General features: G+C 54.3%; 56 protein-coding genes and 1 pseudogene (1 of these 57 cut by a window edge). 36 read left to right on the plus strand and 21 right to left on the minus strand.

Features of this window, described 5'->3' with window-relative positions:
• Positions 1-451 precede the first annotated feature (451 nt).
• The 4 genes from ACE6ED_RS10120 (at position 452) to ACE6ED_RS10135 (ending at position 3,492) form a co-directional block, all read left to right on the plus strand.
• On the plus strand, positions 452-913 hold the full coding sequence (locus ACE6ED_RS10120) for a hypothetical protein (protein ID WP_410826998.1): 462 nt from the start codon (positions 452-454) through the stop codon (positions 911-913).
• Positions 914-1,008: 95 nt separating this feature from the next.
• Positions 1,009-1,191, plus strand: a complete 183-nt coding sequence (locus tag ACE6ED_RS10125; RefSeq protein WP_410827154.1) for a hypothetical protein — start codon at positions 1,009-1,011, stop codon at positions 1,189-1,191.
• 122 nt (positions 1,192-1,313) lie between these two features.
• Complete coding sequence (locus ACE6ED_RS10130; RefSeq protein WP_410826999.1) at positions 1,314-1,874, plus strand: RNA polymerase sigma factor; 561 nt, start codon at positions 1,314-1,316, stop codon at positions 1,872-1,874.
• The gene (locus ACE6ED_RS10135; RefSeq protein WP_410827000.1) at positions 1,834-3,492 is read left to right on the plus strand and encodes a DUF4179 domain-containing protein; all 1,659 of its coding nucleotides are present in this window, start codon (positions 1,834-1,836) and stop codon (positions 3,490-3,492) included. The genes ACE6ED_RS10130 and ACE6ED_RS10135 overlap by 41 nt, the downstream gene beginning before the upstream one ends.
• Before the next feature lie 126 nt (positions 3,493-3,618).
• On the opposite strand, the gene ACE6ED_RS10140 is transcribed toward ACE6ED_RS10135, so the two are convergent.
• Positions 3,619-4,434, minus strand: a complete 816-nt coding sequence (locus tag ACE6ED_RS10140; RefSeq protein WP_410827001.1) for an AraC family transcriptional regulator — start codon at positions 4,432-4,434, stop codon at positions 3,619-3,621.
• 138 nt (positions 4,435-4,572) lie between these two features.
• Between ACE6ED_RS10140 and ACE6ED_RS10145 the strand changes: the two genes are divergently transcribed.
• The 5 genes from ACE6ED_RS10145 to ACE6ED_RS10165 are packed head-to-tail and all read left to right on the plus strand — an operon-like array spanning position 4,573 to position 9,558.
• Positions 4,573-5,679: a Gfo/Idh/MocA family protein gene (locus ACE6ED_RS10145; protein WP_410827002.1), complete on the plus strand. Its 1,107-nt coding sequence runs from the start codon at positions 4,573-4,575 to the stop codon at positions 5,677-5,679.
• A gap of 16 nt (positions 5,680-5,695) precedes the next feature.
• A complete protein-coding gene (locus ACE6ED_RS10150) occupies positions 5,696-6,463 on the plus strand; it encodes a sugar phosphate isomerase/epimerase family protein (protein WP_410827003.1) in 768 nt (255 codons plus the stop codon).
• Positions 6,456-7,538: a Gfo/Idh/MocA family protein gene (locus ACE6ED_RS10155; RefSeq protein ID WP_410827004.1), complete on the plus strand. Its 1,083-nt coding sequence runs from the start codon at positions 6,456-6,458 to the stop codon at positions 7,536-7,538. The genes ACE6ED_RS10150 and ACE6ED_RS10155 overlap by 8 nt, the downstream gene beginning before the upstream one ends.
• A gap of 33 nt (positions 7,539-7,571) precedes the next feature.
• Positions 7,572-8,540 carry a sugar phosphate isomerase/epimerase family protein gene (locus ACE6ED_RS10160; RefSeq protein ID WP_410827005.1) on the plus strand — a complete coding sequence of 323 codons (969 nt, stop codon included), beginning with the start codon at positions 7,572-7,574 and terminating at the stop codon, positions 8,538-8,540.
• A gap of 52 nt (positions 8,541-8,592) precedes the next feature.
• Complete coding sequence (locus tag ACE6ED_RS10165; RefSeq protein ID WP_410827006.1) at positions 8,593-9,558, plus strand: phosphotransferase family protein; 966 nt, start codon at positions 8,593-8,595, stop codon at positions 9,556-9,558.
• A gap of 94 nt (positions 9,559-9,652) precedes the next feature.
• Here the strand turns inward: ACE6ED_RS10165 and fabV are convergent, their stop codons facing one another.
• Entirely contained in the window at positions 9,653-10,843 is a 1,191-nt protein-coding gene (gene fabV / locus ACE6ED_RS10170) for an enoyl-ACP reductase FabV (RefSeq protein ID WP_410827007.1), read from the minus strand.
• Between the two features lie 175 nt (positions 10,844-11,018).
• Between fabV and ACE6ED_RS10175 the strand changes: the two genes are divergently transcribed.
• The 5 genes from ACE6ED_RS10175 (at position 11,019) to ACE6ED_RS10195 (ending at position 14,134) form a co-directional block, all read left to right on the plus strand.
• On the plus strand, positions 11,019-11,237 hold the full coding sequence (locus ACE6ED_RS10175; protein ID WP_410827008.1) for a helix-turn-helix transcriptional regulator: 219 nt from the start codon (positions 11,019-11,021) through the stop codon (positions 11,235-11,237).
• Positions 11,218-11,652 (plus strand): hypothetical protein, encoded by a 435-nt coding sequence (locus ACE6ED_RS10180; protein ID WP_410827009.1) that lies wholly within the window; start codon positions 11,218-11,220, stop codon positions 11,650-11,652. The genes ACE6ED_RS10175 and ACE6ED_RS10180 overlap by 20 nt, the downstream gene beginning before the upstream one ends.
• A 167-nt stretch (positions 11,653-11,819) precedes the next feature.
• Positions 11,820-12,398, plus strand: a complete 579-nt coding sequence (locus ACE6ED_RS10185; protein WP_410827010.1) for a TetR/AcrR family transcriptional regulator — start codon at positions 11,820-11,822, stop codon at positions 12,396-12,398.
• A gap of 24 nt (positions 12,399-12,422) precedes the next feature.
• Positions 12,423-12,953, plus strand: coding sequence for an HXXEE domain-containing protein (locus tag ACE6ED_RS10190; RefSeq protein WP_410827011.1), 531 nt, complete (start codon positions 12,423-12,425; stop codon positions 12,951-12,953).
• A 116-nt stretch (positions 12,954-13,069) separates the two neighbouring features.
• Positions 13,070-14,134: an ABC transporter ATP-binding protein gene (locus ACE6ED_RS10195; RefSeq protein WP_410827012.1), complete on the plus strand. Its 1,065-nt coding sequence runs from the start codon at positions 13,070-13,072 to the stop codon at positions 14,132-14,134.
• A gap of 68 nt (positions 14,135-14,202) precedes the next feature.
• Here the strand turns inward: ACE6ED_RS10195 and ACE6ED_RS10200 are convergent, their stop codons facing one another.
• On the minus strand, positions 14,203-15,348 hold the full coding sequence (locus ACE6ED_RS10200; protein ID WP_410827013.1) for an MFS transporter: 1,146 nt from the start codon (positions 15,346-15,348) through the stop codon (positions 14,203-14,205).
• 213 nt (positions 15,349-15,561) lie between these two features.
• On the opposite strand from ACE6ED_RS10200, the gene ACE6ED_RS10205 reads away from it, so the two are divergent.
• Positions 15,562-16,329 (plus strand): exodeoxyribonuclease III, encoded by a 768-nt coding sequence (locus ACE6ED_RS10205; protein WP_410827155.1) that lies wholly within the window; start codon positions 15,562-15,564, stop codon positions 16,327-16,329.
• A 48-nt stretch (positions 16,330-16,377) separates the two neighbouring features.
• Here the strand turns inward: ACE6ED_RS10205 and ACE6ED_RS10210 are convergent, their stop codons facing one another.
• A complete protein-coding gene (locus ACE6ED_RS10210; protein ID WP_410827014.1) occupies positions 16,378-17,508 on the minus strand; it encodes a VanZ family protein in 1,131 nt (376 codons plus the stop codon).
• Positions 17,509-17,726: 218 nt separating this feature from the next.
• Between ACE6ED_RS10210 and ACE6ED_RS10215 the strand changes: the two genes are divergently transcribed.
• Complete coding sequence (locus ACE6ED_RS10215) at positions 17,727-18,962, plus strand: aminopeptidase (RefSeq protein WP_410827156.1); 1,236 nt, start codon at positions 17,727-17,729, stop codon at positions 18,960-18,962.
• 164 nt (positions 18,963-19,126) lie between these two features.
• Here the strand turns inward: ACE6ED_RS10215 and ACE6ED_RS10220 are convergent, their stop codons facing one another.
• Positions 19,127-20,578 carry a serine hydrolase domain-containing protein gene (locus ACE6ED_RS10220; protein ID WP_410827015.1) on the minus strand — a complete coding sequence of 484 codons (1,452 nt, stop codon included), beginning with the start codon at positions 20,576-20,578 and terminating at the stop codon, positions 19,127-19,129.
• Positions 20,579-20,877: 299 nt separating this feature from the next.
• On the opposite strand from ACE6ED_RS10220, the gene ACE6ED_RS10225 reads away from it, so the two are divergent.
• From ACE6ED_RS10225 to ACE6ED_RS10235, 3 genes are all read left to right on the plus strand, one after another.
• Positions 20,878-21,957, plus strand: coding sequence for a hypothetical protein (locus tag ACE6ED_RS10225; RefSeq protein WP_410827016.1), 1,080 nt, complete (start codon positions 20,878-20,880; stop codon positions 21,955-21,957).
• A 133-nt stretch (positions 21,958-22,090) separates the two neighbouring features.
• A complete protein-coding gene (locus tag ACE6ED_RS10230; RefSeq protein ID WP_410827017.1) occupies positions 22,091-22,633 on the plus strand; it encodes a sigma-70 family RNA polymerase sigma factor in 543 nt (180 codons plus the stop codon).
• Positions 22,617-24,038, plus strand: a complete 1,422-nt coding sequence (locus tag ACE6ED_RS10235) for a DUF4179 domain-containing protein (protein ID WP_410827018.1) — start codon at positions 22,617-22,619, stop codon at positions 24,036-24,038. Before ACE6ED_RS10230 ends, ACE6ED_RS10235 begins: the two co-directional genes overlap by 17 nt.
• A 291-nt stretch (positions 24,039-24,329) precedes the next feature.
• Here the strand turns inward: ACE6ED_RS10235 and ACE6ED_RS10240 are convergent, their stop codons facing one another.
• Positions 24,330-24,977, minus strand: coding sequence for an acetoacetate decarboxylase family protein (locus ACE6ED_RS10240; protein WP_410827019.1), 648 nt, complete (start codon positions 24,975-24,977; stop codon positions 24,330-24,332).
• A 376-nt stretch (positions 24,978-25,353) separates the two neighbouring features.
• Here ACE6ED_RS10240 and ACE6ED_RS10245 point away from each other — a divergent pair, with 376 nt between their 5' ends.
• Positions 25,354-26,727 (plus strand): extracellular solute-binding protein, encoded by a 1,374-nt coding sequence (locus ACE6ED_RS10245; protein ID WP_410827020.1) that lies wholly within the window; start codon positions 25,354-25,356, stop codon positions 26,725-26,727.
• Positions 26,728-26,817: 90 nt separating this feature from the next.
• Here the strand turns inward: ACE6ED_RS10245 and ACE6ED_RS10250 are convergent, their stop codons facing one another.
• From ACE6ED_RS10250 to ACE6ED_RS10275, 6 genes are all read right to left on the minus strand, one after another.
• Entirely contained in the window at positions 26,818-27,561 is a 744-nt protein-coding gene (locus ACE6ED_RS10250) for a suppressor of fused domain protein (protein ID WP_410827021.1), read from the minus strand.
• A 175-nt stretch (positions 27,562-27,736) separates the two neighbouring features.
• Entirely contained in the window at positions 27,737-29,095 is a 1,359-nt protein-coding gene (locus ACE6ED_RS10255) for a cryptochrome/photolyase family protein (RefSeq protein ID WP_410827022.1), read from the minus strand.
• A complete protein-coding gene (locus tag ACE6ED_RS10260) occupies positions 29,092-29,274 on the minus strand; it encodes a hypothetical protein (RefSeq protein ID WP_410827023.1) in 183 nt (60 codons plus the stop codon). The genes ACE6ED_RS10255 and ACE6ED_RS10260 overlap by 4 nt, the downstream gene beginning before the upstream one ends.
• 124 nt (positions 29,275-29,398) lie before the next feature.
• Positions 29,399-31,072, minus strand: a complete 1,674-nt coding sequence (locus ACE6ED_RS10265) for an alpha/beta hydrolase (protein ID WP_410827024.1) — start codon at positions 31,070-31,072, stop codon at positions 29,399-29,401.
• A gap of 161 nt (positions 31,073-31,233) precedes the next feature.
• Complete coding sequence (locus tag ACE6ED_RS10270; RefSeq protein ID WP_410827025.1) at positions 31,234-32,295, minus strand: anthranilate phosphoribosyltransferase; 1,062 nt, start codon at positions 32,293-32,295, stop codon at positions 31,234-31,236.
• Positions 32,296-32,313: 18 nt separating this feature from the next.
• The gene (locus ACE6ED_RS10275) at positions 32,314-33,030 is read right to left on the minus strand and encodes an ANTAR domain-containing response regulator (RefSeq protein ID WP_410827026.1); all 717 of its coding nucleotides are present in this window, start codon (positions 33,028-33,030) and stop codon (positions 32,314-32,316) included.
• Between the two features lie 280 nt (positions 33,031-33,310).
• Here ACE6ED_RS10275 and nirB point away from each other — a divergent pair, with 280 nt between their 5' ends.
• The 4 genes from nirB (at position 33,311) to cobA (ending at position 37,951) form a co-directional block, all read left to right on the plus strand.
• Positions 33,311-35,749 (plus strand): nitrite reductase large subunit NirB, encoded by a 2,439-nt coding sequence (gene nirB / locus ACE6ED_RS10280; RefSeq protein WP_410827027.1) that lies wholly within the window; start codon positions 33,311-33,313, stop codon positions 35,747-35,749.
• Between the two features lie 19 nt (positions 35,750-35,768).
• Positions 35,769-36,095: a nitrite reductase small subunit NirD gene (gene nirD, locus ACE6ED_RS10285; RefSeq protein ID WP_410827028.1), complete on the plus strand. Its 327-nt coding sequence runs from the start codon at positions 35,769-35,771 to the stop codon at positions 36,093-36,095.
• A 222-nt stretch (positions 36,096-36,317) separates the two neighbouring features.
• The gene (locus ACE6ED_RS10290) at positions 36,318-37,187 is read left to right on the plus strand and encodes a formate/nitrite transporter family protein (RefSeq protein ID WP_410827029.1); all 870 of its coding nucleotides are present in this window, start codon (positions 36,318-36,320) and stop codon (positions 37,185-37,187) included.
• Positions 37,184-37,951, plus strand: a complete 768-nt coding sequence (gene cobA, locus ACE6ED_RS10295; RefSeq protein WP_410827030.1) for a uroporphyrinogen-III C-methyltransferase — start codon at positions 37,184-37,186, stop codon at positions 37,949-37,951. Before ACE6ED_RS10290 ends, cobA begins: the two co-directional genes overlap by 4 nt.
• A 109-nt stretch (positions 37,952-38,060) precedes the next feature.
• Here the strand turns inward: cobA and map are convergent, their stop codons facing one another.
• Both map and ACE6ED_RS10305 read right to left on the minus strand, forming a co-directional pair.
• A complete protein-coding gene (gene map, locus ACE6ED_RS10300) occupies positions 38,061-38,807 on the minus strand; it encodes a type I methionyl aminopeptidase (protein WP_410827031.1) in 747 nt (248 codons plus the stop codon).
• A 181-nt stretch (positions 38,808-38,988) separates the two neighbouring features.
• A complete protein-coding gene (locus tag ACE6ED_RS10305) occupies positions 38,989-39,867 on the minus strand; it encodes a helix-turn-helix domain-containing protein (protein WP_410827032.1) in 879 nt (292 codons plus the stop codon).
• Between the two features lie 219 nt (positions 39,868-40,086).
• On the opposite strand from ACE6ED_RS10305, the gene ACE6ED_RS10310 reads away from it, so the two are divergent.
• Together ACE6ED_RS10310 and ACE6ED_RS29265 are read left to right on the plus strand one after the other, a co-directional pair.
• Entirely contained in the window at positions 40,087-41,694 is a 1,608-nt protein-coding gene (locus ACE6ED_RS10310; protein ID WP_410827033.1) for a glycoside hydrolase family 43 protein, read from the plus strand.
• Between the two features lie 128 nt (positions 41,695-41,822).
• Positions 41,823-42,035 (plus strand): annotated as a pseudogene (locus tag ACE6ED_RS29265) (IS4 family transposase); the annotation flags it as partial.
• Positions 42,036-42,835: 800 nt separating this feature from the next.
• On the opposite strand, the gene ACE6ED_RS10315 reads toward ACE6ED_RS29265, so the two are convergent.
• Positions 42,836-43,138, minus strand: coding sequence for a hypothetical protein (locus tag ACE6ED_RS10315; RefSeq protein ID WP_410827034.1), 303 nt, complete (start codon positions 43,136-43,138; stop codon positions 42,836-42,838).
• Positions 43,139-43,209: 71 nt separating this feature from the next.
• A complete protein-coding gene (locus ACE6ED_RS10320) occupies positions 43,210-43,587 on the minus strand; it encodes a PilZ domain-containing protein (RefSeq protein WP_410827035.1) in 378 nt (125 codons plus the stop codon).
• Positions 43,588-43,748: 161 nt separating this feature from the next.
• Here ACE6ED_RS10320 and ACE6ED_RS10325 point away from each other — a divergent pair, with 161 nt between their 5' ends.
• A complete protein-coding gene (locus ACE6ED_RS10325; protein ID WP_410827036.1) occupies positions 43,749-44,330 on the plus strand; it encodes a restriction endonuclease in 582 nt (193 codons plus the stop codon).
• A gap of 37 nt (positions 44,331-44,367) precedes the next feature.
• The gene (locus ACE6ED_RS10330; RefSeq protein ID WP_410827037.1) at positions 44,368-45,054 is read left to right on the plus strand and encodes a hypothetical protein; all 687 of its coding nucleotides are present in this window, start codon (positions 44,368-44,370) and stop codon (positions 45,052-45,054) included.
• Positions 45,055-45,364: 310 nt separating this feature from the next.
• Here the strand turns inward: ACE6ED_RS10330 and ACE6ED_RS10335 are convergent, their stop codons facing one another.
• The 4 genes from ACE6ED_RS10335 to ACE6ED_RS10350 all read right to left on the minus strand — a co-directional run bounded on the left by ACE6ED_RS10335 (position 45,365) and on the right by ACE6ED_RS10350 (position 48,492).
• Positions 45,365-46,441, minus strand: coding sequence for a suppressor of fused domain protein (locus ACE6ED_RS10335; RefSeq protein WP_410827038.1), 1,077 nt, complete (start codon positions 46,439-46,441; stop codon positions 45,365-45,367).
• Between the two features lie 55 nt (positions 46,442-46,496).
• Positions 46,497-47,132, minus strand: a complete 636-nt coding sequence (locus ACE6ED_RS10340) for a YfbR-like 5'-deoxynucleotidase (RefSeq protein ID WP_410827039.1) — start codon at positions 47,130-47,132, stop codon at positions 46,497-46,499.
• Positions 47,133-47,333: 201 nt separating this feature from the next.
• Positions 47,334-48,191, minus strand: a complete 858-nt coding sequence (locus ACE6ED_RS10345; protein WP_410827040.1) for an aminoglycoside 6-adenylyltransferase — start codon at positions 48,189-48,191, stop codon at positions 47,334-47,336.
• 94 nt (positions 48,192-48,285) lie between these two features.
• Positions 48,286-48,492, minus strand: coding sequence for a hypothetical protein (locus ACE6ED_RS10350; RefSeq protein ID WP_410827041.1), 207 nt, complete (start codon positions 48,490-48,492; stop codon positions 48,286-48,288).
• Positions 48,493-48,767: 275 nt separating this feature from the next.
• Here ACE6ED_RS10350 and ACE6ED_RS10355 point away from each other — a divergent pair, with 275 nt between their 5' ends.
• The 8 genes from ACE6ED_RS10355 (at position 48,768) to ACE6ED_RS10390 (ending at position 55,863) form a co-directional block, all read left to right on the plus strand.
• Complete coding sequence (locus ACE6ED_RS10355; protein ID WP_410827042.1) at positions 48,768-49,127, plus strand: hypothetical protein; 360 nt, start codon at positions 48,768-48,770, stop codon at positions 49,125-49,127.
• A gap of 35 nt (positions 49,128-49,162) precedes the next feature.
• The gene (locus ACE6ED_RS10360; RefSeq protein ID WP_410827043.1) at positions 49,163-50,161 is read left to right on the plus strand and encodes a ketoacyl-ACP synthase III; all 999 of its coding nucleotides are present in this window, start codon (positions 49,163-49,165) and stop codon (positions 50,159-50,161) included.
• Between the two features lie 314 nt (positions 50,162-50,475).
• Entirely contained in the window at positions 50,476-51,150 is a 675-nt protein-coding gene (locus tag ACE6ED_RS10365; protein ID WP_410827044.1) for a DedA family protein, read from the plus strand.
• Between the two features lie 171 nt (positions 51,151-51,321).
• Positions 51,322-52,407 (plus strand): AI-2E family transporter, encoded by a 1,086-nt coding sequence (locus ACE6ED_RS10370; protein WP_410827045.1) that lies wholly within the window; start codon positions 51,322-51,324, stop codon positions 52,405-52,407.
• Positions 52,408-52,453: 46 nt separating this feature from the next.
• Positions 52,454-53,227 carry a hypothetical protein gene (locus ACE6ED_RS10375; protein ID WP_410827046.1) on the plus strand — a complete coding sequence of 258 codons (774 nt, stop codon included), beginning with the start codon at positions 52,454-52,456 and terminating at the stop codon, positions 53,225-53,227.
• A 50-nt stretch (positions 53,228-53,277) separates the two neighbouring features.
• A complete protein-coding gene (locus ACE6ED_RS10380) occupies positions 53,278-54,036 on the plus strand; it encodes a siderophore biosynthesis protein (RefSeq protein ID WP_410827047.1) in 759 nt (252 codons plus the stop codon).
• A gap of 31 nt (positions 54,037-54,067) precedes the next feature.
• Complete coding sequence (locus tag ACE6ED_RS10385; RefSeq protein ID WP_410827048.1) at positions 54,068-54,532, plus strand: hypothetical protein; 465 nt, start codon at positions 54,068-54,070, stop codon at positions 54,530-54,532.
• 41 nt (positions 54,533-54,573) lie between these two features.
• Positions 54,574-55,863 carry a DUF1963 domain-containing protein gene (locus ACE6ED_RS10390; RefSeq protein ID WP_410827049.1) on the plus strand — a complete coding sequence of 430 codons (1,290 nt, stop codon included), beginning with the start codon at positions 54,574-54,576 and terminating at the stop codon, positions 55,861-55,863.
• A gap of 220 nt (positions 55,864-56,083) precedes the next feature.
• Here the strand turns inward: ACE6ED_RS10390 and ACE6ED_RS10395 are convergent, their stop codons facing one another.
• Positions 56,084-56,890: the 3' portion of a flavocytochrome c gene (locus tag ACE6ED_RS10395; RefSeq protein ID WP_410827050.1), read on the minus strand. It continues 783 nt past the right edge of the window; 807 of the gene's 1,590 nt are visible here — the last part of the coding sequence; its start codon lies beyond the right edge, outside the window — the gene reads right to left on this strand; its stop codon occupies positions 56,084-56,086.

The following is a 56,890-nucleotide window of genomic DNA, read 5'->3' on the forward strand; positions in this document are numbered from 1 at the left end:
TGCCCAAAAAATTCAGAAATAACGGCCGCTGAGTCCGCAAGACCTCGGCAAAGACCTCCGTACCGCGTTCTGTGGTAATCCGCTGCGGGTGTCACAGGAGAGGATTCGTGCCAAAGTGTTATATATAATGGAGATCGATCTGACATAAACAGGTGGACCGCGCCACACCCGTCCTGACTTGGTATTACAGTTTGCGTACACACCCAAATTTACTTTGATGATGTTTTCTAAAAAGGTCCAGTTGATTCTGCAAAAGGTTCACTTGATTCCGCATAAGTTTCAGTTAAAAAGTAACGGCAGATGTACGAAAAAAAACGTGTGACTTTACTCCTGTTTCCGGGACGGCCGGGCTCGCCGAGTCGTTTAATTTGCGGGCAATCCGGTTATAAAAGGAGTACAGCCCGTTAACGAAGTCCGCAATTCCCAATCTGTAAAAAAAGAGGTGGCAGCTATGGATCAACGGAACAAATTACAGACACGGTCGCGGAAGTTCATGCGTGTCCTGCTTGCCCCGCTGCTGGGAGCGGCGCTGGCGGTAAGCCCCGCGGCAGGCGGTCAGGCCGCTGCGGAGAACAAGGCCGAGACGCCTGTCTCGCAGAGACAGAAGGCCTATTTAACCGAACCCGTGCTGATTAAGGCTAAGGGCACCTTTGTAGGACTGGAAGACGGACATACCGTGGAAATTGACGTGTACGGGGAACCTGTCTCGCTGCAGTTTACCGAGCCGCTGGAGCAGGCTGTAGGCAGACTGGATACGGGCGACCAGGTGATTTTCACTTACTCCAGACAGGAATTTAAAGACGATCCGGATACCCTTTATCATACGCTGCTCGGCATCAAAAAGACGGAGGCCATCCGCCCTAAACCGGTGGCGGACGCCGCGGCAGGATCCAAGGTTCCCTCCGGCAAATAAATAGAGTACACTAGGTACGACGGGGATAGCCGTCGAAACCAGAAGCAATGGAGCGTGAACATGTTATGGCGCGTACACAGGCCAAAAAAGCGGCGCTGAAGGCAGCGCGTGCAGGCCGCCGCAGCCCGGATCAAAACCGGAAAACAAACGAACAATTTGGCGCAATTTCGCAGCATGTACGGGTTCGTCCCGGCAAGCGGGAGCTGCTGGCCAAAGAAAAACGACAGGAGCGCATCTCTTATGATGACGCTCCTTTTTATTGTGCTGCGCCCGCATAAACAAAAATTGGCGTTGAAAGTCTGCTGCAGGCTTGGCAGCAGATTTTTTTTACTCATAAAATGAACTTTTTGAAGATCCCGATTGTTAAATAGACAGATCACACAGGAAAGGAGAGGAGCATGTGCAGAGCAACCGGGAGTTATTCGAAGCCTACAGTAAGGATGTATACCGGACCTGCTACTATATGGTGCAGAATGCCGCTGATGCTGAAGATTTGTGTCAGGAAGTATTCATCACCGTATTCCGCAGTGAGTGGGAACAGGTCAAATTTCCCCGGGCATGGATTATGAAAATTGCGGTCAACACCTGTCTAAATCATCTAAAACGTTCGAGCAACCTGCAGAAGAAGGTGGCGGACAATCTGTACTTGTGGAAAGGCCGGGCAGAAGCAACGGTGGAACAAACTTTTGAAGAAAAAGAAACGGCGCAGGAATGGAGCAGCTATATGTTACGGCTGCCTGCAAAAATCAGGGCAGTACTTACGCTGAGATATATGCACGATTTCAGCCTGACTGAAATTTCGGAAGCATTGTCCATTCCCGTAGGTACGGCCAAATCAAGATTGCACAAAGGTCTGAAACTGTTGAAAGGTATTTTGAAGGAAGCTGGAATTGAAGACGACGAGCGGAGGGGAGATTATTTTGAGCAAACTGGAAAATACGCTGAAGCATCAACTAAATGATAATGAGGCTGTAACTTATCCCGATTTTAATAAGATGTGGGACCGGATAGAGAAAGTGGAAGACACCTTTCAGGAAAAGATAAGCGCAACAAATGTACGGGGAGGGCACCGCGCAAGAAACTGGCGCAGAATTACTATTGCCGCCTCACTCAGCGCCCTGCTGGCGGCTGCTCCTGTATATGCGGCTATTCAGTATGACTGGGGCAATCTGCTCTCTCAGAAACATGGTATTCAGGCAGCGCTGGAACAAAATCTCGGACAACCGCTGGGGCAGTCTGTAACCAAAGACGGAGTAACGCTGACACTGCATACGGCTATTGTGGACGAGAACCGGACGGTTATCCTGTACAGTGTGGATGTAGGGGGAAAGGCGGATAAGGAGTTCTGGAAAGTCAAGGGCCTGTCCCTGAAGGATGAGCAAGGCAACTCTATTGAGGCAGAATACAACTACGAACAGTGGGATGAAAAGCAGCAGCGGTATAACGGATACTTTGAAAGTGACTGGACACCCGGCGAGGGTGAGACCAAGGTTACTTTGACTGCAGCGGCCGTCCAGTCCTTCAACCAAGCGGAGCAGGAATTGTCTTTGAACAGCAATTCGACGGAGCCGCAGACCTTTCAGCTGGATGTGGAAGGGATGAAGAGCATAGAGGTCAAGCCGTTTGCCAAGAGCGAAAATAAACAGCTTTTTTCATCAGCAGTGACCTTCAATAACCCGGATGCCAAAAAATGGGCTTACCCGCAGCTTGTAGCTTATAGAGGAAGCACCCGTGTGGAGCCCCTGCCTGAAGCTGTCTTTGGCACGCCGGGGGACAACGGGGAGTATACGATAAAGCAGTACTTTAAAGCCTCCGAAATTCCGGATGGACAAACCACCTATAAGCTGCAATACACCAAGCTGGAGCGCTCTATTAGCGGAGGATGGTCCTTCGATCTGCAGCTGAGCAAAAAACAGATGGAAAGCGGGACGATAAAGACAGCGTTGAATGCACCGCTGGAAGCGGGAGATACCATGCACAGCTTTGAAAAGATGGTGATCACGCCTACGCAGATTCGTGTAATTTTGAGGGCGGAGGAGCAATATAAGCAGCTGCCATATTATAAATATAATCTTGAAGTAGGCGGCACTGTACTGGAGGGGTATTTATACCTGTCTCCGGACGATGATCCATACCTGATCACACTGAAATTTGAACGTCCGGCCGGTCTTGTTATAGATGAACAGACGGACATTACTTTTGTAGGGAAATATAAAGTTACCAATCATGACGATGACAAAACCCCGCTGCTTCTGAAAAATATTTCTGCAGAGAAACAGACAGTAATCCGGGACACCGGCGGTTACGAGGTGAAATGGACCTATTACATGCAGGGCAAAGACCTGTACGTGGAGACAGAGAGTGACGATCCGCATTTCGGCGGAGTCAACCAGACTTATATCGGATTGGGGAAAGAGCGCATTCCGGGCAGACCCGTAACTGTCAATTTTGCGGGCGACGGTAACAACAAAGCCATTGATGTCTATAAGGATTTTAAAGGTACTGAAGCTTCTATTTATATGTTTAATTATACGACTGATGAACCGGATAAAGAGACGCGGGTGCAGCTGCGGCCTTAATTCTCCGGTGCATGACAGGCTCTCCGCTTAACGGGCGGGGGGCTTGTTTTATGCTGTAATAAAAAAGATAGCAGTACGCAATGATGAGAGGGCCGGCTACCCGCTAATGGGTAGCCTCCTGTTCAATTACGCTTGTTCCCGTTTTTTGGTCCGGTACTGCTTCGGCGAGAGGCCAAAGCGGCTCCGAAACAGCCGGTGGAAATACGTGTAGTTCGCAAACCCGCAGGTTTCGGCCACCTGCTCCAGCGGCAACGGGCTGAAGATAATGCGTTCACTGGCCATATCAAGTCTTACATCATTGGCGTATTTGATGATGCTGGTGCCGAATGCTTCTTTGAACAAATGCACGGCCCGGGATACGGACAGGTCGACATGCGCGGCCGCTTCTTCCAGCCGGAACGGCTGGGAGGCATGTTCTTCGATATACTGCTTGATCCGGTAAGCGAGATACCCCTTGGTCGATACCGCCGGCTGTTCGCTCATCAGCCGGTCGATCTGCAGGCACAAAATCCGGAGGTAGTATTCCGAAATTTCAGGGGAGGTGCCGGACAGCTTGCGCTGTTCCAGGACAAGCTGGCGGAACAGAGTCAGAAAGCTTTCGGGTTCGGGAATTGTAATCCGGGTCGGCCGCTGGCGCAGCTTCCACCAGCTTTCAATCCAGCCGCCCCGGCTAATAATGTGGTAGTCGCCGCTTTCGATTCGGGGTTCGCCAAGCCCGTAGCTTTCCTCCTCAATCGTTAAGGCGTACGGCTCGCCCGGTGCGAACAGCACCAGGTCGCCCGTCTCGACCGGCGACATTTGTCCGTCAACAAGCGCACGGCAGCGGCCTTCCGACTGCAGCCGGATCAGGTAGTTCTGCTGAGGTTCCTCCGGAATGCGGAACGGCTTGCGGTGAAAGGAATATCCGGCAAACAGGACGTGGGTGCAGGTTGCGTCGATCATAGCTTCTCCTTGTGCGTGAAATGATGACCAGATTGTTCATGTTTAAATCATATTATTCATTTTAATCTATTTTCTTTCGGGATACTATGTAGCTAAGTAATTCATCCCCTTTTAACAAAAGGAGGCGTTTTCTTCATCATGAAACGCATCAAAGCCGGGATAGTGGGCTGCGGGAATATCAGCGGCGCCTATTTGAGAAATTTGGCAGACAGCCCGTTTGTTCAAGTTGCAGCGGTTGCCGACCTGGACCCCGAACGGGCGAAAAGCAAGGCGGAAGAGTTTGGAATTGAGAACGTTTACACCCTGCCTGAGCTGCTTGCGCAGGAGGACATTGAGCTTGTGATTAACTTGACGGTACCCAGCAGCCATGCCGCAGTGCATTTGGCGGCGCTGGAGGCGGGCAAGCATGTCTACGGCGAAAAACCGCTGGCCGTGACGCTGGAGGAAGCCCGCCGGGTGATGGAGCTGGCCGCCGTCCGGGGGCTGCGGGTCGGCTGCGCGCCGGACACATTTTTGGGATCAGGCATCCAGACGGCGCGGAAGGCAATCGAGGATGGGCTAATCGGCCGGCCGCTGGCCGCCTCCGGGTTTATGATGGGCGGAGGGCCGGAAAGCTGGCATCCCGATCCCGAGTTTTTTTATGCGCCAGGCGGCGGTCCGCTGTTTGACATGGGCCCGTATTATATCACGGCGCTGGTCGAGCTGTTAGGTCCGGTGGGACGGGTAAGCTCGCTGGCCGCGATGCCAGTTCCGGAGCGCCGGATTGGCTCGGGGCCAAAGGCCGGACAGCTGTTCCCGGTCCGAACCCCCACGCATTTAAGCGGGGTGCTGGAAATGCGGTCCGGCGTGCTGTCGACCGTAACGTTCAGCTTTGATATTGCCGGCGGTTCCGAGCTGCCGCTGCTGGAGATTCACGGAACGGAAGGGTCGCTCAGCCTGCCGGACCCGAACCGGTTCGATGGCAATGTCCGCCTGCGCCGCCGGGGCGAAGAATGGACCGAGCTGGAGCCGGCTTTCAGCTCCCGCCCGGACGAACGCGGCATCGGGGTGAATGACATGGTTGAGGCCATCCGTGAGGGCAGGCCGCACCGGGCCAGCGGGGAGCGGGGCTTCCATGTGCTGGAAACGATGCATGCTTTTATCCGTTCTGCCTCCGAAGGCAAGCATATCCCCATCGCCAGCGGTGACGCGCTCACTTCTGTCCTGTACCGGACGGAGACAAGCCCGGAAGACAACAACAAATAATAGGAGGGAAAGTTTTATGATGAATGTAGGTCTTCAATTGTATACTTTACGGAATGAGCTGGAACAGGATTTTGAAGGAACGCTGCGCAAGGTGGCGGAGATCGGCTACAAGGGTGTCGAGTTCTATCATTTCTTCGGCCGGAGCGCGGAAGAGATCAGCCGGCTGCTGGAAGAGACCGGACTGGTGGCGGTGGGCGCACATCGTCCTTATGATACGCTGCTGCAGGATGCCGAGTCGGAAATTGAATTTAACTTGGCCATCGGCAACCAAAACATCGTTGTTCCTTATCTGTCCGAGGAGCAGCGGAACTGGGAGCAAGTGACGGAGAACCTGGCCAAAATCGGAGCCAAGGCCAAAGCTGGCGGTGCCGTTCTGCTTTATCATAACCATGACTTTGAGCTGACGGAGCGGGTAGGCGAACAGACGGCGTTTGATGCGATTTTTGCGGGAGTGCCGGCCGGTCTGCTGCAGGTGGAAATGGATACATGCTGGGTTTATTACGGCGGATATGATCCGGTCGAATACATCCAGCGGTATTCCGGCAGACTTCCGATCATCCATCTCAAAGATATGAAGAAGCTGGAGGACGGCTCGGCCGAAACCGTGGTGCTCGGCGAAGGGGAAGTTGATCTGGAGGGCATTATGAAAGCGGCGGACGCGGCGGGTGTAGAGTGGGCCGTTGTGGAGCAGGATTACTGCAGCCGGTCTCCGCTTGAAAGCGTGGCGGACAGCATGAAATGGATTCAACAGTATGCAAACAAAGGGGGCAGCGTTCATGTCTAAATTAAAAATTGCTATCGTCGGCTGCGGAGGAATCGCAAACGGCAAACATATGCCAAGTCTTTCCCGCCAGCAGGATGCGGAAATGGTAGCTTTCTGCGATATCGTCAAGGAACGTGCGGAAAAAGCGGCTGCGGAGTACGGCGCCGAAGGAGCGGCTGTCTTCACTGACTTCCGCGAAATGCTGCAAGCAGGCGGCTTCGATATAGTGCATGTCTGCACGCCAAATGACAGTCACGCTGAAATTACGGTGGCTTCGCTGGAAGCGGGACATCATGTCATGTGTGAGAAGCCGATGGCCAAAACTTCGGCCCAGGCGCTGGAAATGCTGGAAGCGGCCCGCCGCACCGGCAAAAAGCTGTCCATCGCCTACCAGAACCGTTTCCGTCCGGACAGCGAATATCTGAAGCAGCTGTGCGAAGAAGGGGAGCTTGGCGATATTTATTACGCCAAAGCGATTGCCCTCCGCCGCCGCGCGGTTCCGACCTGGGGTGTCTTCCTCGACGAAGAAAAGCAGGGAGGCGGACCGCTGATCGATATCGGCACCCACGCCCTGGATCTTACGCTGTGGATGATGAACAACTACAAGCCGCGGATGGTTGTTGGCGCGTCGTTCCACAAGCTGGGCAGCCGGAAAAATGCGGCCAACGCCTTTGGCCCGTGGGACCCCGAGCAGTTTAAAGTGGAAGATTCCGCATTTGCGTTTATTACCATGGACAACGGAGCGGTGATCTCGCTGGAGTCCAGCTGGGCGCTGAACGTCTCCGAATTTGGGGAAGCGAAAACGCTGCTTTGCGGTACGGAAGGCGGAGCGGACATGAAGGACGGACTCCGGCTGAACGGGGAGAAAGCCGGACGCCTGTATGAGACGAAAGTTGACTTGTCCGGCGGCGGCGTTGCTTTCTACTCAGGCGGACAGGAGTCGGACGCGGACAAGGAAGCGCGGCTCTGGCTGGAAGCGGTACGGGAAGACAAAGATCCGGTGGTCAAACCCGAGCAGGCGCTGGTCGTGACGCAGATTCTTGAAGCGGTGTATGAATCGGCCCGGACTGGACGCGCCGTTTATTTTGAAGACTAAGGACCGGTACAGCCGGGGAAGGAGACATTACTTATGAAGCTGGGTGTATTTATGGTGCTGTTCGGCGGACGCAAGCTGGAGGAAGCACTGGATTACGTAGCATCAAAAGGACTTAAAGCGGTGGAGATCGGTACGGGGGGCAATCCCGGGAACGCACACTGCAATCCGAAGGAACTGCTGGAGAACGATGCAGCACTGAAACAATTCAAAAAGAGTGTCGAATCACGTGGTCTGATCATCAGCGCCTTGAGCTGCCACGGCAACCCGCTCCATCCCCAAACAGCGCTTGCGCAGAAGGACCATGAAGACTACGTGAATACCGTCCTGCTCGCCGAGAAACTTGAAGTGCCGGTTGTTAACACGTTTTCCGGCTGTCCGGGCGATCACGAAAACGCCAAATATCCGAACTGGCCGGTTGCACCGTGGCCGGGCGACTATCAGGAGATCCTCACTTGGCAGTGGGAACAGAAAATCATTCCTTATTGGAAGGAATGGGGGGCTTTTGCCGCCCAGCATCATGTGAAAGTTGGTCTGGAGCTGCACGGCGGCTTTTCCGTACATAGTCCAGGGACGCTCCTTCGCCTGCGCGAGGCAGCGGGTGAAGCCATCGGCGCAAACCTGGACCCGAGCCACATGTGGTGGCAGGGCATTGATCCGGTCCAGGCGATCCGTATTTTGGGCAAAGCCAACGCCATTCATCATTTCCATGCCAAAGATACGATTATTGATCCCATTAATGTGAATATGCACGGCGTTACCGACATGCAGACCTATGACAAGCTGCTGGACCGGGCTTGGCAGTTCCGTACGGTGGGCTTTGGGCACGATCTGAAGACATGGGCGGACATCGTCAGCACGCTGCGTGTGGTAGGTTATGATTATGTGGTCAGCATTGAGCATGAAGACGGATTGATGTCTGTGGATGAGGGCTTCACCAAAGCCGTATCCAATCTGCAGCAGGTGCTGATTCAGGAGCCGCTTGGGGAAATGTGGTGGCTGTAAACCGCAGCGGGCTCGGTATTGAAGGCTAGGGAGGCGTATCCTCATCGATAGTTTGACCAAAACGAAATTGTCCCGGACAGAAATGGAGCCGCTTGTCCGGCAGGCGTTTGGCGGCGGCACAATGATCCGGGACCTGAGCGAGCTGACTGGCGGTATGTTTAACGCCGCCTACCGGCTCCGTCTGTCCGACGGGCGGGAGACCATCCTGAAGGTATCCCCGCCGGCGGACGCGCGGATTTTGACCTACGAAACGGATATTATGCGGACCGAAGTGGAGGCGCTGCGTCTGGTATACGGACTGGAAGGCGTGCCGGTGCCCGAGGTCTACCATTATGATCCAAGCCGGTCGCTGATCGGATCTGAATATTTTTTTATGGAGTTTGTTTCAGGCACGCCCTATAACGAGTTAAAATCTTTGGTTTCGGATGCCGAACGGTCGGGAATCGAACGGGAGATCGGACGGATCAACCGCCGGATCAATGCCGTTACCGGAAGCGGGTTTGGTCTCCCGGGACGTGGAAAACCGGGCGCGGATTCAAGCTGGAGCAGCGTGTTCGTCCGATTAATGGACGATCTGCTGGAGGATGGTCAGCGTCTTGGTGCGGTTTTGCCAATGACATACGCAGAAGCGGAACAAGCGGTAGCGCAGCTTCGGCCAGCCCTGGACGCCGTAAAGCAGCCGCAGCTTGTCCATTGGGACCTGTGGGAAGGCAATGTGATGATCCGGGAAGGCCGGATTGTCTCCATTCTTGACTGGGAACGGGCGCTCTGGGGCGATCCGCTGATGGAGTATTTTTTCCGCAGATTCGTGGATAACCGGTACTTCCTTGAGGGCTATGGATCACTTGCGGAGGATACAGACACGGCCGCCCGCAAAGCGCTTTATGATCTGTATCTCGGCCTGATTATGGTGATCGAATGCCGTTCGCGCGAGTATACGGATGCCGGTCATATAACGTGGGTGCAATCCAATCTCGCTGCCGGGTGGGGGCACCTGCAGACTATTTTGCATTCCTGAATGGCTAGACATAGGATAAGTCCTGATTCATAGTAAAGGGCGCTGCCAGGAGAATAAGTATCTCCCGGCAGCGCCCTGTTTGTGTAGGGACGAATTAACGCTGGTTTGGCATATCTACGACAGGATCGGTGTCCTGCTCATAATCAATTCCATCCAATTCGAACCCGAATAATTGAAAAAACTCCCGCCGGTAACCTTCAAGATCGGACAAAGCGTATACGTTATCCGATCCGATTTGCTCCCATAAGCGGCGGACCTCCTGCTGTACATCCTCGCGCATCTCCCAGTCGTCAATCCGGATGCGGCCCTCCGCGTCCACTTCCGTGCCTTCCGGCGCATAAATGCGTTCAGCCAGCAGGCGGTAGGCCTGTTCAATACAGCCTTCATGCAGCCCTTTATCCTTCATGACTTTGTAGAGCACGGAGATATAAAGCGGCACAACGGGAATAGCGGAGCTGGACTGGGTAACCAAGCCCTTGCTGACCGCAACGTACGCCCGGCCGCCAAGCGGCGAGAGACGTTCATTCAGCCGGACGGCTGTTGCCTCCAAATGATCTTTCGCCCGGCCGATGGTCCCTTGGCGGTAAACCTCCTGGGTAATATCCGACCCGATGTACGAAAAAGCAACAGTGACCGCCTGCTCCGCCAGCACGCCGCCATCCGCCAGTGCATGCAGCCACTGCTCCCAATCATCACCGCCCATTACGTGAACCGTACTGTCGATTTCCGCCTCCGTTGCCGGTTCCAGGGTAACTTGGCTGACCTCGCCCGTATGAAAATTAACGGTTTTGTTCGTGTACGGCTGACCGATTGGTTTCAGCACAGAGGTATGCACTTCGCCTGTCACAGGATCGGTACGGCGGGCGGTCGCCACGCTGTACACCACCAGATCAACCTGGCCGAGCTCTTCCCGGATAACCTCAACGGTCCGTGCCTTGGTTTCATCTGTAAACGCGTCGCCGGTGACGGACCAGGAACGAAGTCCTTCGCTGTCCGCCAGATGCTCAAACGCTGCGGAATTATACCAGCCGGCGGAAGCGGTGCGCTTCTCGTTTGCTTCACTTGAACGGTACACGCCTACGGTGGCGGCACCGGCGCCAAATGCCGCTGCAATCCTTACGGCAAGACCGTAGCCGGCCGAGGCTCCGATCACAAGAACCTTTTTGGGGCCATCGATAGGCGGTTTGCTCCGGATATAGTCCGCCTGGTTCCGGACGTGAAGGGCGCAGCCCTGCGGATGGGCGGTTGTGCAGATAAAGCCGCGTGTTCTAGGTTCAATAATCATGCAAGTTCTGTCCCTTCTCCATTGATAGGTAAGCTGTCAACCTGTCCTTAACCATCATACGCGAAGGGATTGGATGAGGGCAAGGTTCAAGGGATTTGTCTGTTTTAACAAACAATATGTCTTATATAATTGACTTTATGTCGTTTATATTTTATGATCAACCTGAGGTGGTTGGATGAAAAATCTCAAGCTGAAGGCGGCGAGGGCGGCAAAGGACCTCTCGCAGAAGGAGCTCGCTGACCTGGTTGGAGTGGCGAGACAGACAATTAATGCAATCGAAAGCGGGGACTACAACCCCTCCATCAAGCTGTGTGTGCAAATTTGCAGAACACTGGACAAGACGCTTGATCAATTATTTTGGGAGGATGATCCGAATGCGGACGGCAATGCGTGACGAAATGCAAATTCAGAGGAAAAACAAGGCGGGAAATCAAGCTTTTTTGCTGCTTTATTATTTGCTGCTTGCGGATATGGGGCTAGGCGAGTTGGGCTGGGGCGGGCTGCATGCTCCAATGTCGGTGTTTATCATTATGAATGCGGTTATGGCCATCTATCTGCTGCGCACTATTTTTGCCGGCGCTTTTGCGCCGCCTGCTTCCGGAGCATCGGCCGTTAAACTGCGTTATGGGCTTGCGGTGCTTGCCGCCGTGCTGCTGATCGTCTCCGGCGTGCTGTGGTTCGGCGGGGGAATCCCGCAGGATTCCATTTGGCGGACCGTTTCCGGCATTATGCTGCTTGCTTCTGCCGTCCTGCTGCTGATCAGTCTGTCAGCCTCATGGATCATCCGGGCGCAAAGCCGCAGCGACTAAGCCGGGACATCAAATTAATTCAGACACTTGGGACCTGGAGTTCCGGCATTGCCGGGTACCGGGTCTTTTTTTATTTACAGATTGGATTCCTGGCGATATAATATAACTAACTAATCAGTTACTTTTTATCAAGAGTGATCACGTGATGGAAATGGAGGTTTCGAAGGATGGCCAAAACAACCAAAGGCGAAGAAAGCCGGAAACGGCTGTTAACCGCGGCCGAGAAACTGTTTGCGGAGCAGGGAGTGCATGCGACATCCGTCAGCAGCATCGTGGCGGAAGCCGGCTTAACCCAAGCTGCCTTTTATTTGTATTTTCCCGGCAAACGCCAGCTGCTGGATGCACTAATCGCGTCGTTTGAAGCACAAATCACGCCGTTCGCGGACGCAGGGCGGCTTGCCAAAGAACATTCGCCGGAAGAGCTGCCCCGGTACGTCGCCAGTGTATTTACTTCCCTGTTCGAGCTGCTTGGGAGCAACATTAAGTTAACCCGGATTGTATTGCAGCACTCGGATGCAGGCGAACGGCTGCGGGAGACCATCGTAACGCAAATTGCCGCGAATCTTCGTAAAAATAAAGCGCTTGGCATCGTACGCAGCGAGGTCGAACCGGAGCTGGCCGCGGAATCGGTTGTTGCCGCCGCCGAGCGGCTCACCTACAAATATTTGGAGACGGGCCAATATACGGCGGAACAATTGGGAGCGCATATGGCCCGGACGTTCCTGCTCGGCGTACTGCCGCATTAATAATAGAAAGGGGAGTGCAGGTAAATGACCGGATGGATGCAGAGCCTGGATTTGTCCAGCGTGTACTGGCTGCTGCCGCTGCTGTTTATGTTTCATGATTTCGAGGAAATCCTCACGGTTGAACGATGGGGAGCACAAAACCGCCAGGACTTGGAGGCTTCACTGCCCCAGCGGGTTTTGGCCAAAATCGCCCCTTCGCTCCGGATGACAACCCTGCAGTTTGCTTGGGATGTGCTGTATGTGTATATCCTCGTATTTGTCTCCGCTGCGCTGGCGGTTTTGTTCTCCTTTAAATGGTTGTATTTGGCGGTACTCGCCGTGTTTTTCCTGCACTCTTTTACTCATATGTTTTTTTCCGCCGTCTTAAGGCGCTACACGCCTGGTGTGGTGACAGCAGTCTGCATCGTATTGCCTTATTCGTTGTTTGCTTATACAAAACTAATGAAGGATCAGGTCATTACACTCGAAGATGCGGCTTTAGGCGGACTGATCGCATTATTGCTGCTTCCGGGGATCTTGGCGCTTCTGCTGAAAAAAAGGGCGAAAGAGGCGTAACACTGGCAGAAAAGGTGCTATGCTTGACGGAGGACCAGCTAAAGGTCTAAAATAGAACCATTCTGCTATTAATAATGAGAATCATTTTCATATAGAGAGAATTGGAGCTGAAACAGATGGAACGTTTGCTTGAAGTAGAAGACTTAGCTATTTCCTTCCGTACCCGCGGCGGTGAAGTACAGGCGATCCGGGGAGTCAGTTTTCATGTGGACAAGGGAGAAACGCTGGCGATTGTAGGCGAATCCGGTTCGGGCAAAAGCGTGACCTCTCAGGCGATCATGAAGCTTGTTCCGACGCCTCAGGGGATGTATAAACGCGGTCAAATCCGTTTTCAAGGCACAGAGCTGATTGCCAAGTCGGAAAAAGAGATGCAGGCGATCCGCGGAAAAGAAATCGGGATGATCTTTCAGGATCCCATGACTTCGCTTAATCCGATGATGAGGGTCGGCCGGCAAATTACCGAAGTGCTGCTGAAGCATGAAAAGATGTCCAAACAGGCTGCCAACGCCCGTGGAATCGAGCTGCTGAAGCTGGTCGGAATTCCGTCCGCCGAACGCCGGTTCCAGCAGTACCCGCATGAATTCAGCGGCGGGATGCGGCAGCGTGTCGTGATTGCGATGGCGCTTGCCGCCAATCCGAAGCTGCTGATTGCGGACGAACCAACGACAGCGCTTGATGTAACGATTCAAGCTCAAATTCTGGATTTGATGAAAGACCTGCAGAAAAAAATCGGCATGTCGATTATCTTCATCACCCATGATCTTGGCGTGGTAGCCCGTATGGCGGACCGCGTGGCGGTAATGTATGCGGGACAAATTGTGGAGACGGGCACGGTGTCGGAGATTTTTTACGATCCGCGCCATCCTTACACGTGGGGGCTGCTTGCATCCATGCCGAGCCTGGATAGCAAGGGGGAAATGCTGACCGCGATCCCCGGCACGCCGCCGGATTTGATCAAGCCGCCGGTTGGCGACGCCTTTGCGCTGCGCAGCGCATACGCTATGGAAATTGATTTCAAACAGGAGCCGCCGGTATATCAGCTGTCCGACACGCATTTCGTCAAATCCTGGCTGATGCATCCGATGGCTCCAGCTGTCGAACCGCCGCTGGTGGTCAAAAACAAAATGCGGCGGCTTGAAGGCTTGTACGACCAGCCGGTAGAGGTGCCTGCAGGCAAATAAGGACTCCGAAGAACTAAAAATATCCCCGCTGGACAGCCGGAAAAGGGCTGAAACAGCGGGGATTTCGTTTACCCGTGCCTGCCGTACTTCATAAACAAGGCGCCGCCGAAAAGCGCGCCGGCCAGGGATAAACCGGATAAAACGAGATACAGCACCTGCCCGCCGAAAGCGTCGTAAATGGCGCCGCCGGCATATGAGGCGATAATCCCTGATACACCGAAGAACAGCAGGGCAAGGACGGTCTGGCCGGTGGCGCGCCATTCGGGCGGAACGATCGAATACAAATATTGAATGGCCGCCGAGTAGAACACCGGGAAGGTCAATAGCTGCAGCAGCTGAAGATAAACCAGCCCATGGGGATCTTTGATCCACGCGGACAGCAGAAACCGAAGCAGGTAAAAAGCGCCGGCCAGCGTGATCAGCAGCAGCTCTTTGCCCGGCTTTAGCCAGCGGTAGCTGAGCGCAAAAATGACAATTTCGCTTCCCGCCGCCAGAAACCAGGCAAGCCCCACCAGATTGGGTTCCCCGCCCAGCTCTTGAACATACAGCCCGAGGAAAGTGTCGTTCATCCTGGCCGGGACGGAACTGATAAACACAAGCAGGAGAAACAGCAGGGTCTGCTTGTTCCGGAGAAAGGTCTTCAGGCTGGCAAGCGTCACAGGCTCCCCTGAAACTGGGGCATCGGGCATCCGCCAGCAGACGAGCAGAGCGAGAAGCCCAACGCCTGCGAACAACGGGGCGAGGCTATGGGCCCCAAAGGACGTCATGACCTGTCCCGCGATTAGGGACATCAGCGCATAACCCAGAGCTCCATAAGTCCGGATTGAGCCGTAACTGATCCCTGCCGATTCAGCGATCCGGAAATTCAGGCTTTCCGTTAGCGGGTCGATAGGCATTACAAAAAAGTAGACGAGCATGGAGATTACGATTAGCGTGGTGTAGCCGCCTGTGGCATACAGCCAATACCCGGTTACCGCCGATGCGGCAAGCAGGACAAGCAGGACTTTACGGATCGTTTTCGTTTTGTCGCTGATCATGCCCCACAGCGGCTGGGCAAAGAGGGTGACGATGCCGCCCGTGCCGACGATCATCCCGATCTGAGAGGGACTAAGCCCCTGTTTGTTAAAATAGACGGGCAGGAATGGCAAAAACATCGCCAGGATTGCAAAATAGAGGACGTTAAATACACGAACAAGTGTAGAAGGCTGGAACATGGAAGCAGGCGTCCCCTTTCATTACGGATGGTAAAGTTCTCACTGGCCGATTGTAGACAAAACGGCTGGAGAATGTCAAGATCATAAAGGAAGGTTTCGGCATGCCGCATGCGGCCGGAAATCCAATTTTGACGCACTACTTACCCGGCAAACCTGTATTTTTATCATTCAGCCGATACAGCAGCGTATAGAAAGGAAGAGTGGAACGTGAGCATTACATTGGTTTCGTGGAACGTAAACGGCCTGCGGGCTTGTGTCAATAAAGGCTTCACCACGTATCTGGAGCAGAAAAACGCGGACATCCTCTGTGTGCAGGAAACCAAGCTGCAGGAGGGCCAGATCACGCTTGAGATTGGAGAGCATTACTATCAATATTGGCATTATGCGCAGAAAAAAGGGTACTCCGGAACGGCGGTCTTCACGCGGATGAAGCCGGAGTCGGTACAGCGCGGAATGGAGGGAGACGACGATACGGAGGGCCGGGTGATGACCCTGGATTTCGGGTCTTTTTATCTGGTGAACGTGTATACGCCTAACGCAAAACGGGATTTGTCCAGACTGCCTTACCGGCTGGAATGGGAAGACCGTTTCCGGCAGTATGTCCAGCAGCTGGATGCCGCCAAACCGGTCATCATCTGCGGCGATTTGAATGTCGCTCACCGCGACTTGGATCTGAGGAATGCAAAATCGAACCGGGGGAACTCCGGATTCACCGACGAGGAGCGCGGAAAATTCACGGACCTGCTGGAGGCCGGCTTTATCGACACGTACCGGCTTTTTTATCCGGACCGGGAAGGGGCGTATACCTGGTGGTCTTATATGGCGAAGGTCCGGGAGCGGAACATCGGCTGGCGGATCGATTACTTCCTGGCTTCGGCCCGGCTGGCTCCCGCCCTGGAGTCGGCATCAATCGACTGCGATATTTTGGGCAGCGATCACTGTCCCGTGGAGCTCAAGCTGAACCCTGAACTGATTCGTTAACCTGCAAACGCCGGCCCTCTATATCGGGGACCGGCGTTTGGTTTAGGTTTATTGCGGTTCGCCATCCCTGGCTGGCGCGGCGGGATGCTGAGATTCCGTCCAGGTAATCGCATGAGCGGAGCGGCTGACGCGTTCGTAGAAGAGGACGGAGTTCCGGCTGAACATTTTACGGACAAAGTAGACAAATAATACGCTGTCTCCCGCAAGCAGCAGCATGCTCAGAATTGCAAGGAGCTCCCGGGGGACATAGTTACGATAGAACATTAACAGTACATGGATTCCGAAGATCATCCAGTAGAGGATACCATATCGGATAAACAATTCCCGCAATCGGATCCGCCGGCCGTCTTCCCCCGCAAGCCGGATCCGGACCAGCCACTTGCCGGGCGTCCGGCCGTTCCACACCCATGGAATCAGCATAAAATAGACGCCGGTAACCACCCAAAAAGCAGCAGGAACACCGAGCTGAACCAAAATAAAAGCAGCCGGCGGCCAAAGCGCAAAATCGAACATAAATGCCAGGCCTCTGCGGGTATACGTCACCCTTTTGGCAGACCGGTCGATCGTCTCGTCGAGCTTATCGATCCGCGGCAGATGCTTCGACAGCCATTCCGCAAGCAGGAAGCCGATGATTCCTCCCAGCGTGTTGGAAATCAGGTCGTCTACATCAAATACACGGTACGGATGGTCATAAATGCCATAGATTCCGGTCAGCTGGGTCACTTCAAAAAACAGGGACAAGATGAAGGACAGCAGGATGCCAACCGGCCAGCCTGTACGGAAATAGTAGCGAAGGAACATACCAAACGGCACGGATAGCGCCACGTTAAAGGCAATCTGCAGAAAAGCGCGTTCTTTCAGTACCACCCAGTAGGTGGAAATATCGCTGCGGACCGCCGAGGTTTCATTCAGGATGTCCTCGAAAAAATGAAACGGAATCAGCTGCATCGTTCCGCCCCTTGGCGCCGGATTATGAATGGAGGCCGGCAGCGGGAGAATCACAAGAAAAAAGGCGTTCATCAAATAAAGCAGCAGCAGATAAAGGACCACTGCTCTCACTTTATTGATGTACGCATGCCTGCGGTACTGTACGACAAGAAACGGAAGCGTGAACAGCAGAGCCGCAAACGGGAAGGCCATAAAAGCATAAGAGATCGGAAATAAGTACGATTGAATCATGGTACACCTGCCGTTTGGTTGGAATTGGGCGTTTTTCCCAGAAGGGGGTCAGCGCCAATCCACATTATAACACGAACTTCAAGGCTGCCAACCCGCCTGGAGTCGGGGAATTTACGCGGAGGGAAAGACCCGTAAACCCCGGATGCATTGTCCGAGACTTGCAAAGGGTGTACACTAAAGGGCGGTTAGCTTATTCGCAAACGGAGGAATGAAACATGATTGCAGATTTTGAAAAGCGGCTGGAGCAATATGCTGAGCTGGTCATCCGGGTCGGAGTCAATATCCAGCCCGGCCAAGTGCTGATGGTCCACGCGCCAATCGAGACGGTGGATTTTACACGGCTGCTGGTCACCAAAGCGTACGAGGCTGGTGCAAAATATGTGGTTACCGAGTGGGACGATGAGGCTTTGTCACGTATCCGGTATGAAAAAGCTCCAGAGGATTCATTTACGTATTACCCGCAGTGGCAGGCAGATATGCTGGAAGCGTTCGCCCGTGAAGGCGGCGCGGTTCTGCACATCAAAGTGCCGGACCCCGAGCTGTACCGCGGAATCGACGGCTCCAAAATTTCTGCGTCCGTCAAAGCAGCCGCTCTGGCCCGGCAGAAATACCAGGTTTACACGCGCAATAACCGGATCAGCTGGTCGCTTGTTAAAGCGCCGACCCGCGCATGGGCCAACAAAGTGTTTGCCGATCTTCCGGAGGATCAGCGGGTCGAAGCGATGTGGGAAGCGGTGTTCCAAATGAACCGTGTGGACGGCGGAGATCCGGTTGCGAACTGGAAAAAGCATATCGCGGCGCTCAAGGAGAGCAAAGACCGGCTGAATGCCAAGCGGTATAAAAGCCTGCATTACCGCGCGCCGGGAACAGACCTTCGCGTAGAGCTGCCTGAAGGGCATATTTGGCGGAGCGGCGGCGGGGAGAACGAAAGCGGCGTATATTTTGTCGCCAATATGCCAACGGAAGAAGTATTCACCATGCCCCATCGTACGGGCGTGAACGGCACGGTAACCAGCACGCTGCCGCTTAATCTCAACGGCCGGCTTGTGGAAGGCATCAAGCTCACATTTGAGAACGGCAAGGTAGTTGCTTATGAGGCGGAGTCGGGCCAGGAACATCTGACCTCACTGCTGGATACGGACGACGGTGCCTCCTATCTTGGCGAGGTTGCGCTTGTCCCGCATGACTCGCCGATCTCCCGGATGAACCGGGTATTTTACAATACAGGTATTGATGAAAATGCCTCCTGCCACTTTGCGCTCGGCAGTGCGTATCCATCCAATCTGGAAGGCGGTACGCAGATGTCCAAAGAGGAGCTGCTGGAGAAGGGAGCCAACGTCAGTTTGACACATGTGGACTTCATGGTCGGATCCGCGGAGCTGGATATTGACGGGGAATTGGAAGACGGGACCCTTGAGCCGGTGTTCCGGAAGGGCAACTGGGTTTTTGCCTAAGCTATAAAAAGAAAGGCGCTTCTTATGTCATGCTGAGGCATGGCATAAGGAGCGCTTTTTAATGAGTGAAGTTCTGCCGTCGGGGTGCCGTATCCTGTGGCATCTTTCTATGATTTCATGTCACAGGGTTCTCTGAGGTCAGCTCGAGCCCTAAGGCCTGAGCTTTATTCCGCCTTTACCCGGGCGGTCAGCGGGCTGGGCAGCGAAAATTCGCCAACATTGGAGCGTGCCGAAACCGTTAACCCATTGTTTTCAACCCGTACGGTGAGGAATAGACATATAGGTCCTTGAAGGGTTCGAATGGCGAGCTCCAGCAGATCCGTGCCGGACCAAGTAAAGCTGAATGCCAGCGGGCCGTAAGCATGCAGAAAAGGCAGGCTGCCGGGAATCCACGTTCCTCTTCCTAAAGACACCTCTGCTTGTTGTCCGTCCCTGTCGATGTTCAGGATTGCGGAGTGTCCCTGAAACTCAATGGTTACCTCCCCAAGTCCGAAAGGGTTGGCGTCAAAGACATAGGGAGTAAGCGATAACTTTGCTTCAAGCGGGGAATCAAACAGAAGGCGCGGCGCTTCAATCGACAGGGAAGATAAACGGCTCCGCAGCTCATCGGCCGCTTCAGACGATTCGTCTGAGCTGGAAGCTGAACCTGCCTCCATCCCTGGGAGCAGGTGATTCCAGACCGCATCCAGTACGGCATGCATCCGGTCCGTCCCCGACGTGACCGCAAGCACGGCATCCTGACCGGGCATAATTAAGCAAAATTGGCCAAAAGCCCCGTCGGCCCGGTAAGCATTGTGGCGGCAGCGCCAGAACTGGAACCCGTAACCCTGTTTCCAGTCATTTGGCTCGTTTGGATCACCATTTGCGATCTGAAGGGACGACGCTTGCAGAATCCATTGTTCCGGCACAATTTGCTGACCGTTCCATACCCCCTTTTGCAGATACAGCAGTCCAAATTTAGCGATGGAGGCGGTTGTTAAGAATAGGCCGCGCCCTCCAACACAAATCCCCTCGGGACAAGTCTCCCATTCTGCCTCATGGATCCCAAGCGGCTCAAACAGCCGGGGCTGCAGATACTCCAGCAGCGTCATACCGGACACCTTCTGCAGGATGGCCGACAGCATATAAGAAGCGGCGTTATTGTACATAAAAGTAGTTCCCGGCTCATGCTCAAACGATGCTTTCAGGAAAGTATCGGTCCATGATTCCTGTTCATTGAAATGGTTGACCGGATCTTCGGAGTGACCGGTAGACATGGTCAAAAGATGGCGCAGGGTCAACCGTAACAGCCGTTCATCCGGCTCGGCCGGAGTTTTGTCCGGGAAGAAGGAGAGCACGCTGTCATCAATGCTGAGCAGCCCTTCGTGTTCGGCAAGCCCGATCGCCGTTGAGGTGAAACTTTTGGTTAAAGAGAACAGGTTATGCGGAGCGTGGGGCTTATATGGCGACCACCAGCCCTCGGCGATGACATGACCATGGCGGAGCAGCATAAAGCTGTGGACCTCGATGCTATTTTCCGACAGCTCATCAAGAAAACGAAGGATGCTTCCGGAAGAAAGGTCTTGTTGTTCGGGCAGGCTCCGCGGCAGCGGAGTGTGAATTGAAGCGGTTTCCATAACAGATAACCTCCATAGACCAAAGTGGGAACAAATGGAATCGATTTAATTTTCTACATATCATTTATATTTCCTGCTGTTTGATTTGCGGACGCCAAAAGTTCATCATTTTGACCCTTTATGAAACGGACAGCCAGGGATTTTAATTAGGTCCCCGCTGACTTATTGGCGAATCATGCGTTTCAGAGTTGAACTGACCGGGTAATGTAAATGTTGGTTTTACCGGTATTTTCATGTTTCACAATGAGATGCGTGGAATGCCGGCATACATAACAACAGTGCTGGAGAGGATGCAGAATATGAACAGGTTAGGAAAAAAATCGAAACTACGATTAGCCGGAGCGCTGATTACGGCAGTTTTTGCGTTGTCCGCATGCAGTGGAGGCGAGTCGAAAGAAGAAGCCGCACCCGCACCAAGTCCGCTAGCTTCGGCCGAGGCGGCTGAAACGGCTGTGCCAAGTCCGGAAGTATCGCCAGCCGCTTCCGCCGATAACGGAGAGGCGGTTGACATCGAAATTGTACAGGGAGCAGCTTCGGCTAACGCCCCAGAGGATCAAGGCAGCCCCGAAGTGTGGATCAAGGGGGAAGGTGCGCTGGAGGCGGATAAATTAGTTCTCCAGGGCACGTCCAATCTGGCGCCCGGCGTGAAGGTGGAAGGGGAAATCGACGCGGCAGGCTACACTATGTTCGGCTATGAAGATACGGTGGAGGTCAACAACGACGGAAGCTTTACCTTGGAAATGAAGCGTCCCAAAGATATCAAGGAAGGCGTGTTGGATATTACCGTCAGTTTTGATCCTGCCGAGCAAAATGCGGACATTGAGCTGTATGGAGCTTCCGGTGAAAAATTGACGGGTCCTTACATTCATCAATATGAAGACGATGATGAGATCTTTAAGAAAGCGCTGGCCTTTTTGCATGTGGATGCTGCATCGCCTGCGGGTACCAAGGTGCCGCTTGAAGTACCGGCGTTGAACAAACCGGCGGATTACGGCAGCGCCAAAGTATGGATCAAACCTGAGGTCACCGCGGACGGGTCTTACTATCAGATCAAAGGGACAAGCAATCTCCTGGAAGGCACGGAAGTGGACGCCGACGTGGAAATTCCGGATCACTGGCATTACGGTTACGAGGAAGATACAACTGTTGGACCTGACGGCTCCTTCCAGCTGCGGATGAAAAAGCCGGAGGATATCGGCGAGTTTTATTTGATTCTTGAAGTTCGTCCTGAGGAAGATGACATGCCAAAGGCCGCGAAGGAAACTTACGGGCTTAAGGGCGAACATTTTACGGGCGACCTCGTCAAAACAGAGCAGACCGACGAAGGCGCGGTCAAATATCTCCAGATGAAAATTAAAATAGGTGCAGGCCAAAAATAACAGGCACAGCGTCAGGCTTGTCCGCGTACTCGCGGGCGGGCTCTTTTTTTTGGAATTGTTTTTTATAATTAAAACGTTTTGGCTTGCCGATCCGTCTTATTGTATAGAATTGGCGGAGGAGAGGGGGATAAAGATGGCAAATTCCGAAGCCGAAATGAAGCGGATTCCCGCTGTGCGTGCAATGGAGCAGGAGGATGTTTACGAGGCGATTGTGGCCCATAAGGAACAGCTGTACGGCATCGCCTACAGTTATCTGCGCAACCGGAATGACGCGCTGGAGGCGATCCAGGAAATGACCTGCAGAGCGCTGGCAAAACGGCGGACACTGCGGAATCCGGAAAGCTTCAAGCCTTGGATTGTCCGGATCCTGATATATATCTGTATAGACGAACAGCGGAGAAGAAAACGTTCCATACCAGCCGCTGAACCGCTTCCCGAGGAGTACGCTGAGCCTGCCGGCTTCAGGAAGCTGGATATGCAGCGGGCGCTGGATCAGCTGAAGGGAAAATACAGGAATGTGCTGCTGCTGCGGTATTACAACGATCTGACGATAAGCGATATCGCCGAGGTGCTTGGCAAACCGGAAGGGACGATTAAAACCTGGCTGCACAAAGGGCTAAAGCAGCTGAGGTCCATCATGCAGGATCGGAGGGATTGGGATGACGGTAAATCATGAAGGCGAGGAGCTGCGCGCGCTGCTGCGGGATGCGAGAGACACCCGGCGGGAACGGGACGAGGTTCCCCAGGATGCCATTATGCGCGCAGTGCAAAAAGGGATGCTGGAGGGTAATCGGCGGAGAAAAACGTCGCGGCTGGCTTCAGCCGGCGCCGTGCTGCTGACGGCGGCTGTGGTGGCTGCAGGCCTGTTTATGAACAGCCTGGCCGTCAAACCGCCTGTGAAGCAAACTGCCGGCGTCATGCAAAAGGACTGGGGAACGCTGGCTCCGCTGCAAAAAATTCTTTCGTCCGACCTGGACCGGGGGACGATCCGGTCGGCGGTCGACAACGGGTATATGCAGGTCATTAATCAAAGCGCGGAGCAAAACGGCTTCAAAATTACGGTCCTTGGCGCTGCGGCGGATGGTAATAAATTCATGATATTTTATACCGCGGAGACCGACGATAGTAAAGAAATGTACAGCGTGAGCAGTGTAAAGATCAAAAATGCCTTAACCGGGAAGGACCTCGGGCAAAATTCAAGCGGCCTTGGGGGGCATGATCGGGACGATCCAAGCAACCAAAGGTTCATTGGGCGGACCAGCATTGAGCTGCAGGAGGGCGCTTCCCTTCCCGAACGGATTGAGGCGGATTTTCAGCTGGCCGGCGTCGACCGGGGTAAACTTGATGATCCGGACACCGGAACCAAACCTTCTGAGATGCGGTATTCTCCCCGGCTGAAGGTGGCCTTTACGCTGGATCCCAAGTTCAGCGAGGCGGTGACCGAGACGGTCCATCCCGAGGCGTCGGTGAAACTGGGCAAATACCGTTTTTCACTGGCAGAGGTTCGGCTGTCGCCGCTCGAAACCCGGGTTGAAATTGAATACGAGGAGAAAGCGCTGGTCGATTGGGAAACGAAGCTGGCTGCGCATGAAGAATTGAATCCGGACAGCATTATCGCTCAAACCGGGACGGGAGTAGTGGAGCTGAACAGCTTAGGCGGCGGCGGAACGGACAAGGGATATGCCTTCTCTTTTTCCAGCGCTCAGCTCGACCAGCCGGAATCGCTCACTCTGCGTTTGCACCCCGGTCAAGGCCCCCGGGAAGAACAGCTGATTACAGTGGATTTGGCCAACCGGAAGGTGATCCGGATTCCTAAGGAGGTTGGAGATGCCGTGCAGATCGATTTTGACAAAAAAGGACAAATCATCTGGCGTTCCGCATCTGCCGACGGGCAGACCTATTACGCCGCTTCCGCCTATGGAGACGCACACGGAAAGCGGATTGAACTCACCCGCGAATCCTCCAAGCTTGATACCGGCAGCGCCGAACTTGAGGAACGGCTTGTAATTCCCGCCGATTTGTCGGAACGCACACGGATCAATCTGGTGGTTCACCCGTATGTAATGCTGAAAATCAAGTAACGCGAGCAGGAGCAGGCAATGCTGACGACTAAGTGGTCTGATTGAAGCAGGCAATGTTGTAGATAAGTAACGCGGCAGAAGCAGGCAATGGCGACGATTAAGTGATCCGATAAAGCGAGTAAAGCGGAAACCCCGGCTTCAGGCAAACGGAAGGTATGCCTTGAAGTCTGGGGTTTTTGCCTGTTTGGCAGTGTACTGTTCAGCCGGTGCTGACTGTTTGGTTAGGCGTTGCGGTGTCCAGCCGCGCGGGCTGTCCAGTCTGAAATTTAAATCGCCGCTTAGTGAAGGGATTTATTGCAAAGGCTGCCGGTCCGCGGGCGGAAAATGCAGCGTAAAGTCCTCTATCATGACGGCGAACAGTATCCGGAATTGGGCGGGGTCGGGAAAACGGCTGCCATCGGCAAACACATGAGTAACCCGGGCAAACCGCATTTTAAACCGGCCGCCAAAGCGGGTCTTGTACCGCACCCCTTCATAGTCCTGAAACAGCGCAAAAGGCAGCCGGCCAAGCCGCAGAGGCAGTGCAGGTCCTAACGGCCGGGCCTCCAGCTGAAAAAGCGGCTGTCCGTCCAGCTCCGCCTCGAACCGCCAAGGGGTTTCGCCTGGCCGGGAGACGCGCAGCGCGGCCAGCTGCTTCGGAATTCCCCAGTTTAACCGGCCTCCGGTCAGACTGTCGTCCGAGTCCACGTAAATCTGCGAAATGGAGTATTGTGGTTTACCGCCGGTCAAAAACCGGCCGGGGAGGACCAGCAGCTCCCGGTACGATCCGGCGTTGGACCGGCGGTAATCGATCAGCCCGTAGCCGCCAATCCCGCCGTGCGCCCTGCCTTGAAGTTCACCGGGGAGCAGGCCGGAGGCTTCCACCATGCGCGCGGAGAACTTGCAGACAAGCACAAGTCCGCTCCCATGCAGGGTCCAAGGTGCCGGCTGAAAAGGCATAAGTTCGCCTCCTTCCTTTTTTCTTTTACATACCCTAACACGCTGGTATCGATTCTAATTTTACCCCAAGGTTAAGCCGGGGTGACGGACGGTTAATACAAAGGGAGTATACTGACGGCATAATAAGACATTCATTCACGAGAGTACAAGCGATCCCAGCAAAGGAGGGACGTTACTATTGAAGCGGTTTAATACCCCTTTTTGGCTTGCATGCATGCTGATTCTACCGCTATGTTTGACTTCGTGCGGTAGGGATGAAGCTGCGCTGAGCGGCGGAAAATCAAGTTTCTACACAGTGTCGGCTCCTTCTGTGATTCAAGCGGAGGAACGGCCAGGGAAGGTGGAACACACGCATGCTTTCAAACAGACGGATAGGATGGGAAAGCGGGCGGGGGCGGCAGATGAGGAGAAGACCGGACAGCCGGAGCAGGCGATAAGTGACGAGGCCGGACGGCCAGAGCAGGCTGGCGCGCTGCGCATCCTGATTGACGGCTCCAGGGGTTTCCGGGCTGATGAGCTTGGGAGGTATGAACGCGAGATTGGCCGGTTAACCGGCATCCGGGCCAAACTTAGCTTAACGGATTCATCTGCTGCAGCGAATACCCGATATGAAGCGTTTAAAAATACCGATTTGGTGTATTTATCCAGGGACCGGATGAGCGAGCTGGCCGCCGCGGGAGCACTGCTGCCGCTGAACGGCTGGGTGGACGTTTCGCCCGTGTTGTCCGATCCTACCATTATCGAGCCGGCGGATTGGGAATGGGTAACCCAGCCGGACGGTATCATTTATGGCGTGGCCGCCGAAAAGCCGGGAGGAATGCTGCCGATCGTTCGGGAAGACTGGCTTGAATCGCTTGGGCTGGCTGAGCCGGACACACTCGAGGAATATGCGGAGGTTCTTCGGGCGTTTAAGAAAGGCGACCCTGACGGGAACGGCCGGCAGGATACTTGGGGCCTGAGTTTTGCGGGAGCTGAAGATCTTCAGGCTTTTATGAGCGCGGCAGGTCTCCCTAGGGGGCTGCGTTTGGACCTGGAGACGGGAAAACGTGATATGCCTTACGCTTCGGAGCAGGCCGTCCCTGTCTATGAATGGCTTGCAGCTTTGTACCGGGATGGAATTTTGGAGCCCGGATTCGCTGAAAATGATACCAAACATCTCAAAGAGCTGTTCGTATCAGGGCAGGTGGGGATGATTATAGGCCCTGATGAATGGATTGGCGAGCTGATGGGTTACGGCGTAAATGCTTCAGGAACCGTCTTGCAGGTCAGCGGTCTGCCCGCTCCTTCAGGCCCCAATGGGGAAAAGCTGCTCCGCAGAGATGCGCCTGGTGTGTGGGCGGTGCCGGCAGGCGTAAGAAACACCGAAGCCGCGATCCGTTTTGTGGAGTTTTGGCACAGCGAACCAGGCAATGTCCTCTCTACAATCGGGATTGCGGGTCTGGACTGGACGCACGACAGGGCGGGAAATGCAGTGCTGACTGAAGTAGGAACTGCCCACGGGATGGATCATGGGGCTCCGTTTCCGAACAATACAAATTTTGTGCACCGGGTGGAACCGGAGCCCGCGTTAATGAAAGCCAGACGGCTGCTGGATGAGACCGGGGTCCCTGAACCGGAGACTCCCGATTGGAAAGCAGCAGAGGAAATCATCCGTCCGTATATCCTTTCGGCGATCCAAGGGGAGTTAAGCGGTGCGCAGGCAGTTGCCATGATGCGCGGCGAGCTACGGTCGGCCGGCCTTATTGATTGAGGTGAGGACGGCGAAGGGGTTGAACCTCAAGTCATATTCATGACTTTGGCTCAGCCCCTTAAGGTTGTTACAAACGGTTATCCCGGGCCATTATTTACAGGCATTGGGTCTATGCGGATTCAGAACGAGGAAATCTCCGGGCAGCTCGGACAGCTTGGCTACCAGTTCATCCACGCCAGTCTCCAGTTTGAATTCCATCTCTTCCCGGAAAAGCGGAACCAGGAAATAAACCTGAACCTGATTGCCGTCCTTAGTATGGACTGTGCTGACTTCTTCCGGCAGTGCAAGCAGGATCGCGCCGGACAACCCCGTGTTTGGCGCATACGGCTCGTACTCCTCCGTGTTGGGGATGGTATGGCCGTATCCAAGCCACGTCTGATACATATGCGGGAACCGGGCAAGCATTTTCATCAGCCGGATCGGCCAGTAGTTCTCCTCCGCTTCAAAATCCTTCTGTGTGAGCGGCCAGTCCGCCGGCAAAAACATCATCAGCTCGGCGCGTTCGAGATGCTTGTACTCTTCACGGATTTCCTGGGGAAGGGTCATCGGCAGATCGCTCATCCCATTGGTATACAGTACACGGTATGGTTCGTCAGGGGTAGCTTCCATAATATTCACATCAATATGTACGATGTCTGAAATCAGTTCATGGAACACGCCGGTTTCCCGGTTCGGAAAAACTTTGTTAAAATGTTCGTTTAATTCTTCCATGTACAAAATTTCGGAGGGAGGCGTAAGCCCCCGCTCATCCGGAGCGTCATAGCCGTAAATTGTGGTGCCGTCTTCCGATTTGCCCATTTCTTTGCCGCCAAACAGTTTTTTGAAAAAGTTCATGTCTTTGCGCTCCTCTGTGCGGGTTTTGAATTTACGTGCGAAATGAAGGATGCTGCGATAAAAATTCCTGATTCTGGGAGGTTCGAAACCTCACTTGGAAGTATAACAAAAGGCATAGCCCGGGAGCGATGGGTCTATCGATTCGAATTGCCCGGGGCATCCATGCAAAAATGGGCTATTTGGACTTGAGCAGGCGGCCGTAAACTTCGATTGCGCGGGCACGGGAGGTCTTTAGGTCTACAACGGCAGTCTTAAGCGGCAGATGGATTTCCTTTGCATCCAGGTGAGCAAGTTCCGGCATCCACTGTCGGATAAAGCTGCCATCCGGATCGTATTTGACCGACTGGGTCACGGGATTCATCACCCGGAAATAGGGGGCCGCGTCAAAACCCAATGATGAGCTCCACAGCCAGCCGCCGCGGTTCAGCGTATTGTCGTAATCTGCCAGCTTCAGGCGAAAATAACGTTCGCCGTACCGGAAAGGGCAAGCGAGATTTTTGGTGAGGAACATGGCGGTGATCATGCGCAGGCGGTTTGGCATCCAGCCGGTCTGGTTCAGCTGCCGCATCGCGGCGTCGATCACCGGTATACCGGTAAGGCCTTCGGCCCATGCTTCAAAATGCCGGGTGCTGAGCCCGCTTTCATCGTACAGCTGTTCATAAATAAAAAAATCAGGGTTAAGCTGCGCCTGCATCAGGTAAAAATCCCTCCAGGCCAGCTGCCGCAGCCACGCTCCGCCTGCATGTTCGCGGCCGATGACGGCAGCATACGCCTGCCTTACCGATAGCGAGCCGGTGTTCAGGCTGCTGCTGATCCGGCTTGTGCCGTCCAGGCCATACCGCTCTCTCGCTTCCGGGTAAGCGTCTAGTCCGTCTTCCACGAAGCGGATCAGCGTCTCCATCCCGCTGCCGGGCTCCTTTTTTATGCGGCTGGCCGCTTCCAGCAGCTGGGCTTGAAGCGGCTCCGGCAGCCGGAAACGATCATGCAGCCTGTCCGGCAGCTCTGCCGTCGTCAAATCTTGGAGCGTTACCGCACTGGGAAGAGGCGGCAGTTCATCCAGATAGCTGACCCACCGCCGGTAAAACGGGGTGAACACTTTAAACGGCTCCGCTCTGCCGGCATGGCGTAACAAGCCCGCCGGATCGGCCAACGTTCGTTCTTCGTAAGCAGTCCATTTGATGCCGCGGGCTTCGGCTGCCTCCCGAAGCTCCGTATCTCTTTTGCGGGAATAAGGGGTGTAATCGGCATGAACCAATACGTCTGAAACGGGCAGCGCATCCAAGATGGCAGCTAAAACAGCCGGCGGCTCCCCGTAAAGCACATGCAGACATTTTCCCTCGGCAGCGTACTGCCCCGCAAGTCTGGCTGCCTGGCGGAGAAAGTGAATACCGCTGTGTTCCCGGTCACGGCCATCCCTAAGCAGAAATGGTTCCAGAATCAGCACGTGCAGGCTGTCCTTTCCGGTCCGGGCGATGGCGTCCCAAGCGGGCATGTCGATTGTCCGGAGATCTTTGCGGTGAATAAACACAATCATTTGGCGTTGTCTCCCTTATGAGTTGTTGCAGCTTGGGGCGCTCCAAAGAAGGACGAAGCCCGGCCAAGCCGGGGCAGCAGCAGGACGTTTAGCGGCAGCAGCATAATGATCAGCCGTAATAATGCCCAGCCGTACAGTATGACGGTCAACGGTACAACAAATGTATCGTCGTACTGCATGAGAGTCAGCGGTTCAACATAATGTATTGCCGTACAGTATGACGGTCAGCGGTACAGTATAATGTATCGCATACTGCATGACGGTCACCGGTACAACATAATGTATCGCCGTACTGCATGACGGTCAGCGATACTGCAGCATAAATCGTTCCATATAATAAATAAACGCCTGGGTATAAGGGCTGGCAAAATAATAATCGCTGCCGTGGCCGCCAAACGGCATGGACAGCAGGGCGGCCCGGCGGTTGCCGGCGTCCAGGTAAGCCTGACGCAGCCGCCCGGCTATGGCTGGATTGACGATTCCGTCGTGCGTACCCTGATAGATCAGCACGGGCGGGCTGTCCGGCTGGACGAGCAGCGCCGGATCATTCAGCTCCGGCGACCCCGGAATGCCGAGCTTGTCGGCCAGTCCGTTTGCCGGATAAAACGGAATCAGCCCTTTGACCTGGAGGCGCGGGTCCAATAGCAGATCTCCATATCCCCCGCCGGCCAGTCCCAGCGCGGCCGCGCCCGCCAGCTGTCCTCCCGCCGAGGCGCCCGAGATAAAGACGGTTTTTGGATCCGCGCCGTACTCGGCCGCATGGTCTGCCAGATAGCGGGTGAACACCCCGATATGGCGGACCATATCGTCAATGCTAAATGAGCCGGACCGCGAATCCGGCACAGGAGAGCCTTTGACGAACTTTGCTGTATCGCTGAGACCATATTGAATGTCGAACACTACATATCCTTGAGCGGCAAAATATTTGTTCAGCTGCGCATTATTCTGCGCGCCTTTGTCTCCGATTGTCCAGCCGCCGCCGTGTATCCGGATGAGCACAGGCCGCGGTGAAGCATCCTGACTGGCCCGCGGTCTATAGACGTCGAAATAGAGACGGAGTCCCTGGTCCGCCCCGGCGGCCCCTTCATAGAACAAAACATTCTCGCGCAGCTCGTAATCCGCCGACGGGATGCCGAAGTAATAGGCGGGGAGCGAAAAAGGAACCGTCCTGAAGCGGGGAGCCGTAACAGACTCCGCCGTTTTTCCGAACGCCTGCATATACTGCTCCGAAGCATCCGACACAAGGCGCGGCGCGGCAAGCAGCGGAAGGAGGCAGACTCCAAACACCAGCATACCGGCGGTAGCGGCGGACAGCTTGAGCAGCGGCCTTTTGGCAGTATCTGCGAGCTTCACCAGCACCGCTGCCGAACCCAGTACAATCCAGCCAACGAACAAAGCGTATTCCGCCCAAAAAACCTCGGCAAGCGTAATCCCGCCGGGTGTGACAATTTCGGCCGCGGCGTAGATTCCTAAACCCAGGATCAAGCCGAACAGCAGAACGGCCGCGCTTTTTCCGAGTTTTGTGGCCCGAGACGGGGCGGAATGAAGCTGAAACACCGGGCCGCCGAAACCCTCTATCCCAATGCGGCGGGCGAGGTACGCTCCGTACCCGGTGGCAGGCAGCAGGAGCAGCGCCGGAATCCACAGCGTCCCGTTCCGGTAGGCAGGGAGAGCCGAAGCCGCTGTATTATAAATCATAAGCAGCAGCATCGAAGCGATGAACACGGCAATGTATCCGTACTCCCGTTTAGCGCTGCCGCGGCTGAATGCAGTTATGCCGAGATTGGCGGCGAATACAGCGGACAGGAGCACTCCGTAGAGGTTCCATCCCCAGGAGCCTTGCGGCCGGAGAGCGGCATAAACTACGGTCAGCACAAGAGCGGCCAGGTTGCTTGTTAACAGTAAAGACGGCCAAAAGGGCATGCCCCGGGGCCGGATGATTTTGACAGGCGGGCTGGTGTGAAGTTCTCCGTACATTGATGGCGACACTCCTTACGGCAGTTTCAACACATAGGCAGAAGAAGCCATTGGCGGCATCAAGTTTTATTGGTGGTATCGTATATACAGAAAAATGCACCCTATGACAGCATCAGGCGCCGCAAAAAAACCGTGCATTTCGCACGGTTCTTAACTAATTTTTATTTACCCGCACCCGGCAGCTCCGAAACGGCTTCCCGCGGGACGGTCAGCGCCTGCTTCCAGGCCTGGTAGGTTTTCCAGGCTTCCCCGTCCTCCAGCTGGGCTTTGGCCTGATAAAGCCCTTCTTCCACGGATCCGGCGGCACCCGCGAGCTTTAGCCGGAGCGCGGCGTTTAAAAGCGTCTGATTGTAGCAGGCCATATGACCGCGCCCCTGCAGGACTTCTTCGGCGGTTGCCAGCTGAAGCTGCGGCGTCCAGTCCATCGGCGGGACCTGCGTATCCAGTCCCCACAGCTCGGGATCGATCACGTCCAGCGACGCGTCGCTATTTTCAATAGTATAAATCCGGGTCGGTCTGTCGATGAACACGTCATCGGAGCCTTCTTGACCTTGAATCACCAGCGCCCGCGTATACCCAAGCCTTACCAGCAGGCGGGACATCCGGTCAAACACCGTGTTGTGAAAAATACCGATGGACAGGCAGGAAGCCCGCCCGTAATCGGCCAGCTTTTCGGCGGTGTTCAGCACGGTCCGCATCCCAAGCTCCAGACGCAGCGGCCGCAGCGCTCCGAGCGGAGGGCACCACTGCTCCGATGCGGCGTACAGCACGCCGCTGGTTCTGGCGGCGGCGATATAGTCATCCGGTGTCAGTGCCGCAGCGGGGATTCCGCCCGCCAGCATGATGTCTCCCAGGGTGACACCGTATTTGGGCGGCAGAGCGGCGCTGCCGTGGAGCGTAACCGGCACACCAGCTGAACCAAGCACAAACGCCGCCGGGAAAGTGGAAATGAAGGATGATCGGCGCCCGTCGTACGGACTGGCGCAGTCCAGAGCGCCTGGAAACAGCTTTTCCCGTCTGGACCGGTGGCGTATTGCGTGCACAAAAGCCTCCAGCTCGTCGATCGACTCCAGCTTAATCCGCTGCGCCGCCAGAAATGCGCCGGTCTGCGCGGGCGTGGACGTTCCGTCCAATATGGCGGAGGCTGCGCGCAGAGCGTCTTCGTAGTCCAGATCACGTGCGCCCCGCTTGCCACGGGCCACTTCTTTTAAATAATTGATCATGATGCCGCTTCCCTTCTGTTATGGTTTGTGCAGCAGCTGATACGCTTGAACAATAGCGTTCGCGACATCCACCATCCGCTTACGGTCGTTCATGGCCTGCTTCCGCAGCAGCTCGTAGGCTTCTGATTCGGAACAGCCCCGGGTTTTGGACAAAATGCCTTTGGCCATATCGATCCACTTGCGTTCTTCAATCCGGGCAAGCAGCTGCTCCCGTTCTTTCGCCCACTGCAGGCGGGCCATGGACTGCCTGGCGCTGAAATGAAGGCTCCAATGCAGTTCATCCGTCCCCATGGATGGCGTTAACATACCATCGGCGGTAAAATCGCCTTCGCATGCGCCGCCTGAGGCCTTTAACGTCTCCGTGCAGCACCACCAGAGCACCGGGATGGCTTTAACAGCCAGAATGCCGTCCCGCCAGTACGGATAATCCGCTACAGGCACCGCCAATACGACGGCTTCTGATGCATTAAGCTGTGCAGCAGCTTCTCCCGTAAAAAGGGCAGCTCCATCCCGCGTAAGAACAGCTGAGTCTCTCGAAATAGCGGTATCCGTAAGCTCAAACGAGAGGGGCTCCGGTGCCGCTGCCGCCCCGAAGCATCCACCGAGTGAACCGCATAGGACGGCGACACGGTAGCCTCCCCGGCCGATCAGGAATTCAGGCGTACCTTCCTTGTATGGAAAAACCGCCGTTTCCGGAAACAAATTCACATCCTTGATAACCAGTAGGGAGTGCATGGATCGTACCCCTTTTGCGTATATGATGTTAAATTATATAACGTGTGGCTTGGGAATGTCGATCAAAAATAAGATTTTTAAATTTATGTGTCATGTATGTTGACGTATGGGTGGAGATGATGTATATTTGTTTCAAATTTAAATATTCAAACGGCGGTCACAATGGCGTGTCCGGCCTCGACAAGGCAATGAAGCCTGTTTCTATCCTGTGGGAGCGTTATGCTCCAATGCGGGGAAGAAGCGGGCTTTTCTGGTTTTTTAAATAGAGAGGAGAGACCCTATGAACAAAGAAAAGCTGGTGGTTGTAGGAAACGGAATGGCGGGAATCCGCGCGCTGGAGCACTTGCTGAAGCTGGCCCCGGAGCGGTATGACATCACGGTGTTCGGGTCGGAGCCTTATCCGAATTATAACCGGATCCTGCTGTCGTCGGTGCTTGCCGGCGGAGCCGATCTGAAAGAGATTATTCTGAATGATCACGATTGGTACGAAGCTAACGGGATTAAGCTGCATCTCGGCCAAACCGTACAATCAATCGATACGTCCCGGCGGGTGGTAGTCTCGGACCAGGGCGTAACGGCAAAATACGATGTGCTGCTGCTGGCGACGGGTTCGGAGCCCTTTATGCTGCCGATTCCCGGGGCGGATAAGGAAGGCGTGATTGCCTTTCGGGATATCAAAGATTGCAACACGATGCTGGAGTCGTCCAAACGTTATAAAAAAGCTGCGGTGATCGGCGGCGGCCTGCTGGGCCTGGAAGCGGCGCGGGGGCTTTTGCACCTGGGAATGGAGGTATCGGTTGTCCACCTGCATCCTTATTTGATGGAACGGCAGCTCGACGAAACAGCGGCCAAAATGCTGCAAAAGGAGCTGGAGCGCCAAGGAATGCGTTTTTTGCTCTCCCGGCAGTCGGAAGCGATTATGGGCGGCAAGCGGGCCAAAAGCCTGCTGTTCAAGGACGGCAGCCGGATCGACGCGGATCTGGTAGTGATGGCGGTCGGCATCCGGCCCAATACCGAGCTTGCAAAACGTGCGGGAATCGAGGTCAACCGCGGGATCGTCGTGGACGATTACATGCAGACCAGCGTGCCCGGCATCTATGCGGTCGGCGAATGTGCCGAACACCGCGGCATTGCTTATGGCCTGGTCGCTCCGCTGTATGAACAGGGGGCGGTGCTGGCCAAGCGGCTGGCGGGGACAGAGACGGACGGCTATCACGGTTCGGTGACATCGACAAAGCTGAAGGTGTCCGGAGTGGATGTGTTTTCCGCCGGCGTATACGAGGAGCCGGAAGGCGCCCGTGTGCTGAAGGTGCAGGACGAAATTGAAGGCACCTATAAAAAGCTTGTGATCCGGGAAGACCGGCTGATCGGTGCGGTGCTGTTCGGCGATACAAGCGACGGCGCGCCGCTGTTTTCCCTGATTAAAAGCGGGGAAACGGTGGCCGGACGCGAAAAAGAGCTGCTGCTCGGGATTCCGGCGGGCGGCGGGGGCAAAGCGGCTTCGCCTGCGGCCAGGCTGGAGGCCATGTCTCCAGATGAGATTGTGTGCGGCTGCAACGGCGTAACCAAAGGCACGATTGCGGAAGCGATTTTGGAAAAAGGGTGCGCAAGCGTCGGGGAAATCAAGGCCTGCACCAAAGCGTCTGCTTCGTGCGGCGGCTGCCGGCCGCAGGTGGAAGGCCTGCTTGAGCTTTATGCCGGTGGAGCAGCCGTCAAGACCAAAGAAGGCATCTGCGGCTGCACGGCGTTGACCCGCGACGAAATCGTCGCGGAAATGAAGCGGATGAAACTGATGAGTGTAAAGGAAACGATGCGGGTACTTGGCTGGGAAACGGAAGAAGGCTGCAGCAAATGCCGTCCGGCGCTGAATTATTACCTTGGAATGCTCTGGCCGGCTGAATATGCTGATGAAAAAGAATCCCGCTTCACGAATGAGCGCTACCACGCGAACATCCAGAAAGACGGCACGTATTCGGTTGTACCCCGGATCTACGGCGGGATTACGTCACCGGCCGAACTGAAAAAAATCGCCGAGGTCGCCGAACGTTTCGATGTGCCGATGGTGAAATTCACCGGCGGACAACGTCTTGACCTGCTCGGTGTGAAAAAAGAAGATCTGCCCAAAATGTGGGAGGAGCTTGATATGCCGTCCGGCCATGCCTACGGCAAGACGCTCCGGACGGTGAAGACCTGTGTCGGCAGCACCTTTTGCCGGTTCGGCACCCAGGATTCCATCGCTATGGGCATCCGGCTGGAACGGGAGTTTGAACGGCTGAATGCGCCAGCTAAGGTGAAGCTTGCCATTTCGGGCTGCCCCCGCAACTGTGCGGAAGCCACCATCAAGGATTTTGGGGTGGTGGCGATTGACGGCGGCTGGGAGCTGCATATCGGCGGCAATGGCGGCGTGCACGTCCGGGCGACGGATCTGCTGTGCGTCGTGAAGACGGAGGATGAAGTGGTCGAATGGGCTTCCGCGTTCCTGCAGTATTACTGTGAGCAGGCCGGCTGGAATGAACGGACATCGGTTTGGGTGGAACGGGTAGGACTGGAGAGAATTAAAGCCGCGCTTGCTAAGCGGGAGGACCGGCTGGCGCTGATGTCCCGCATCCGCGAAGCGCTGGATGTGACGACCGATCCGTGGAAGCAGATTATCGAAAATAAGGAGCTACGCAAAAACTTTGAACCGCTGACCGGTGACGAAGCGCTTGTTCAGCCATAAGGAGAAGGGGGATCAGAAGATGGAAGCTGTGGAGAAGAAACGGGTGCGCGTAGGGTTTGTGACCGATGTGGACATCAAGGGTTCCCGCACTTACCGTGTGGGCGGCACGGAGATCGCGTTGTTCCGGCTGTCCAGCGGGGAAATCACCGCCGTTGAAAATAAATGCCCGCATAAAGGCGGCGCGCTGTCGGAAGGGATGGTCTGCGGATCCAACGTGCATTGTCCGCTCCATGATTGGCGAATTGATCTGCGCAGCGGCAAAGTACAGGACCCGGACAGCGGCTGTGTGCCGACCTACCCGGTGGAGGTCGACGAACAGGACGGAGCGATCTACCTCACGCTCTAGGCGAAGTCCGCGGCTTAGGGCCGGCCTTCCGCTCCTTCGGTAGGGCGGCTCCATATGTGCAGTGCATCCGGAGGAGGAGTTTATGCGGTCAAGGAGGATATGCTGGCGGCTTCGGCTGCGTCAACCTTGCAGCCGCATCAAGAGCAGAATATAAGCGGCAATCGATGAAACGCTGCCGGCCGCTCAGGCCTTGCTATTTAAATTAGAGACGGAGGGATTGTCATGGATTACGTACAACCAAAAGAGGTGCTGCAGTCAATGGTGGATGCGGGGAGCGTTAAAGCGGAGCTTCCCGCCGGCCGGCTGCTGATCCGCGGGGCGCTGGCGGGCGCGATTTTGGCCTGCGCGACCACGCTGGCGTATACCGCGACCGCCCAGACCGGTCTGGGACTGGCGGGCGCCCTCGTTTTCCCGGTAGGTTTTATTATGATTGTGCTGTTGGGGCTGGAACTGGTGACCGGCAGCTTTGCGCTGATTCCGCTGGCGGTGATTGAGCGGAGAACCTCCTGGGCCAAAATGCTGCACAACTACGTATGGGTCATTCTCGGCCATTTGCTGGGCTGTGCCATTTACGCCGGGTTATACGTGCTGACCCAAACCAAAATGGGCACCGATGCGGGCGGTCCGCTTGGTCAAGCTTTGATTTCGGCCAGCGAAGCCAAAACGCTGACTTATCAGGCAATGGGTGCGGACGGTATGCTGCTTGCGGTGATTAAAGCGGTGTTGTGCAACTGGATGGTCACCTTGGGTGTAGTGATGGCGATGACCTCCAAATCAACGCTTGGCAAAATCGCGGCGATGTCGCTGCCGATTGTTACGTTTTTTGCCCAGGGCTTCGAGCATGCGGTGGTTAACATGTTTGTGATTCCCGCCGGAATGCTGCTCGGCGCGCAGGTAAGCTTTGGAGACTGGTGGCTGTGGAACCAGCTGCCTGTATTGTTCGGCAATTTCATTGGCGGGGCGTTATGTACGGGGATGCTGTTTTATGCGGCCCAGCGGGGCTGGAAACGCAAACCGGAACCCGTCCGCGCGGCGTCTGAACAGCCGGGAACGACGGGACTGCAGCTGGCGGTAGGGGAGGAACGCTCATGAGCGGTTATGGAGTATCCATTGTAGGCGCGGGACCGGGCGATCCCGAGCTGATCACGGTGAAAGCACTGAAGCGGATCGCAGCTGCGGATGTGCTCTTGTATGACAGGCTGGTGAATCCGGCGCTGCTTAAAGAGGCCCGCCCGGATTCGCTCAAGATCTACTGCGGCAAAGCGCCCGGCCGCCATGCCTGCAGCCAGGAAGAGATTCACCGGATCATGATTGAACATGCAAAAAGCGGACGTTATGTGGTGCGGCTAAAAGGGGGCGATCCTTATGTATTCGGCCGGGGCGGCGAAGAAGCACTTGCTTTGGCAGAAGCGGGGATCCCCTATGAAGTGATCCCCGGCGTCACCTCAGCGATGGGAGCCGGCGCCAGCTCCGGCATCCCGCTTACGCACAGGGGGCTGGCCGCTTCGTGCGCGATTGTCACGGGCACCCGGAGCGGAGAGGAGGCGCGGCCGGTCCGCTGGGATCTCCTGGCACAAGGGGCGGATACACTTGTGATTTATATGGGAATCCACCGATTGGAGGAGATCCGGGCCGAGCTGCTGCGGAGCGGCCGTCCGTCCGCCTCCCCGGCCGCGATTATCGAGGCGGGGACGACAGAGCGGGAGCGGGTGGTAACCGGTACATTGGGCGGTCTCCTGAAGCTTGCGGACACGGCGCAGATTGCCAATCCCGCGATCGTCATCATCGGGGAAGTGGTCCGCGTGCGCGAATCGCTGCTCCGGCTGCAGGCGGAGCTGGCGGCGCAGACCGGCTGAGCGCCAAACGCTGTACGCTATATGCTTCGCCCCAGATCCTCTGGATTTCGTAATATGCGGGCGCGATCGGGAGTGTAAAGCAGTGAGAAATGGCCCTGCCTGTTTTCTTTTACGCAACAGTCAAAATGATCGGAGCGTCCCGGGTGATGATCAGCGTATGCTCATGCTGCGCGGCGATATGGCGTCCCGGGAGGCGCAGTGTCCAGCCGTCGGACTGCTCATAGGCATAATCTGCGCCGTTGGACAGGAAAGGCTCGATGGTGATAACCTGTCCTTCCTTCAGCACCCGTTTGTCATGTTTGTTGTACACCGGTAAAATCTCGGAAGGCGCTTCGTGCAGCGCCTTGCCGATGCCGTGGCTGCACAAATTCTGAATGATCGTATAACCGCCGCGGCGGGCTTCGGCTTCGATGATCCGTCCCACCTCATTCAGCTTGACGCCATGCCGGAGCGACGAGATCACCTTCATCATCGTGTCATACGTATAGTCGCACAGTCTGGTAATTTCCGTGGTGTAAGGCGCTACCTGAAAAGAGTGGCCGGTATCCGCAAAATATCCGTTTTTTTCGGCGGATACGTCGATGTTCACCAGATCCCCCGCTTTAATTCTCCGGTCTCCCGGAATGCCGTGGGCGATTTCCTCATTCAAGCTGATGCAGGTCCAGCCCTGAAAGTCATACGTAATCTTGGGTGCGGATAAAGCCCCTTGACTGCGCATATAACGTCCTCCGATATCATCCAGCTCCCGGGTCGTCATGCCGACCCGGATTTGCTTTTTCATTTCCTGTACAGTGGCCGCGACGATTCTGCCGATTTCCCGCAGACCGTCAATATCTTCTTGCGAACCGATGGTCATATGGACTTCCCTCCAACTTTCATTATGATTAAGCTTTATTATTTTATCACAGCCTGCTCCTAAATTCTCTCCGCCTTGCGGCTAACTCCGGCGATGAGCCGTTTTTTTGAGCTGCTTCCTGGTTTGGGTCAGGGGGCAAGGTAAGCGGGATTTTGGAGGCCGCTGGACAATCGCGGTACAATCAATGGAACCGCTCCCGGAAGCGGCTTGGCGGCTCGCCGGTCCAGCGCTTGAACTGCCGGCTGAAATGTGCAATGTTGCGGTAACCAAGCCGTTCGGAGACCGCTTCAACTGTCAGGTTCGGGTCCATTAGAAGCAGCTTGGCTTTTTTGAGCATAAGTGTGGACATGTATTGGCGCGGCGACACTCCATACACGCGGGTGAACATCCGGTTGACCGAAGATGTGCTGTAGCCCACCGCGGCGGCGATGGTCTCGATCGTCTGCATGGAAGCTTCCGTGTCGAGCTCTGCGGACCCGTCTTCGTGATACCCGCTTTCCACCGCCTGCTCCAGGAGAGCCGCGACCTGAGCCGCCGTGGCGGACATCCGGGAAGGCGCACCGCCGCCTCCCTGATTGGACAAGGTGCCGCTGATCCCCGAAAACAGCTCAAACAAAGCGGAAAGCACGCTCATGCGCAATTTGATGTCGAGATGGAAAGCCTCGGCTGTTAGTGCGATCAGTTTGTCCAGCGACGGCCGGATGGTCTGGGCAAGACTGCTGCCCGAGGCGTGGAAGCAGCTGTCACTGCGCAGCAGCAGCTCCCGCAGCGCGCGTTCATCCACGTCAAAATGCAGGCAGTAATATGTCATTTCTTCTCCGCACAATGTCCGGCTTTCATGCTCGTCGCCGGGATTGAGCAGCATCAGGTCGCCGGGCTGCTGCACATAAACCGAGCGGTTGACAACCATCTCCTGCGTGCCCGACAGCACAAGGTTTACTTCAAACAGCGGATGCTTGTGCAGCGGATAACTCCAGTCAGATTCGACGGTTCGCCAATGTGCGGCAAAAACCCGGAAGGTGGAGTCCATGTCCGGCAGCATAAATTCTTTTCTAACCATAAATTGCGTCCGTTCCTTTCTGGTGTCCCGAAGGCGGCATGCCCTGGCCAAGTTTGATCGGTTTGGGTAAATATCCTCTTGCTATGGATATAGGAACCGCTTCGTTCACTTGCTATCATGTAGATATTATAGCATAGACGGGTACAGCGGATAGAGTGCAGGGATGGGTAAGGTTCCCTTTTTCTGCTGCCGTGATCCGTCAACAAAGGAGCAGAGCAAATGGCCACAATCCAAAACCCGATATTGACCGGCTTTAACCCGGACCCCTGTATTTGCCGAGTAGGCGAAGATTATTACATCGCCGTTTCCACCTTCGAGTGGTTTCCGGGCGTGGGGATTTACCATTCTAAAGATTTGAAGAACTGGCGGCTTGTTTCACGTCCGCTGAACCGGCTCAGCCAGCTGAATATGCTGGGCAATCCGGATTCCGGCGGTATTTGGGCGCCGCAGCTGTCCTACGAGGACAATCAATTTTGGCTGATTTATACGGACGTAAAAGTTACGGAAGGCGCGTGGAAGGACTGCCACAATTACCTTGTAACCTGCGAGACAATCGACGGAGAGTGGTCCGACCCGGTTCACATGAACAGCTCAGGTTTCGATCCGTCGCTGTTTCATGACGAAGACGGCAAAAAATATTTTGTGAACATGGTCTGGGATCACCGTACCGGGCACCATAATTTTTACGGGATTGTTCTGCAGGAATACAGCGCACAGCAGAAGAAGCTGGTTGGCGAGCAGCGGATTATTTTTAAAGGGACGGACATCAAGCTTACGGAAGCTCCGCATCTCTACAAAATCGGCGAATACTACTATCTGCTGACGGCTGAAGGCGGCACCAAATATGACCACCAGTCGACCATCGCCCGTTCAAAAGATCTGTTTGGTCCATACGAGGTGCATCCGGAAAACCCGCTGATCAGCTCGTTCGCGCACCCGCGCAATCCGCTGCAAAAAGCAGGCCATTCCTCCATCGTACAAACGCACACTGACGAGTGGTTCCTGGTCCATCTGACGGGGCGTCCGCTGCCCAGGGAAGGGCATGCGCTGCTTGATCCGCGCGGCTTCTGCCCGCTGGGCCGGGAGACGGCGATTCAGCGGCTGGAATGGCGCGCGGGCTGGCCATATGTCGTAGGCGGCAATCAGCCGTCGCTGGAGATCGAGGGACCGAATATTCCCGAGACACCTTGGGCACCGGATTTTCCGGAAAAAGACGACTTTGATTCGCAGACGCTGAATCCGCATTTTCAAACGTTGCGTATTCCGCTGGGCGAACACATCGTTTCTTTAAGCGACCGCCCGGGCCACCTGCGCCTTTACGGCAAGGAATCGCTGACCTCTAAATTCACTCAGGCGTTTGTTGCCCGCCGCTGGCAGCATTTCCGCTTCACGGCGGAGACAAAAGTGGCGTTCCGGCCGGATACGTTCCAGCAGTCGGCGGGGCTGGTGAACTATTACAATACGCAGAACTGGACTTCCTGCCAGATTTCCTGGAATGAGGAGAAGGGACGTATCCTTGAATTGTTTGTCTGCGATAACTTCTCTTTTTCGCATCCGCTGAAAGGCCGCGAAATCGCTATCCCGAATGAGGTGGAGTATGTCGGCATCCGGGTGGAGGTTGATCACGACACTTACCGCTATGCTTACTCGTTTGACGGGGGAGCATGGACCGTCCTGCCGGTGACCTTTGAATCGCATAAGCTGTCCGATGATTATATCCAGGGGGGCGGATTTTTTACCGGCGCGTTTGTTGGCATGCAGTGCCAGGATACGTCCGGACGCGCGCTGCCCGCTGATTTCGATTATTTTATTTATAAAAGTGAATAATTTTATTGTAATATACTCAACTTTCGCAGAACGAAAATCAGTTAAGTTCCAGTCCTGGCGCGGATTTAACCGCAATGAAGTAATCGTCTTGAAAAAATAGAAAAACGCCGCTTCGTTTCGGCGAAAGCACGCTCGTTGTGCTAATTTATTTACTGTGCGATGAAGTTAGCACCCTAGACTGGGCAGTTGCCTTGGTGAAACTCATAGAACTGCTGAACGAAATCACGACTCAGGTTGGGAAGAAATTCTCCACCCTAATTTAAAATCAACTCCGGCACTGGATCTCCGGTTTGCCCAGTTATCTTAAGGCATATCTGCCGATCTCAGGCTGCGAAAGTTGAGCTAATAAAACAGCGGCAGTCGTAGACTAGATAAACTAAGTCTTCGACTGCCGCTGTTGTCGTTGAACTAACGGCGTTTCCCGTTAGCGAGGAAACTGAATGTTTTCGAGGGAGCTTAATCATGTCTTCCCCCTAGTCAGTTTGCAGTACAATAACATTGCGCAATCTGTTCATCCGTATGAATGGATAGAATCCCAAGTTGGGACGGGTCTGGCGGGGTCACCTGTTTATTATCAGATTGCTCCCCATTATACATAACACATTACATAACACATTACATAATACATTACATAACACATTTGGAACGAAGTCCTCTCCTGTGACAGACCCGCAGCGATTACCACGGAACGCGATACGGAGGTCTTTCCGGACCCAGCGGCCGTTATTTCTGAAATTTTTGGGCTTTGGTATGCCTTGGCGGACTCCAGTTCCGTTATTCGTGCCGAAAACACCCAAACTATGGATTCTCATCGTAAATAGGTGAATCTGAGTCCGGAACTTTCCCAAAACACGGAATAATCAGCAAATAAGGTCCTGTGTGTCCGGCAAGAAATCATAGGGGGGGGACAATACGAAGCTGCTTCAAAATGCGTCCATTCCGGCAATCGGTACAAGTTATTGTCTTGGCTGGGGACATGAACTTGTACCAGAGGAGAGGACTCGGAGGCAAGTTGGAGCTATAGGAGCGAACGCAACTGCCTATAATTTTCGGAGTTCTCCCGCCGATTGGTCTACCATTCAAGAACTCTGAAAGTAACAGCAACCGGAAATCCCGAATTCGCTCCAGTGTCAGCTCCGTTCTACCTGTCCTTCTTAAAGATCAAGCTATATAACAAAAAAGTCGGCCCGAGTTCCCTCGTCGCCGGCTTTTTTGCATGGCATGGCAGTGCATATGCAACTGGGATTCCATATGCAATTGACATTTCATATGCAACTGGGATTGCATATGCAATTGACATTTCATATGTAATTGACATTTCATATGCAACTGGGATTCCATATGCAATTGGCTTTCCATATGCAATTGATATTTCACATGCAACTGGAATTTCATATGCAATTGGCATTTCACATCCAATTGATATTTCACCCCCGATTGTCATTTCATTAGCCGCCGGATCTCTGTTTTCAGGCTTGCAGTAGAGAAGGAGCGGCCGGAGCATCCGGCATGTAGCTACATCACGATAATCCGGCTTGCTCCGGCGAGCTGGCGCAGTTCTCTGGGAAGAATATCCCGGTCGGCCTCCGCGATCTCCAGCATGACACCGTAGCTGCAGTGTTCCGCTTCCTCTTTACACCAGCGCAGGGTTCCCTCCAGGTACAACGGATCTTCATTTAACAGCACGTCCATTCCGATCCGGATGTTGTTAATTTCGGGGTGCAGCTGCAGCGGAAGCGCCAGCCGGCAGCCTGAACGGCTGATGTCCATCAGCTCGGCTCTGACGGGTTTGGCCGGACCCGGAAGTCCGTTGATGCTGAGAATATGCAAATCGAAAGCGATGGGTTCTTTTAGTACATAACGAAAGGGCTCTTTTCTGCGGTTAAGTGACATGGCTTCCTCCATCCGTGCTGTAAAAGTCCTATACCTTATCATCGACAGCATTGTCAAATTAATGAAGAGGCGGCAGGGACGGCAGATTCAAGTGCGCACATCTGTTCGATTATCGGTTATAATAGAGGCATACTTCAAGAGTGCAGGGAGCAGTTGATCCTATGGATGCAGTAATGAATACTGGCTATGTGTACGCGGCGATTGCCGTGATCATCGGCGCGGCGCTGCTGATCAAATTGATCCGTAGAAAAATGCGGACAAGACGGCGGGAGGCCAATCCCCGAAAAATCACCATGCGGGACATCGACCGGATGACGGACGGCAGCGAATTTGAGCAGTATTTATTCCGGCTGGTGCATGAGCTCGGCTATCCGGAGGTTTACAAGACGACAGGCAGCAGAGATTTTGGAGCTGACCTTGTGTTTACCGATAGCATGGGGCGGCGGGTTGTCGTTCAGGCGAAGCGGTATGGGGCAAATCATCCCGTCGGGTTGTCCGCCGTGCAGGAGGTGTACACCTCGATGCGCTATTATGAGGCTGAGCGGTCGCTGGTTTTAACGTCCGGCCGGTATACCGAAGCCTGCCGTATTCTGGCCGGCGTAAACGGAGTACTGCTGCTGGACCGGGACGACTTGTCCGATTTGATGGACTGCTTCAAAGCAAAGCGCTGGGATGAAGCATGCGCTATCCTGGAACAAGAGCCTGAACACCGCACGGCCAATTGGTCTGCCAAACGAAGATAACGAACACGAGTTTAGGCGATAGAGAGGGGAATACATCATGTCATGGGATGCTCAGCAGTACGCAAGATATTTGTTAACCTTGATTGAAGAGGAACCGGATGAAGACGAAGAAATTAACGAAGACGGGTTATTTGGTTATTTTCAGAGCTTTATGCCGTCCGGCGGCGGTGTGGAGCGGGTGTTTGAGCCGCTTTCTTATGGCGGAGAGCTGCTGAAGCGGATCCAGCCGATTTATGAGATGCTTGATCCGGCTGATTTTGAGGGGGAAGGAGTTCCCGGTTACTTCAACGGGGGACAAGCAGATGCCGGAACGGAGCAGCTTACCGCTCTTGGCCGCCAATTGACGGCAGACTTAAGCCGCTTGTTTGCCGAATGCATGGAGCCGGAGGAGGGGGAAGAAGCCGCCGAGCTGCTTAATGGCGTTACGGAGTACAACGTCCTGGCGCCGGGTAAGATTGAGGAATGGCTTGAAGACCGGGAAGAAATTGTGTGGGAAACCCTGTTTGATCTGATCCAGGAACATTCGGACGACAGCGAACCCATCGCGATTTTGGGTGAAGCGTATTATTCAATCGCATGTGATTATTGGGTCTCCTATTACTTGCAGTGGCCCCGTTACTGGGGATTGCAGCAGCATGATCCGCTAAAGGCGTATTTTGAACTCTACCGGCTCGGCTATTCGGTCAGCTACAATGGAACCAAGATGTTGATAGGGCGCAGATAGAGGAGGCTGCTTAAGCGGACGTGGCACTGGGGGCTTAGGGTTTCCGGGGATACGAGGGCTTGGGGTTTTCAGAGAGACGAGGGCTTAGATTTATCGGCCGCTGGGCGCCGGGGGGCTAAAGCCTCCGGTCTTCTGTTTTTCGCTGTCCAATGAATCACGCGAGGATTCATCTAACGGCGAACAGGCCGGCTTCATCGTAATCTAGCGATGAAGCCGGCCTGTTCCGTAATGGTATGATTGCCGGGGACTGCCTGCGCGGTTTCCCGTGATATGCTTAAGCCAGTTAAGTCAGGCTCCCCGCCGCTTTCCTTCACCCAATCGTCTTAACCACGTTGCCTTCCGTATCTTTAATATAGGTAGGCAGAATCCGGATCGCGGCGCCGGGCAGCTCCGCAAGGGTAAAGCTTTCGGCGACAGGCCGCAATCTCGAGGAAAGCGCAGCTGCGGCGCCATTGTCCAGTGTCAGAACAATGCCGTCTTCCGATTCGGTCACGCTTGCCTGTTCACCTGGCTGCAGGGTGACGTGGATATCCCTGCTGGCCAAAGCCAACGTCTTGCCCTTCAGCAGCCGGCCTCTCAGCAGTTTGCCGACGATCTCTGCCTGCTTCGCACCCAATCTCAGCTCGCCCGCAGGTGCGCCGCTTGCGCCTTTGGCCTCCGTGTCCGTATCCCAGGCGAGCTGGTCAACGTACAGAAACCCGGTGTTGGAGCCTTCACGCTCCATACCGGTTTCAACCGCAGCCGCAACCGCGGGAAGCTGAAGCAGCGAATCCCGGTCAAGATCGGTTATATACAAGGGCAGATGCTCCTCCAAGGTTCTGAGCAGGCCTAATGTGTTCCACAGCTGCATCGCTTCCAGTTCATCATGGGTGATGCCGACCAGCTGGATAAACTCGACTCTCCCGTTTGGCGTATCCATCGGGGGAAGCAAAGGATCTTCTATGAAGGATAATGCCGTCAGCTTTGTGTCCGACTCAAGACGAATTGGTCCGTTAGCGTCCATGTAATCGCCGGAACGGAATAAATTGCCGCTGCCGAACACATACCGGCCCAGATTTTGCAGCAAGTTAAGCGCCCATGCAGGCGGCTCTTCTTCGTCAGCCGCTTTCAGGAGTCTTAGCGTCAACTCAAAGCCGTAACCGCTGTAATCCGGATCTTCGAATTCTTTTTCATACAGCTCGGTGAATCCGTAAGTGACAAAATGCCAATGCGGCAGCGGCGTTTGAACTTCATAAACGCTGATTCCATTCAGCGGGTCGGGCCCGCCTAGGCTATAGGGGATGACCGTGCCGTAATGCTTCGGCTCCTGGCTGCCGTATACCGCTTCCAGCGCGGCATCGATGGCATCCCAGCCCGCGGAGCTTTCTTCGTATTGGTCCTCGCTCATCTAGTAACCTCCCTAGTTCGGTTTCACCTATTCTACCATTTCCTTCCCGCTTATCTCAAACGTCGCTCGAAAGCGCTTCTTCGGTAATCCGTTTGATATCAATGGCCGATAAGGTCCCTTCCTGGACGAGGTCGGGCAGGATGTGATGCAGAAAATATTCGACACAGTGCAGTGGAATGTGCTTGATTTTGACCAGCGCCTGGCGGTACATTACCACAAATTCCTTTTCCGTGTTTCCCCGCTGCAGCTCGGCGAATGCTTCGTAGACTTGGTCCAGCTTGTCCGCGACCTCCAGAATGCGGCCTTCCACCGATTCGTCTTTGCCTTCACGCAGCTGGCGGCGGAAGATCGCCTGAAAATCCTCGGGGATATGCTCCTCGATAAAATGTTCAATCATGCCTTCTTCCACCTGCTGGAGCAGCGACCGCAGTTCCATAGAATAATGTTTTACAGGGGTTTTGATATCCCCGATAAAAATCTCGCCATAGTCATGGCTGCTCGTAATCTCGTACAGTTTTTTCCAATCCACAGCGACGCCGTTCATTTCTTCAATATCCGCCAGTGTCTTCGCATACTGGACTACCTTCCAGGAATGCGCGGAGACGCTGTGTTCCTCAAACTTGAATTTCCCCGGACAGCGGATAATTCGCTCAAGGTCGTTTAGTGACCGAAAATACGCATGAATGCCCAACCGGAGCCACCTTCTTTCAGTTAACTGGATAAGCTGAACATGAGAATACGGGCGGGGTTGATCCGTTTTTTATGAATATGGCCGTTCCGCAGCTCGAATTCTGCTGCCCGTTTGCTCAGCAACTAACACTTGTTGGTAGATTGTACATTCGGTATGTATTCCCGGCATTAACGGAGCGTTAACTTTGTCCCGTCCATCCGCTTACAAGCGTTCAGCTGTCTTGGGAAGGTCCCGGATTTGCCGCAAAAAAACATTCATCCGCTCATCGTCCCCTAACGGATAGTCCATCCCAAGCGATCCGGACAATTCAGTGCCCAGCCGCCGCGCCAAGCGGCCGGCTTCAAACAGAGCTTCCCACAGTTCGTTGTCTGCAGTTCCGGCGAAGGTTCGGGTATAGCTGTTCCATATCTCAGCCGGAAGGAGGCGGGGGAGCCATTTTCCCGCAGTCCCTGGATTCACCTTCCAGCCGCCCAACATTCCTGCGTACCAGCGAAGCAAACGCAGCAAATCTTCCCGGACGACGACATCAAACATCGTTTTGACATAGGACAGTTCTCCCCGCCACAACCCTTTGGCTACATTGGCGGAGCACCACCAAAAATTGTTTACGGTATCCTGGAATTCCTCCGTATCCGGCGGGGCGATATAGTAAGACTGTTCGTTTGGCGGGGGAAGGGTAGGGAGAGTTTCGTCTTTGTCCAGGAGCACTCGCGTCAAGCTGTCCGAAACGGCCTTTCTAGGCGCATCCGCAAGATGGATAAACTGCAAATCGATTCTAACGCCGTCGATAAACTGCATCAGGAAAATCGGCCATTCCGTTCCGCGCTCCGACAGCGTGTTCCGCTGCAGCATAACAAGTTCTCCAAATGGTCGGATCCACTCCGGATGACGAACAAATTCCCATGGATCTTTGGCCGCAAAAACGACATCATAGTCCTGCAGCAGGTCGGCCGGCGCATTGGGATTTACCCTGGAGCCGTTCATCAGCACAGCCCGGACATCTTCCCGGTTGCGGGCAAACAAAAGAATCTGGTGCATGACCGGTGATTCTTCTCTCATTTGGATTCAGACCTTTCTATTTATTGTTTTATAGCATCGTATAACTCTGTCATTCGGTCGGCTAATTCGGAATGTGGCTCCATCGGCTGATGATTTATAACTGTGTTTTTTTCATGCCATCACTGCCGCTCATGATTTCTATAGAATCAACCTGTGTAATGTCGCTAGGATAAAAAGTTTCTAATTCCTTTGGTTCCCTGCTTACTCCTTCCTGACCGGACGGATTAGAAATTTGGCAGCTGCAAAGAACCATGGCCAATAATGAAGCGCAAATTAAGGTATAAAGTGAATATTTGATCATCCTATTCCCCCCTCCTTAATCTTAAAACGGACTTTACGCGGGAAAGGTTCCATCAGATCATGTCTAAAATGGTTGTTGCCCCGTTTGTTGCCCTATGCCCTAGTTTAGGGGTGATCGGTTTTTACAAAGAGTTGTGCTTAAATTCAAATTTTATAGTAAAAAAAAATTCTCTCAAAATGGTAAAAAAAAGGCCGAATTCTGTCGATAAAAAGTAGTGGTAATTAAGTACCATATCAGAGATGAAATGGACAAAAACAAAAGGAGAGATTCATTCCATGATTGCCGAAACAACGATGCACCCGGAATCCAACACAATTTTCATCAGTCTGCACGGATTTGCTGATCTGAAAGAAACCATTCATGAGGTCGATGTCTTTGAAGCGAATATGCCTTCGCTGCCGCTGCACGAAATGTCCCTGATCATCGACTGCAACGATATGGCTCCGTTTAAACCGGAAATTTTGCCGGTGCTGGAGCGCTGCTACAAGCTGTACAACAAGTTCAAGCATGCGGTGTTGGTGAACCCGACAAAAGTAGTTGCAAAGTCCCAGCTGCAGCGGGTGGCGAGTCAAGCGGGTTTTGAAGGTCATTTTGTCAATACAGCGGAAGAAGCTTGGGCAATCGTTAAAGGTTAAATCTAACCAATTGCGAGCGAAAGGATGGTAGGACGATGGCATACATTAGAATAGCAGGCACAGAAGTGTACCATCCTTCCACCGCCGTCAGTAATGAAGAAATGGCGGCAGCCGCCGGCGACGCGGCGGAGAAGCTGATCGGTATCTGGGAATTTTTCGGCCGCAAGAGCCGTTATTACGCTTCCGGCAATGAGGAAACGACGCTGTATATGGCAATCCAGGCTTCCAAAAAGCTGCTTGCGGCCCAAGGCCTAAGCGGCGGTGATTTGGACATGATCATTTTTTCTTCCGGCACACACGAATTCAGCGCCCCAAGTGATGCTGCACTGGTTCACCAGGCGCTGGAGGGAAAAAACAACTGCGTCGTCTATGACAGCAACGCCAACTGTGTCGGCATGGTGGTGGCGGCCGATCAAGCCGCCCGCGCAATGAGTACCAATCCGAAGATGAAATACGCGCTTCTCGTCGGATCGGAGCAGATCGCCCGCTATTACATGGAAAAGGATCTGGCTTCCAAAGGCCTGTGCGGCGACGCCGCCTGCGCGGTGCTGCTTGAGCGTGTCGAAGATGAAGGCGAAGGTTTTATCGACTCGGCTTTTTACACGAATTCGCTTCGGGCGGAGGACATGCTGTTCCCGGCTGTAGGCATGACGCGGATGTTCGACGATACACTGAGCGATGAGGAGAAGAAAATCTACCTCCACCCGGAATACAACGTCAATGTCGCTTTTCCGACGGCAGTAACTAACATCGAGCTGCTGCTGAAGGAACACGGGCTGAACAAGACGGACATCAAAGGCTATATCCTGAGCCAGCTCAATCTGAGCATCATCCGTGACATTGCAGGCAACCTAGGGGAAGATCTCAGCAAATTTCCGTATATCGGGGATATTTACGGTTATACGGGAACAACAAGTCCTTTTATCGCTTTGCATCATGCGATGAAAGACGGCCAGCTAACACGCGGCGACCTGTTTTTTACCTGGTCGGTAGGCGCGGGGATTACGAGCTGCGCGGCTTTATGGAGACTGTAATCTTATGTGATAGAAGTACGGCAAAGAGCGGGCATATCCCGCTCTTTTTGCTTTTTTGGCCGCAAATACATATGATGAGCGGGAGGCATATTTTACCATCCGCTTGTGTTGACACGAAATTGTCGAATTGCTATGCTTTTTGTTATTGATTGACAATATAAGAATTAAAGAGTCCGGTGCCTGGAATCCGGACGACTGGCGTCCAGGAATCGTCCCGACTATGGTCCAGTGAGGTTTTTCCTCCAATTGGTATATAATAGGGGAGAGATTAGGGCCGCAAGCATAAAGGGCAGAGGCTGACGAGAGGATTCGGGATGAACATTATCACATTTATCGAAAATTTGTTTGCGGAGTATGGTTACTACGTGCTGCTGATCGGCCTTCCGCTGGATGCTATCGCGCTGCCCATTCCTCCGGGAAATACGACGCTTACCTATACCGGCTATCTGGCCTATAAAGGCATATTGTCGCTCGGCATCGCCTGGCTGGCCGCGTTTGCCGGGTCGGTTATCGGGCTCAGTGTGACTTACCATATGGGGTATAAACTGGGACAACCTTTGATTGAACGGTACGGCAAGTGGCTGTTTCTGAAACCGGAGCATCTGGAGAAGTCCAGGAAGTATTATGAGAAATATGGGGACAAAATGCTGCTGATCGGCTGTTTTATACCCGGCGTCAGGCAGATTTTGGGTTATTTCTCCGGTATTATCCGTGTGCCGTTTGCCCCTTTCGCCTTGTTCGGCTATATCGGTTCGGCGCTGTGGGTAAGCGCATTTATCGGTATCGGCTATTTGTTTGGCGACCAGTGGCAGGTGGTGATGCAGCTTGTCGAGACTTACCTGAAGTACATATTTGGAGCACTCGGCCTTGCCGGTCTGCTTTATTTGCTGCTGCTGTGGCGGAGAAGACGGAACGGGCGCAAGGCGGCGGCGATTTCCTCTCTGCAGGAGACGGAGAAGCTGAAGATGCGTAAACGGGGAACGGAGTAGAATACCAGGCAAAAGCGTAAGGTTACGGCTCGGCGTTTAAATACTTACTATCAAGCATTTTGCACCGCTCTTCGGGAGAGAGGGACAAGGCAGTTTATGATCTTTCGGGGCATAATCTTAATGGATGCAAAAGGCAGAGGATACATAGTTGACCGCCGAGGAGGTTGCCGAGTGTTTAAACACCGTTTTTTTGTGATTGGATCAGGAATTGCGCTGGTCCTGCTTATCGTCTACCTGGGATCGCTGGTGGACTTTCTGTTTCGCCCACTGGTGGCGCTGGTTAGCTCCATGACTGTGCCGCTGCTCATCTCCGCGTTTCTGTATTACCCGCTGCGGCCGCTGGTGCGGGCGCTTGAACGCAAACAATGGAAGCGCAGCTGGTCGGTCCTGCTGATCTTTGGGTCGGGACTGATGATCCTGACCATCTGCTCGGTTTGGGTATGGCCGGCACTGCGGTCGCAGATCAACAGCTTTATTGAAAACGCGCCGGAATTCGCCCAAAATGTGATCACCCAATTGCAGCAGCTGCAGCACAATCCCATTATTTCGCGGCTGACGCCGGGAGAAAATGACGATATGTTCGTCCGGCTGACCGGTTACCTGGATACGTCGCTCAACTGGGTGACGGACAATGTCTCTCAGATGTTTGCTTTTTTATCGGACTTTATGCTGGTAATTGCGACTTTTCCGATCCTCCTGTACTTTTTGCTTCGGGATGATTACAAGCTTCCCTCCAAACTGCTGCTGCTGTTTCCTGCAAAAATCCGGACGGAAGGAAAACAGATGCTGGCCGAAATGGATGCCGCGCTCAGCAATTTTATAGCCGGACACGTCATTGTCAATATCGGTTTATGTATCCTGCTCTATATCGGCTTTCTGAGCATTGGCCTGCCGTATTCCATGCTGCTGGTGATCGTCTCGTTTTTCCTGAACTTTATTCCTTTTATCGGCGCGTTTCTGGCGGGTGTGCCCGTGGGAATAGTAGGGCTGATGGAATCACCGATGATGGCGGTCTGGTCGATTGTGATCGTGATCGTTGCCCAGCTGATTCAGAACAATTTGCTGGAGCCGCTGGTGTTCGGCAAACAGCTGGATTTACACCCTTTAACCGTAATCGTCTTGCTGCTCGTAGGGGGGGATTTGTACGGAATTTTAGGCATGCTCGTCTGTATCCCGGTGTATATGATCATCAAAATCGCACTAAGGCACAGCTATGAAATGTATATGAAAAGCAAATCGGCCGATCCGCAGTTATAAAAAATAAAAGCGGAGCGGACCGTTTAGAGCAAGAAGGGGAACTAAAATGAACGGAGAACTGCATCTGCTGTTCCGAATCGCGGCACTCGGCAATGGTTATTTGCTGGACGGGTATGCCGATTCGGCCGCAGATCTGGATTCGGACGCCCAGATTCGAGTACGTTTCGAGGACGGGCCGGACGAATTCGTCTGGCGGGAGTGGCTTGACAAGTTGAAGCAAACGGGCTGCCAACGGCTGCTGCTGGTAAGCGGCGATTCAGCTACGGCCTGGCATACAAGCGGGTATGCCGGCGGGGGGCCTCCCGCGGGAATCATGGCGATTGGCGCGCCGGAGACGGTGCTGTGGTCGGTCCGGTGGAAGCTGATCGGTCAAGGCACCCCGCGGGCGCGCTGGGAGGTGCGCTGCACCCAGACTCCCGGCGGCAGTGGGACGGACGTGCTGAGGCGTTATGTTCCGATGCGGACGGCGGCGGAGGAGCTCACGGGCGCACTGCGGGAAGCCTCCGGTCTTGCGGGAGCGATTCGTTTGCCGTTTTGGAGCAGCAACTTTTTTGAGCCAGCGCTGGCTATTGCAGAGGGCAGGGCGAAGCTGCCCAAGTTGGCATTTGCTCTTCCCGCAGCCTATTCGGAGGAGGCATCCCGTCTGCTGCAGGCGGCCTATAAAGCCTGGGTTTTTGGCGGGATGGGATCATGGAACGACGACCCGCCAAATGTAGCATGTCAATACGGCCTGGAGCGCGAATTCGAAGCCTGCTCAGCGAGACTGTATACCGCATTGCTGCAGGCAGGACAGGCCGCCGTAAACAGTGTGGTTTTTTAGTGATATTGACTGAACCATGAAAACATTGAAGTGCAAAGGAGCTGGATACAGTGAATATTCCTGAGCAATACATACGCGTTTTTCCTACTTATGAATCGGTGTTTGAAGGCGAACTGGAGCGCTGCCGCCGCCATCTGCTGCCGCTGGTGTCCGTAAATCTGAAATGGCTGAACGAGGAAGAAGACCAGTGGGTCCATTTTGTTTCGGCCAAAGAAATTTATGAAGGCAGCGTGGGGCAGTCGACGGCTGATTATCACAAGAATTATACCCGTGAGGATACGCTGGGTTTTGATGTAACGGCGGACGGCAAATACCGGTTTGAGGCCGATTGGAACTATTTTCAGCTGGAGCAGGAACCAGGCTCCGAATTGGAGCAGGCGTATACGGACAATGAAACGGATTATGCAGCGCGCAAGCTGTTTTTTGAAAAACGCGGGCATCTGTATCCTTACGCTTCAAGCTTTGACGAAGGCGCTGTGTCCGAGGAAGACCTGTATAAGGATTTCATGGCCAAAAAAGCATCAGGCTGGGGGACGGATCTTCCCGAAATCAACGGCGTTCTCGACGACCTCGCGTTTCAATCCGATGAGGAGCAGCAGTTCATCAAAAAATACAACGAGTCTATTGAAGAAATGCTGAAATTTGAACAGACCAATCTCCTGTATGTGCCAAAGACGCCGGATGGAAAAACGTTTGCTTATGTCGGGCGCTTAACCGGTTATTTGTTCCAGGCCTATGGTGCGGATGCGCTGTACCTGTTCTATGACCGCGGGCTTCGCAAAGCGGTGGTTTGTTTCGAATACACCTGAGCATTAGGGCGTTCTAAAGGAGGTGTCCCGTTTGAAATACGAGTTTCGCATGATGGGTCCGATTGTTGATTTGGTGGAGTATCCGGATGCTGGCGAGGAGGAATACCTGTCTAGCCAGGATTTTCAAGCGGTGATGGACGCGCTGCAGATCAAGGTGCCGATTGGCCGGATTTATGCGCGTTTTTTTGATTCCCCGCTGCATACCGGCGATGTGCTGGTGTTTGGTGCCAAGGACACGAAGGTCTGCATTGTGCTGGACACCTATCGCGATCCGCTGGACCAGATGGACATGATCCGGTTCGGATGGCGCTGCTCCGACAAGGATAAGCCGCTCCTGCAGCGGCTGTCCAGACAGCTGTACGACAATTTGGAATATGGCGTGCATTATGAAGAGGGGCATTCGCCAATAAGCGCCATGCTGCGTGAAGACCAATATCCCAAAAAGCATTATTATGTAACGGTTTTTGAACAGCAGGTAAAATATTATATCGAATAAGCTCTGCGGCGATCCAAGCCGTGTGGAATGAGGTGGTTAATATGACCGAAAGGCTTCCCTGCCGCACGGAGGGATGCAAGGCGACGATTCTCCCTGCAACAGCGGCAAAAACCGGCGGATACTGCATGCCCTGCCATCAGGAACAGCAACGGCAGGAGCGGCAGGCGTATATCGAAGCGCACCGTAAAACTGTTAATCCTTATGAAGGGCTAACGGATCCCGTCGAAATTATCAAAGTCATGCATGCTCCAAGACGCCATGATCCTCTCATTCAGTGGGTCGCTTATCCGCTGCCGCGTGAGCAGGTGTATGCCCGGCTTACGGATCTGGAAGCAGCGGCGTTAATCGATTATGCGAGGGAATTGATTTCCGAAGAGGATACGGACACGGCGGAGGAGATCCTGGGTTCGCTTGTAGTCTACCGGGATACGGACATCTCCGGTATCCATAATCTCATGATGGATAAAAACATTTACACCACGCCTTTACTTTATAAGGATGCTGCGGAAGCAACACGGGACCGGCTGCTGCACCTGGCGGAGCAGGACGAGGAGCACGTGAATGGCGTGCTGCTTGCTTTAAGCTGGATTGGAGATGAGGCGGTAGTTGCCAGGCATTTGGAGTGGCGCAGCCATCCCCCGGCCTGGGCCGGCAACCTGTATGTACAACCCGTGGAATACACTGTAGAAGCAGGCTGGGAGTTGACGCCTGACGGGAAGCGGAGGGAGCTGGTTCTCGGCAGCGCTTATGCCATTGTGCAAAAGGAACCTGCAGATGATGAGCAGCCGCTCTCCTCTGCCGCTGTATTTATGACCGGGAGCAAGAATAGCTGCCCATGGTGCGGGCGCAGGTTGACCTGCCTCGCCGATGTGGATGCCGCCCATCCGTCCCTCAGCAGCCTGATGCTGAAGCAGGAACGTTTGCGGATCGAAACCTGCGAGCACTGCGGATGTTACGGGTTTATTTATATGGAGGCCGATCTTTCGGGAACGCCAGTATGGAGCGTACATAATCAGATTCCCGATTACCTGGCCGATATTCCGGACGAGGAAGAAATGGCGCCGACTGCACCTCCGCTTGTTTTGTCGCCTGTTCCCCGTTCCCCTTATTACGGAGCAGTCTGGGCGCTGTCTCAGCAGGATTCGCAGCTAGGCGGATTCCCGGGTTGGGTGCAGGATGCGGAATATCCCGTTTGTCCCTGCTGCGGGCGGAGAATGACGTTTGTGGGGCAGATCGATTATGCCGATTTTGTAGAGTACGGGGAAGGCTTGTTTTATATGTTTGTCTGTCCGGATGACCGGATGACCGCAACGGTATATCAGCAGAGCTGAGTTGTCTATGATTCGTACCGGGCAGCCGGCTGGTGCAGGAGAGGTAGCAAGAGGGAGGGGTTATTTGTTCCGCTGCAGAAGCTGCGGCGAATATTTGCTTTATACGAATTAATGTAGTTGGCACTCATACAAAAACAAGCGCCTGGAGCGGGGATCCGTCCAGGCGCTTGCTGCGTAATCAGCTTCAGTTGACCGTTTCGCCGTTTATCCGGTGGACCGGTTATTGCGCGGCGGCGTATTCCGCCGATTTGATGCCGGCTTGACGGCCAAAAATGATAATTTCCGCCACCGAGTTGCCGCCGATGCGGTTTTGACCATGCAGTCCGCCTGTAACTTCCCCGGCTGCAAACAGTCCCGGAATCGGCTTGCCTTCTTTGTTCAGCACCTCGGTGTTGGTGTTGATTTTGACGCCGCCCATCGTGTAGTGGATGCCGGGGCCAATTTTGATGGCGAAAAACGGTGCCGCGGACAAATCGTTGTCCATACCGGTTGTTCTTTCAAACTCGGCGTCTTTTTTGTTCTTTACGGCGCCGTTCCAGGTATCCAGCGTTGTTTTCAGCTGGTCTGCGGGAACCTTAATCGATTCGGCCAACGCTTCAATGGTATCGGCTTGAATCACAAAGCCCATTTTTTCGTACTGCTGAATCGCTTTTACCCGGGTTTTTACGCCGGAATCAAATACGAGATAAGCCGATTTCTCCGGCAGGGTGTTGATGGCTTCGGTGACTTTGTCGCGGGTGGTAAGTTCGTTAACGAACCGCTTGCCTTCGCTGGAGACAAGAATCGCGCCTTCGCCGCGCACTGCTTCACCGATCAGATACGATTTTTCCTGCTGAACGGTTGGGTGAACTTGAATCTGATCCATATCGACGGTTGTTCCGCCGAGCTTCTCGATCATCGTGATGCCGTCGCCTGTGCTGCCCACCTGGTTGGTGGTCACATAACCTTTCAGGTCGGGTCTGACTTTGGAGATCATGTCCATGTTGGCGCCAAACCCGCCGGTAGTCACAACTACGGCTTTACCCGT

Source organism: Paenibacillus nanchangensis (assembly GCF_046543445.1).
GTDB classification, from domain to species: Bacteria; Bacillota; Bacilli; order Paenibacillales; family Paenibacillaceae; genus Paenibacillus_AQ; species Paenibacillus_AQ nanchangensis.

Bases quoted from the DNA above. Each gene is read 5' to 3' on its own strand.
- ACE6ED_RS10120 (WP_410826998.1), top strand. From the start codon at position 452: ATGGATCAACGGAACAAATTACAGACACGGTCGCGGAAGTTCATGCGT.
- ACE6ED_RS10140 (WP_410827001.1), bottom strand. From the start codon at position 4,434: ATGATCGACGCAACCTGCACCCACGTCCTGTTTGCCGGATATTCCTTT.
- ACE6ED_RS10145 (WP_410827002.1), top strand. From the start codon at position 4,573: ATGAAACGCATCAAAGCCGGGATAGTGGGCTGCGGGAATATCAGCGGC.
- ACE6ED_RS10150 (WP_410827003.1), top strand. From the start codon at position 5,696: ATGATGAATGTAGGTCTTCAATTGTATACTTTACGGAATGAGCTGGAA.
- ACE6ED_RS10155 (WP_410827004.1), top strand. From the start codon at position 6,456: ATGTCTAAATTAAAAATTGCTATCGTCGGCTGCGGAGGAATCGCAAAC.
- ACE6ED_RS10160 (WP_410827005.1), top strand. From the start codon at position 7,572: ATGAAGCTGGGTGTATTTATGGTGCTGTTCGGCGGACGCAAGCTGGAG.
- fabV (WP_410827007.1), bottom strand. From the start codon at position 10,843: ATGATTATTGAACCTAGAACACGCGGCTTTATCTGCACAACCGCCCAT.
- ACE6ED_RS10175 (WP_410827008.1), top strand. From the start codon at position 11,019: ATGAAAAATCTCAAGCTGAAGGCGGCGAGGGCGGCAAAGGACCTCTCG.
- ACE6ED_RS10180 (WP_410827009.1), top strand. From the start codon at position 11,218: ATGCGGACGGCAATGCGTGACGAAATGCAAATTCAGAGGAAAAACAAG.
- ACE6ED_RS10185 (WP_410827010.1), top strand. From the start codon at position 11,820: ATGGCCAAAACAACCAAAGGCGAAGAAAGCCGGAAACGGCTGTTAACC.
- ACE6ED_RS10190 (WP_410827011.1), top strand. From the start codon at position 12,423: ATGACCGGATGGATGCAGAGCCTGGATTTGTCCAGCGTGTACTGGCTG.
- ACE6ED_RS10195 (WP_410827012.1), top strand. From the start codon at position 13,070: ATGGAACGTTTGCTTGAAGTAGAAGACTTAGCTATTTCCTTCCGTACC.
- ACE6ED_RS10200 (WP_410827013.1), bottom strand. From the start codon at position 15,348: ATGTTCCAGCCTTCTACACTTGTTCGTGTATTTAACGTCCTCTATTTT.
- ACE6ED_RS10210 (WP_410827014.1), bottom strand. From the start codon at position 17,508: ATGATTCAATCGTACTTATTTCCGATCTCTTATGCTTTTATGGCCTTC.
- ACE6ED_RS10220 (WP_410827015.1), bottom strand. From the start codon at position 20,578: ATGGAAACCGCTTCAATTCACACTCCGCTGCCGCGGAGCCTGCCCGAA.
- ACE6ED_RS10225 (WP_410827016.1), top strand. From the start codon at position 20,878: ATGAACAGGTTAGGAAAAAAATCGAAACTACGATTAGCCGGAGCGCTG.
- ACE6ED_RS10230 (WP_410827017.1), top strand. From the start codon at position 22,091: ATGGCAAATTCCGAAGCCGAAATGAAGCGGATTCCCGCTGTGCGTGCA.
- ACE6ED_RS10235 (WP_410827018.1), top strand. From the start codon at position 22,617: ATGACGGTAAATCATGAAGGCGAGGAGCTGCGCGCGCTGCTGCGGGAT.
- ACE6ED_RS10240 (WP_410827019.1), bottom strand. From the start codon at position 24,977: ATGCCTTTTCAGCCGGCACCTTGGACCCTGCATGGGAGCGGACTTGTG.
- ACE6ED_RS10245 (WP_410827020.1), top strand. From the start codon at position 25,354: ATGGGAAAGCGGGCGGGGGCGGCAGATGAGGAGAAGACCGGACAGCCG.
- ACE6ED_RS10250 (WP_410827021.1), bottom strand. From the start codon at position 27,561: ATGAACTTTTTCAAAAAACTGTTTGGCGGCAAAGAAATGGGCAAATCG.
- ACE6ED_RS10255 (WP_410827022.1), bottom strand. From the start codon at position 29,095: ATGATTGTGTTTATTCACCGCAAAGATCTCCGGACAATCGACATGCCC.
- ACE6ED_RS10260 (WP_410827023.1), bottom strand. From the start codon at position 29,274: ATGCAGTACGACGATACATTTGTTGTACCGTTGACCGTCATACTGTAC.
- ACE6ED_RS10265 (WP_410827024.1), bottom strand. From the start codon at position 31,072: ATGTACGGAGAACTTCACACCAGCCCGCCTGTCAAAATCATCCGGCCC.
- ACE6ED_RS10270 (WP_410827025.1), bottom strand. From the start codon at position 32,295: ATGATCAATTATTTAAAAGAAGTGGCCCGTGGCAAGCGGGGCGCACGT.
- ACE6ED_RS10275 (WP_410827026.1), bottom strand. From the start codon at position 33,030: ATGCACTCCCTACTGGTTATCAAGGATGTGAATTTGTTTCCGGAAACG.
- nirB (WP_410827027.1), top strand. From the start codon at position 33,311: ATGAACAAAGAAAAGCTGGTGGTTGTAGGAAACGGAATGGCGGGAATC.
- nirD (WP_410827028.1), top strand. From the start codon at position 35,769: ATGGAAGCTGTGGAGAAGAAACGGGTGCGCGTAGGGTTTGTGACCGAT.
- ACE6ED_RS10290 (WP_410827029.1), top strand. From the start codon at position 36,318: ATGGATTACGTACAACCAAAAGAGGTGCTGCAGTCAATGGTGGATGCG.
- cobA (WP_410827030.1), top strand. From the start codon at position 37,184: ATGAGCGGTTATGGAGTATCCATTGTAGGCGCGGGACCGGGCGATCCC.
- map (WP_410827031.1), bottom strand. From the start codon at position 38,807: ATGACCATCGGTTCGCAAGAAGATATTGACGGTCTGCGGGAAATCGGC.
- ACE6ED_RS10305 (WP_410827032.1), bottom strand. From the start codon at position 39,867: ATGGTTAGAAAAGAATTTATGCTGCCGGACATGGACTCCACCTTCCGG.
- ACE6ED_RS10310 (WP_410827033.1), top strand. From the start codon at position 40,087: ATGGCCACAATCCAAAACCCGATATTGACCGGCTTTAACCCGGACCCC.
- ACE6ED_RS10315 (WP_410827034.1), bottom strand. From the start codon at position 43,138: ATGACAATCGGGGGTGAAATATCAATTGGATGTGAAATGCCAATTGCA.
- ACE6ED_RS10320 (WP_410827035.1), bottom strand. From the start codon at position 43,587: ATGTCACTTAACCGCAGAAAAGAGCCCTTTCGTTATGTACTAAAAGAA.
- ACE6ED_RS10325 (WP_410827036.1), top strand. From the start codon at position 43,749: ATGGATGCAGTAATGAATACTGGCTATGTGTACGCGGCGATTGCCGTG.
- ACE6ED_RS10330 (WP_410827037.1), top strand. From the start codon at position 44,368: ATGTCATGGGATGCTCAGCAGTACGCAAGATATTTGTTAACCTTGATT.
- ACE6ED_RS10335 (WP_410827038.1), bottom strand. From the start codon at position 46,441: ATGAGCGAGGACCAATACGAAGAAAGCTCCGCGGGCTGGGATGCCATC.
- ACE6ED_RS10345 (WP_410827040.1), bottom strand. From the start codon at position 48,191: ATGAGAGAAGAATCACCGGTCATGCACCAGATTCTTTTGTTTGCCCGC.
- ACE6ED_RS10350 (WP_410827041.1), bottom strand. From the start codon at position 48,492: ATGATCAAATATTCACTTTATACCTTAATTTGCGCTTCATTATTGGCC.
- ACE6ED_RS10355 (WP_410827042.1), top strand. From the start codon at position 48,768: ATGATTGCCGAAACAACGATGCACCCGGAATCCAACACAATTTTCATC.
- ACE6ED_RS10360 (WP_410827043.1), top strand. From the start codon at position 49,163: ATGGCATACATTAGAATAGCAGGCACAGAAGTGTACCATCCTTCCACC.
- ACE6ED_RS10365 (WP_410827044.1), top strand. From the start codon at position 50,476: ATGAACATTATCACATTTATCGAAAATTTGTTTGCGGAGTATGGTTAC.
- ACE6ED_RS10375 (WP_410827046.1), top strand. From the start codon at position 52,454: ATGAACGGAGAACTGCATCTGCTGTTCCGAATCGCGGCACTCGGCAAT.
- ACE6ED_RS10390 (WP_410827049.1), top strand. From the start codon at position 54,574: ATGACCGAAAGGCTTCCCTGCCGCACGGAGGGATGCAAGGCGACGATT.